The organism is Azovibrio sp. (genome assembly GCF_049658005.1).
In the GTDB taxonomy this organism is placed as follows: Bacteria; Pseudomonadota; Gammaproteobacteria; order Burkholderiales; family Rhodocyclaceae; genus Azovibrio.
This window is the reverse complement of the sequence record NZ_JBASOH010000019.1, coordinates 1-56,015: the sequence shown is the minus strand read 5'-3', so window position 1 is coordinate 56,015 and position 56,015 is coordinate 1. Positions and strand designations below refer to the sequence as shown.

Genomic DNA, 56,015 nt, shown 5'->3' with positions numbered 1-56,015 from the left:
TGTTCATGACCCAGCCTGCCGTGACCTTCCAGATCAAGCAACTGGAGGACCAGTACAACACCCGTCTCTTCGAGCGGGGGCATGGGCAAATCTGCCTGACCCCGGCGGGGGAGATGGTGCTCCAGTACGCCGAGAAGATTCTTGCCCTTTCCGATGAACTGGATGCCCGGCTAGGAGAGATGACCGGTGAAATGCGCGGCCCCTTGCTGGTGGGCGCCAGTACCACCATTGCCGAGTTCATCCTGCCCCGGGTGCTGGGGGAATTCAACGCCCTCTATCCCCAGGTGCGGGTCCGGCTGATCGTGGCCAATTCGGAAAGCATCGAGAACCGGGTGAGCGAACATAGCCTCGATATCGGCCTGATCGAAGGTCCGGCCCGCCAGCCCGAACTGCAGACCGAGGTTTGTTGCACGGACGAGCTGGTGGCAATCTGTGCCCCGGGCTATCCCCTGCTCAGTGAAACCAGCGCAACCGGGGTCAGCCCGGAAGTCTTGCGGGACTACGAATTCATCTCCCGCGAGCCTGGTTCGGGAACCCGGGAGGTGACGGACAATCATTTTCAGGCGGCGGGCATCCCGCCCCAGGAATTGAAGACCCTGATGGAGCTGGGCAGTCCCGAGGCCCTGAAGGGGGTGGTGGCTACGGGCCTGGGGTATGCCATCGTGTCCCGGCTGGTCTGCGAGAAGGAGTGCCTGCTGGGCACCCTGGTTTCCATCCCCTTGCAGCCGCCCCTGACCCGGATGCTGTCCATGGTGTATCCACGGGATCGTTTCCGGACTCGCCTGGTCACAACTTTTGTCGATTTTACCAAACAGAAAATGAGGGAGTCGGGGCTGTGAATTCAAGTACGCCGGGTGAGCTGCCAGGGCAGGGGCGGGAATCTTGCCGCCCCGTTTCCCGCCCGATCCGGGCCCGCATCGATCTGAACGCCCTGCGACACAACTTTGCCGTGGCCCGCCACCATGCCGGCCCGGCACGCATCTGGGCGGTGATCAAGGCCAATGCCTATGGGCACGGGCAATGGCAGGTGGCCCGGGCCCTGGCGGACCTGGCCGACGGCTTCGCCCTGCTGGAGGTGGAATCTGCCATCGCCCTGCGCCAGGCGGGTTTCAGCCAGCCGCTGCTGTTGCTGGAAGGATTTTTTGCCCCGGAGGATGTGGCCCTCCTGGCCCGTCATGACCTGACCCCGGTGGTGCACAGCCCGGCACAATTGCTCATGCTCGAAGCTGCCGCAAACCGGCCGGGCCAGGTCTATGTCAAGCTCAACACGAGCATGAACCGCCTGGGTTTTTGCCCCGGGCAACTGCCGGAGGTGCTGGAGCGCCTGCAGCGTCTGGGCATCCGCGAGGTGACCCTGATGAGCCACTTTGCCGAGGCGGATGGGGGGCGGGGCATCGAAGCTCAGTTCGGATGTTTTTCCGCCCTGGCCGGGGATGCCGGCTTGCCGGTCAGCCTGGCCAATTCCGCCGCCCTGCTGCGTTACCCCGAAACCCGGGGCGATTGGGTGCGGCCCGGCATCATGCTCTACGGCAGCAGCCCCTTTGCCGATATTTCTGCCAGCAGTCTCGGCCTGCGCCCGGTGATGCACCTGGAGAGCCGGCTGATCGGCATCCAGACCCTGGCGGCGGGGGAGCGGGTGGGTTATGGCGGCCTGTTCCAGGCCGGGCAGCCGATGCGGATCGGCATCGTCGCCTGCGGCTATGCCGACGGTTACCCCCGCCACGCCCCGACCGGCACGCCGATCGCCGTGGCCGGCCAGCCCAGCCGGGTGCTGGGCCGGGTGTCGATGGACATGCTGGCCTGCGACCTGAGCGGCATCGACGCCGCCCGGGTGGGGAGCCCCGTCACCCTCTGGGGCATCGGCGAAGGGGGAACGGTGGATGTGGATCAGGTCGCCGCCGCCGCCGGCACCCTCAGCTATGAATTGTTCTGTGCCCTGGCGCCCCGGGTGCCGGTGGCCTGGGGCTGAACATGTCGAAGCAGAAAACCGCCTACACCTGTGCCGAGTGCGGCGCCACCTCGCCCAAGTGGCAGGGCCAGTGTCCCGGTTGTGGGGCCTGGAACACCCTGTCTGAAACCTTGCTGGAAAAGCCCGGGGGCAAGCGTTTCCAGTCCCTGGCACCGGTGGCGCGGCTGCAGCAGCTTTCGGAGATCGAGGCCCGGGAGACGGAGCGTATTCCCACCGGCATTTCCGAATTCGACCGGGCGCTGGGGGGCGGGCTGGTGCCGGGTGGTGTGGTTTTGATCGGCGGCGACCCGGGCATCGGCAAGAGCACCCTCCTGCTGCAAGCCCTGGCGGGGCTTTCGGAGCGCCTGCCGGCCCTCTATGTGAGCGGCGAGGAATCCGGCGAGCAAGTGGCCTTGCGGGCCCGGCGCCTGGGGCTGGAGGCAAGCCGGATGAAGCTATTGGCGGAGATCAACCTGGAAAATATCCTGGCCATCCTGCAGTCGGAAAAGCCCCAGGTGGCAGTGATCGACTCCATCCAGACCCTCTGGTCGGAGCAGCTTTCCTCCGCCCCGGGTTCGGTCGCCCAAGTGCGCGAATGCGCCGCCCAGCTCACCCGGCTGGCGAAGCAAATGGGGGTGACGGTGATTCTGGTCGGCCATGTGACCAAGGAAGGCGCCCTGGCCGGCCCCCGCGTGCTCGAACATATCGTCGATACGGTGCTTTACTTTGAAGGAGACACCCATTCCAGCTTCCGCCTGATCCGGGCCTTCAAGAACCGTTTTGGCGCCATCAACGAACTGGGCGTGTTCGCCATGACCGAGAAGGGGCTAAAGGGGGTGAGCAACCCCTCCGCCCTGTTCCTGTCCGGGCATGGCCGGCATGTGCCCGGTACCTGCATCCTGGTGACCCAGGAAGGGACGCGCCCCCTGCTGGTGGAAATCCAGGCTCTGGTGGATCAAGCCCACGGCAATCCACGCCGGCTGACGGTGGGGCTGGATTCCCAGCGCCTGGCGATGCTGCTGGCGGTGTTGCATCGCCACGCCGGCATTGTCTGCTTTGATCAGGATGTGTTCGTCAATGCGGTCGGGGGTGTCAGGATCAGCGAACCGGCGGCCGATCTCTCGGTGTTGCTCTCCATCGTCTCTTCTTTGAAAAACAAGGCGTTGCCAAGCAAACTCGTCGTATTTGGCGAGGTGGGCCTGGCCGGCGAGATCCGTCCCGCACCGCGCGGTCAGGAGCGCCTCAAGGAAGCCGCCAAGCTGGGTTTCACCCATGCCCTGGTGCCCGCAGCCAACTGCCCCCGCCAGGCCATCGCCGGCATGACGGTGATCGGGGTTTCCAGAATCGAGGAAGCCGTTGAAAAATTACGTGCGATTGACGAATCTTGAACAAACTCTCTTTTCTTCTCCTCTATCGTGATGCCCGCTCCGGGGAACTGCGTCTGCTGGTTCTGGCCCTGGTGCTCGCCGTAGCGGCCATGACCGCCGTGGGCTTTTTCAGTGACCGGGTGCGCCAGGCCCTGGTCGTGGAAGCCAATCAATTGCTGGGGGCGGATCTGGTCTTGGCCAGCGACCATGACCTGGCCCCCGAGTTCGAGGCACAAGCCCGGGAGATCGGCTTGCAGAGCGCTCACACCGTCAGCTTTCCCAGCATGGTGATGGCCGGGACGGGGTTCCGTCTTGCCGATGTGAAGGCGGTGGATGCCCTCTACCCGCTGCGCGGGCAGCTCCGTATTTCGAGCTCCCCCGAGGGGGCAGGGGATGCGGTCAGGGGGGCTCCTGAGCCCGGTAGCGTATGGATTGAACCGCGGCTGGGGGCCGAACTGGGTGTGGGGCCTGGCGCCCAGCTGCAACTGGGGAAGTTGCCGTTGCGGGTAGCGGCCTATCTCAATTTCGAGCCTGACCGGGGCGTCAACTTCCTGGGCGTGGCGCCGCGCCTGATGCTCAATCTGGCCGACCTGGAGGCTACCGGCCTGGTACAAAACGGGGCCCGGGTCCGCTACCGGCTGCTGGTGGCAGGGGAATCCAGGGCCGTGGAAAAATTTTCCCAATGGCTGCTGCCTCGTCTGGGGCGCGGGGAAAAACTGGAAGAGGGAACTCGCCAGGAAGTGCGTTCTGCCCTGGAGCGGGCCCGGCGCTTTCTTGGCCTCGCCAGCCTCCTGACGGTGATGCTCGCCGCCACCGCCATGGCCATCGCGGTGAACCGCCACATTCAGCGCCATCTGGACGGTTGCGCCCTGCTGCGCTGCCTGGGGGCAAGCGGCGGCGAGGTATTGCGCCTGTATTGCAGTCAATTCCTGATCCTGGGGCTGGCCGCCACCCTGGTCGGAGTGGCACTGGGATTCGTGACCCATTACGCCTTCTATCAACTGCTTGCCGGGCTGTTCCCATCCGCCTTGCCGGCGCCGGGCGGCATGCCCGCCCTGCAGGGGCTGGTGCTGGGCTTGCTGCTGCTGCTGGGCTTCGCCCTGCCGCCGCTGTTGCGGCTGTATCGTATTTCTCCGCTGCGGGTCATTCGCCGCGATCTGGGCCTGCCGCCTCCCTCCTTGCTGGCGGCCTACGGCCTGGGTTTACTGGTTTTTGCCGGACTGATCTTCTGGATGGCGGACGATCCCCGCCTGGGGGGCAGTGTGGTCGTCGCCTTCGGCCTGGCTCTGGTGCTGTTCCTGTTTGTGGCCCGGGGGCTGGTGTGGGGGATTGCCTGGCTGCGTCATCAGAACATCGATCAACCCTTTGGCTGGCGCTATGGCCTGGCCAGTCTCGAGCGGCATGCCTGGGCATCGAGCCTGCAAATCCTGGCGCTGGCGCTGGGGTTCATGGCCCTGTTGCTGCTGACGGTGATCCGTAGCGAACTGCTGGCGGCCTGGGAACGATCCGTGCCGGCTGATGCGCCCAACCGGTTCATCATCAACATTCAGCCGGAGCAGCGCCAGCGTCTGCTGGAGCAAATGCGGCCAACGGGCTGGAAACTGGAACTGGCCCCCATGGTGCGCGGCCGGCTCACGAAGATCGGCGAGCGGGCGGTGAGCCCGGCCGATTATCCGGAGGATGAGCGGGCCCAGAGCCTGGTGGAGCGGGAGTTCAATCTCTCCTGGCGGGCCGACCTGCCACCCGGTAACCGCCTGGAGGCCGGCCGGTGGTTTGCGGCCACGGCAACCGGCCCTGCCGCGGCCGAAGCCTCGGTGGAAGCCGGCTTGGCCAGGACCCTGGGCATCGAGCTCGGGGACGAACTGACGTTCAGCATCGCGGGGCAGCCGGTGACGGCCCGGGTCACCAGCCTGCGCAAACTGGATTGGGATTCCATGCGCATCAATTTCTTCGTGCTCATGTCCCCCGGAGTGATCGACGCGATGCCGGCCAGCTATCTGGGAAATTTTTACCTACCCCCCGGGGAAGCGCCCAAGCTGGGGCCGGTGTTGCAGAATTTTCCCAACCTCACGGTCATCGACGTGGAGGCCGTCCTGGCTCAGCTCAAATCCGTCATCGGCCAGACTTCCAGCGTAGTGCAACTGGTTTTCCTGTTCACCCTGGGCGCCGGCCTGCTGGTACTGCACGGCGCCATGATTTCCGTGTTCGATGAGCGCCGCCTGAGCCTGAGCATCATGCGCGCCCTGGGCGCCAGCCGCTCCCAACTGCGGGCGGCGCTGCAAGGCGAGTTGGCGGCCATCGGTGCCCTGGCAGGCTTGCTGGCGGCAGTGGGGGCCTTGCTGGCCGGGCAGGTGCTGGCCTGGCGCCTGTTTGACCTGGCCCTGACCCCTGCCTGGTGGGTGCTGCCGCTGTCAGTTTTTGCCGGTGTCTTGTTGACCGTGGGTATCGGGCGTTTTAGTCTGGCGAAACTTTTATCGGCGCGCCCGCTGGAGATCATCCGATCGGCCTGAACATGGAAAAATTTCATTTGTGCAGCACTTTTCGTCTTTTCGTCCAGATCCATGGAAAAGAGCAAGTTCATGTTGCTGGCAACGGCCCTGGGCAGAGGGCGGCGAAGGTCGTTGCGACCGGCTCTGTTGCGGCTTGGCCGCAGCGCCCCCGTTCCTTGCGGGCTGGCCTGTCTGGGCAGGCCGGAAGTGGTCAGGGGAAAGCCGTGCGGGGAGGTGCGGGGAAGTGGTGCGGGGAAGTGGTGGAGAAGTGGTGGAGAAGTGGTGGAGAAGTGGTGGAGAAGTGGTGCTCATGAAAAAAGCCACACCGAAGTATGGCTTTCTGGATTCTGGCTCCCCGACCTGGGCTCGAACCAGGGACCTACGGATTAACAGTCCGGCGCTCTACCGACTGAGCTATCGAGGAATTGATGGACGGCATTCTAGCGCCCGGCCGGCTCTGAGTCAACATGGAAAAACGGAGAAAACAGCAATTTCATGAACTCCAGCGATATTTACGTCAAAACCCCACAAGGGGAAGAGGCCATGACCCAGCGCACCCGGGTGGTCCAGCGCAGCCAGCGTATGGTGCTGATCCTGGTGGATGGCAAGACGCGGGTGGCAGAGTTAGGCGCCAAGATCGGTGATGCCCGACTGACTGAAACCGCCTTGAAGGAACTGGAGGCGGGCGGTTTCATTGCGCTTTCCGGTGTGCAGGCAGCGGAAGCGCCGGTGCTTGCCGATCGCCCGCTGGTCACCCCCTCGCAACTGTCCCGGCTTTCCACCTTCGGGCCCAAGTCCGCTCAGGCAGCCGCCAGTCCCGGTGCGGCAACGGTGATGCCCAGCAGTTTTTCCACCTTTGCCCGGCCCCCGCTCGTCAAGGCCGCGCCGGCATCCCCCGGGGCGCACGAGGTCAATCCGGAGATGCCGGAGAAAGCCGATGTTCGACCTGAACCGCGCTTTCCGGTCGGCAAGCTGATGGCCGGGGCGTTGGGGCTGGGGGTCCTGGCCATCGTGGCCGGCATCTTTCTTTATCCCTACGACCATCACCGTGCCAGCTTTGAAGCGAAGCTTTCCCGGCAGTTGGGGGTGCCCGTGAAGATCGGGGAAATCGGCCCGCGCTTCATGCCGGGGCCGATGCTGGAACTGGGCAATCTCCGTCTCGGCCAGGAGGGGCAGGGACGGATCGAAAAACTGCGTTTGCCTGGGCTGTGGTCCCATCTGCGGAACCAGGAAATGGACCGGAACGACGTGATCGAAATCCACGGGGCCCGCCTGCCCATGGAGTATCTGTCCCGCTGGTGGGCAAAGCGGGACCCCGGAGCGCCGGCCAGGATCCAGGTGCGGCAACTGGAACTGCTGATGGGCGCTCGTTCCCTTGCCGTACTGGATGGGGAGATCCAGCGCAAGACTGATGGCAGCCTGCAGCAGGCGCTCCTGCATTCGGCCGACAGGAGTGTTCGTCTCGAGGTGGCGCCCCAGGGCAAGGAACTTGGCATCAATTTCGAAGCCAGTGCCTGGAAGCCCCAGCCCGACTCACCCGTCACCTTCGTGTTTGCCTCGGCCAAGGGCATTTTGCAAGAGCATTCCCTGCGTTTGAACTCGGTAGACCTGCGTTTTCTGGATGGGCGCTACGAAGGGGATCTGCTGATTGATTGGGGCGCAGGGCAGGGCATGGCAGGCAGTGGCACCTTGCATCGCATCAATACGAGCAGTCTTGCCGCCCTGTGGGTGCCGCAACTGAAGATGTCTGGAGAGCTTTCCGGCAGTTTGCGCTTCCGGGCCCAGGGCAACAGTCCTGAAGACCTGCTCGCCGATCTGGAGGCCGAGGGCAACTGGCGTGTCGAGCATGGTGAAATTCGCGCTACCGACTTGGCCAATGCGGTGCGCCTCGGGCGCGGTCGGGTTGCAAGAGGGGGGATCACCCGGTTTGAGCGCTTGACGACAGATGTTCGCCTGGCGCCTTCTGGCATCCGGTTTTCCAATATTCAGATGGCCGCGGGCCTGATGCAGGCTCAGGGCTATCTGGATGTGGATGCTGCCGGTGATTTCCGGGGGCGTCTGGAAGTGTTCCTTTCCCGCTCGACGGGCGGCGGGGGCGCCCTGGTGAAATTGGGCGGGCGATTGCCCAATCTGGAAGCTTCGATTCAGTAAAAGGCGGCGGGCAGCAACGCAGCGGGGATCGAAACCCCGCCGCGTTGCTGCCGCAGAAAACCGGTCAGCCCTTGACCACGGCGCCGATGGCCTGGGCCACGGCGGCCAGGTTCTTGCTGTTCAGGGCCGCCAGGCAGATGCGGCCGGTGGACACGGCGTAGATGCCGAACTCGGTCTTCAGGCGTTCTACCTGGGCGGCGGTGAGGCCGGTGTAGGAGAACATGCCGCGCTGCTGGATCACGAAGGAGAAGTCCTGGCTCACGCCCTGAGCCTTCAGGGCATCCACCAGGCCGGTGCGCATGGCGCGGATGCGCTCGCGCATGCCGGCCAGTTCCTCTTCCCACATCTGGCGCAGTTCGGTGCTACCGAGCACGGCGGCCACCACGGCGCCGCCGTGGGTCGGGGGGTTGGAGTAGTTGGTGCGGATCACGCGCTTGACCTGGGACAGCACCCGGCCGGCCTCTTCCTTGCTGGCGGTGACGATGGAGAGGGCGCCGACCCGCTCGCCATAGAGGGAAAAGCTCTTGGAGAAGGAGCTGGAGACAAAGAACTGCTGGCCGGAGGCGCTGAAGGCGCGGACCGCCGCGGCGTCCGGCTCGATGCCATCGGCAAAGCCCTGGTAGGCCATGTCGAGGAAGGGCACCAGCCGCTTTTCCTGGCACACGGCGACCACTTCCTGCCACTGGGCCTCGGTGAGGTCGGCGCCGGTGGGGTTGTGGCAGCAGGCGTGCAGGACGATGATGGAACCGGCGGGCAGGGCGGCGAGCCGGGCTTTCATGCCCTCGAAGTTCACGCCCCGGGTGGCGGCATCGTAGTAGGGATAGGTCTCGACCCGAAAACCGGCCGCCTCGAACAGGGCGCGGTGGTTTTCCCAGGACGGGTCGCTGATGTAGAGGCCGGCCTGGGGCAGCAGCTTCCTGAGGTAATCGGCGCCGATCTTGAGGGCGCCGGTGCCGCCCAGGGCCTGGATGGTGAGCACGGCGCCATTGCTGGCCAGCTCGGAACCGCTACCAAACAGCAGGTTCTGCACGGCCTGGTTGTAGGTGGCGTTCCCTTCGATGGGCTGGTAGCCGCGCGGCGGCAGGCTCTTCAGGCGGGCTTCCTCGGCGGCCTTGACGGCGGCCAGGAGCGGCAGTTTGCCGTTGTCGTCGTAATAAACGCCCACGCCCAGATTGACCTTGGTCGCACGGCTATCGGCGTTGAAGGCTTCGGTCAGGCCGAGAATCGGGTCACGGGGCGCCATTTCAACGGCGGCAAAAAGCGATGCGGTCATGGTTTCTCCAGGTATTCGGTGATTGGCTTGGGCGAGTCGGTGAATTGGGCAATAATCCCGGCTCGGCTCCAGTTAAGGGGGTCCAACAAAAACAGCCGGAAATTCTAACATGGCAGATCAGACCGACCGCACTCCCACTCCGCCGGAAAGTGACGTGATCAGTTTTCCCGGCAGCCCTTTTCGTCTGCACCAGCCCTTTCCCCCCGCCGGCGACCAGCCCGAGGCGATCCGGCAACTGGTGGAGGGGCTGGCCGACGGGCTTTCCTTCCAGACCCTGCTCGGGGTCACCGGCTCCGGCAAGACCTTCACCATGGCCAACGTCATCGCCCGCACCGGGCGTCCGGCCCTGATCCTGGCCCATAACAAGACCCTGGCGGCCCAGCTCTATTCGGAGATGAAGGAGTTCTTCCCGGAAAACGCGGTGGAATACTTTGTTTCCTACTACGACTACTACCAGCCGGAGGCCTATGTGCCGTCCCGGGATCTGTTCATCGAGAAGGACTCGGCCATCAACGAGCACATCGAGCAGATGCGCCTGTCGGCCACCAAGAGCCTGCTGGAACGCCGGGATGTGGTGATCGTGGCCTCGGTTTCCTGCATCTACGGTATCGGTGACAAGGAGGATTACCACGACATGATCCTCACCATGCGGGTGGGGGACAAGCTGGATCAGCGCGCCATCGTCAAGCGCCTGATCGAAATGCAGTACGAGCGCAATGACCTGGATTTCCACCGCGGCATCTTCCGGGTGCGGGGGGACGTGATCGACATCTTCCCGGCGGAAAACGCCGAGCATGCGGTGCGGGTGGAATTGTTCGATGACGAGGTGGAGTCCCTGCGTTTCTTTGATCCCCTGACCGGCGAACTGCTGCACAAGGCCTTGCGGTTCACGGTCTTTCCGGCCTCCCATTACGTCACCCCGCGGGCCACGGTGCTGCGCGCGGTGGAGGCCATCAAGGAAGAACTGCGTCAGCGGGTGGATTTCTTCCAGCGGGAACAGAAGCTGGTGGAAGCCCAGCGCATCGACCAGCGCACCCGATTCGACCTGGAGATGCTCAATGAAATCGGCTTTTGCAAGGGCATCGAGAACTACTCACGGCATCTTTCCGGCCGCCAGCCCGGGGAACCGCCGCCGACCCTGATCGATTACCTGCCTGCCGATGCCCTGATGTTCATCGACGAGTCTCACGTCAGCATCGGCCAGGTGGGGGCCATGTACAAAGGGGACCGGTCGCGCAAGGAAAATCTGGTCAATTACGGCTTCCGCCTGCCCTCGGCCCTGGACAACCGGCCGCTGAAGTTCGAGGAGTTCGAGGCCATGTTGCGCCAGACGATTTTTGTCTCGGCAACCCCTGCTGCCTACGAAAAGGAACATGCTGGCCAGGTGGTGGAGCAGGTGGTACGGCCGACGGGACTGGTGGACCCGGTGGTGGAAGTGCGTCCTGCCACCACCCAGGTGGACAATCTGTTGCCGGAAATCAAGGCCAGGGTGGCGGTGAACGAACGGGTGCTGGTGACGACGCTCACCAAGCGCATGGCCGAGGATCTGACCGATTTCCTGCGCGAGAACGGCGTCAAGGTGCGTTACCTGCATTCGGACATCGACACCGTGGAGCGGGTGGAGATCATCCGCGACTTGCGTCTGGGGGAATTCGACGTGCTGGTGGGCATCAATCTGCTGCGCGAGGGGCTCGACATTCCCGAGGTGGCCCTGGTGGCGATCCTGGACGCGGACAAGGAGGGTTTCCTGCGCTCCGAGCGCTCCTTGATCCAGACCATCGGCCGGGCCGCCCGCAACCTGAACGGCAAGGCCATCCTCTACGCCGACCGGATCACCGACTCCATGGGGCGAGCCATGGCGGAAACCGAGCGGCGCCGGGAAAAGCAGATTGCCTTCAACAAGGAGCACGGCATCGAGCCCAAGGGCATCGTCAAGCGCATCAAGGACATCATCGATGGCATCTACGACGCGGAGTCGGCCCAGAAGGAACTCAAGGCTGCCCTGCAGCAGGCCGGTTACGAGGCCATGAGCGAGAAAGCCCTGGCCAAGGAAATCAAGCGCCTGGAAAAACTCATGGGCGAGTATGCCAGGAATCTGGAATTCGAGAAGGCGGCGGCGACCCGGGACGAATTGTTCCGGCTCAAGGAGAGCGTGTTTGGTGCGGCAGTGCACGATGGGAACTGAGTGGATTCATGTTCATGGGATAAATCCGGCTTGTTGCCATCATGCTGGCAATGGCGCAGAATGAGGCCATAACAAGTCAAAATTTCTCTATTCCACAACAAAGGAAGACCATCATGGATACCGCGTGGGCACGCAGGGATCTATTCCCCAACGGAGCCCGGAAGGATGCTCCAGTGAGTCGTTTGCTGTTCGTATGCATGGGCAATATCTGCCGTTCTCCCACCGCCGAGGGAGTGTTTCGCAAACTGCTGCAGGATAGGGGTCTAGAAGACCGCTTCGAGATCGATTCGGCGGGTACGCATGGCTACCATGTCGGCGAACCCCCCGATCTTCGTACCCAGCGCGCGGCGGCTTCCCGAGGTTATGATCTTTCCTGGATGCGGGCCCGCAAGGTGACGCCCCAGGATCTGGAGTATTTCGATCTGATCCTGGCCATGGACAAGACCAATCTGGACAATCTGCGGCGCATGACCGATCCGGAAAAGCACCAGAAAATCCATCTGTTCATGGAATTCGCCCGGAACTACGACGATGACGAAGTGCCCGATCCCTACTACGGCCTGGGTTATGGCTTCGATGTGGTGATCGACATGGTGGAGGATGCCTCCCTCGGCTTGCTGGAGGCCATGCTGGCCCCCCAGCAGGTCAAGGTGAAGTAAGGCGGCGTTCCAGGGGGTTCTGGCGGTAGTAACGGCTCAAGAGTTCGTACCATCGGGGGTAAAGCGCCCCCAGCCCCTCGGGGTTGCCAAAAAAGGCTTCGCTGGAAACCGCAAAGAATTCCGAAGGGTGTTCGGCCCCATAAGGGTCAAGGATCGGGTCCAGCGTCGGGTCCAGGGCCGGGTCCAGAGCCGGGTCATCATTCCGGTCTACCCGTTTGCAGAAATCCTCGTAGCTGGCCTGCAGGGTCGTCTTCCACTCATCGAGCTGCAAGCCGGAATGCAGGGCGGGAATGCCGTCCACTTCGCCATTCAACATGTCCAGCTTGTGGGCAAATTCGTGGATGATGACGTTGTAGCCTTCATCCTCCATCTGGCTGTCCTGCCATGACAGGATCACCGGGCCGCCTTCCCAGGCTTCGCCCGAGGCCGTGTCTTCATATTCGTGCACCACGCCGCTTTCGTCCATGATCTGGCGGGGGATGATGAATTCTGCCGGATAGACGATCACCCCCACCCAGTCCCGGTAGGCGGCCAAGCCCAGTTCCAGGATGGGCAGGCAAGCCTGGGCGGCGATGTGCACCCGCATCGGGTCGCTGAGTTCCAGCCCGGCGGCGCCAGTGAATTCCTTTTCCCGCAGGAAATCCTGGCTCAAGGTTTTCAGGCGCTCTCGTTCCTGGGCGGACAGATGCCGGAAAACCGGGGAGTGAGCCAGGGTCTGTTGCCAGAGGGAGGCGGAAAGGGTGGGCCGGGGCTGGCGCAGGCCCTGCAGCAAGGAAGCGAGGCGGGCTTTCATGGCCGGACGGGTTTGCGGGTTACCAGGGCAATGCCGGTGAAGATCAGGCTCATGCCCAGCAGGTGGTAGAGGCTGGGGCGTTCGTTCAGGAACAGGGCGGCCAGCAAGATGCCGAATACCGGCATCAAATGGATGAACAGGCTGGCCCGGCTGGCGCCGACCTCGGCGACGCCCCGGTTGTAAAAGATGTAGCCGATGAAACTGGGAAAGATACCCAGGTAGGCCAGCCCCAGGAGGCTGCCGGTATGCAGCTGGATATGTCTGCCTTGCAGGATTTCCCAGAGGTAGAAGGGGGCCAGCATGATGAGGCCCAGGGCGAACAGCACCGCCAGCAGCAGCATCGGCGGCATGCCGGGCGGGCGAAACTGCAGCCCCAGGGTGTAGCAGGCCCAGACCAGCACCGCGCCCAGCATCCACAGGTCGCCGGTGTTGAGGGTCAGCGTGGCCAGGCTGGCCGGGTCGCCCCGGGTGATGAGGGTCAGGGCGCCCAGGAGTGAAACAGCAACGCCGATGCCTTCCATCCGGCTCAGTCTCTTTTTGAAGAAAATCCAGGCCAGGGTGAGGGTGGCGATGGGGACGAAGGCGTTCAGGAGGAGCGCATTGGTGGCGGTGGTGGTCTGCAGGGCCAGATAGGCCAGGGTGTTGTAGCTGGCAATGCCCAGAGCTGCGAGCAGGAGCAGGGCGGGCAGGTGGCGGCGGATCAGGTGGGCATGAGCTGACCAGTGGGGCAGGGCCAGTGGCAGCACCAGGGCAAAGGCGATCAGCCAGCGCCAGAAGGCCAGCGCAATCGGAGGTATGTCATCCCTGAGGCCCCGGCCCAGCACCATGTTGCCGGACCAGAACAGGGCCGAGAGGGTGAGCAGCAGGTAGGGATTGCTGCACCAGCGGGGCCATTCAGGCTTCACTGACGGCAACCTCCGGTGCCTGGAGCCAGAGGCAGGCGCCCTTGCTGTCTTTCTGGATGCCCTCCAGCACCCGTCGATGGGCTTCCAGGTCTTCGCCTTCGGCCCGGCGCACCAGCAGGGGGCCGCGCTGCCGGGGAGCCTGCTTGACCAGGTCCTGCAGCGCCGGGCTGTTGCCTGCGGCGGGCTGGTCCATGATCAGGCTTTCCTGGCCACGGGTCATGGCCAGGTAGACCTCGGCCAGCAGTTCTGCGTCGAGCAGGGCGCCGTGCAAGGTGCGATGGGCGTTGTTGATCTGGTAGCGTTCGCACAGGGCATCGAGATTGTTGCGCTTGCCCGGATGCAGTTCCCGGGCCATTTTCAGGGTGTCCTGGACCCCGTTGCAGATCTGCCGGGTCTGGGGCAGGTCGAGGCGGGCAAACTCGGCGTCGAGAAAGCCGATGTCGAACGCGGCATTGTGGATCACCAGCTCGGCATCCCGGATGAATTCCTGCAATTCCCGGGCGATGTCTGCGAACCTGGGCTTGTCTTCGAGAAACGCATTGCTGATGCCGTGCACGGCCTGGGCGCCCGCGTCGATTTCCCGCTCCGGGTTCACATAGTGATGCAGTTGCCGGCCGGTGAAGCGCCGGTTCTCCATTTCCACACCGGCCACTTCGATGATGCGGTGGCCCTGGCGGGGTTCGATGCCGGTGGTTTCGGTGTCCAGAAAGATCTGTCTCATGGTTTTTGTTCCTTGCTGGGTTTTAGTTCTTCGATGCCGCGATTGGCCAGGGCATCGGCGCGTTCGTTTTCGGGGTGGCCGGTGTGGCCCCTGACCCAGATCCATTGCAACTGGTGCTGGCCGGCCAGTTTATCCAGTTGCTGCCACAGGTCGGCATTCTTTACCGGGGCTTTGCTGGCGGTTCTCCAGCCATTTCGCTTCCAGCCGTGAATCCACTCGCTGATGCCTTGCTGGACGTATTTCGAGTCCGTGTAAATCCGTGCTGAAACCGGACGCTTCAGGGCTTCCAGGGCGCGGATCACGGCGGTGAGCTCCATGCGGTTGTTGGTGGTGTCCCGTTCGCCGCCCCAGAGTTCCTTCTCGTGGGTGCCGGTGCGCAGCAGGGCGCCCCAGCCGCCAGGACCGGGATTGCCTTTGCAGGCGCCATCGGTATAAATATCCAGATCAGACATTGTTGTTTTCCTTGCGGGCGATCGGGGTCAGAGCCTTGGCCTTGACCTGGACTTGCTGGTTGCGCCAGTTGGGGATGATCAGGCGCATGCCATGGACCCGCTTGATGGCGCGAATCATGTAAATGCTGCCGGCAAAACCCCACCAGCGGTCACCGGCAAGTTCCATGAAGTGCCAGCGCTTGAGCCATTTTGCAGTCTTGCAGGGCGGAGCGTAGGCACCGAAAGCGCCCCGGTCCAGTTCAAAATTGAGGAGGGTGAGCCAGTCCTTGAGACGCAGGACGGACAGGTAGCGGCCATTCCAGGGAAAGCCCTGGGGAGCGGGGGGCAGGTGGCGGCGCAGACCCCAGAGGGAATAGGGGTTGAAGCCGAGGATGAAGAGCTGACCTTCGGGGATCAGGATGCGCTCCACCTCCCGGAGAATCTGGTGGGGGTCCGGGTAAAACTCCAGCACATGAGGCAGCACCACCAGATCGATACTTTGGGCGGCGATGGGCAACTGGGTGAAGTCGCAACGCAGGTCGGTGCCGGCCGTGTCACCCAGGGTCATGCGCATCGGAATCCGGTTGCTGCGCAGGAAATCCCGTTCCGGCATGCCCAGTTGCAGCGCATTGAAGCCGAACACGTCGGCCAGGGCTTCATCCAGTCTGGCCTGTTCCCAGTCCAGGACGTAGCAGCCCTGGGGAGTCTGCAGCCATTTTTCCAAACCCTGAATTGACATTGCGTTCGCTTTGAAGAATAGTTCCGGGATGTTAGAGATTATTGCCATTCCCGCATTCCGGGACAATTACATCTGGGCCCTGCGGGCTGGTCATGAGGCGGTGGTGGTCGATCCGGGCGACGCCGCCCCCGTGCTGGCCTGGCTGGCCCAGGAGAACGTCGCCCTGAAAGGCATCCTCATCACCCACCACCACCAGGATCATCAGGGCGGGGTGGCCGGCCTGCTGGATCGGGACCCCGGGCTGCCTGTTTTCGGGCCGGCTGCGGAGTCTATCACAGGGCTCAACCGGCCTCTGGCCGGCGGTGAAACCCTCCAGGTGCTGGGCTTGCCCGTCCAGGTCTGGGCCGTCCCCGGACATACGCGCGGCCATCTGGCCTATCTGCTTGAAGACTATCAGTTTGAAGATGCCTTGTTTTGCGGTGACACCCTGTTTGGCGCCGGTTGTGGCCGCCTGTTCGAGGGAACCCCGGAGCAGATGTTCCAGGCCATGGAAAAGATCGCTGCCCTGCCGGACAACACCCGGATCTTCTGCGCCCACGAATACACCCTGCAGAACCTGGCCTTTGCCGCCCTGGTCGAGCCGGAGAATCCGGCCATCCTGGCACGCATCGAGGCCTGCGAGCGCTTGCGCCAGCTGGGTCAGGCGACCGTGCCGTCCACCCTGGCGGAGGAGAAGGCCACGAATCCCTTCCTGCGCCATGGGGTGCAGGCCGTTGCGGCGCGGGCCCGCGAACGGAATCCGGAAGCTCTGCTGCCGGTACAGGTCTTTGCCACCCTGAGAGCCTGGCGCGACGAGTTCTAGCCTTTCAGGCCGGAGGCCGGGCCGGTGATGATGCCCCGGGTTTCCGGGCCTTTCTTCTTGGTTTTCCGCCGGGTTTAGAGTCCTTCCATCCTGGCAAGGCGAGTCCTCCATTCTGGCAAGGCAGCGGGATATGCCCTTGCTGGCCGCTATTTTGCCAATCAGCATCAGGCTGCCTTGCCTGGGTTCACAAGCCGGATTTTCAGGGGCCGGGCTGGTCTTGATTTGGCGTGTTCAAGCCGCGTGCCCGGCGTAAAATGGCGGGCTCCATGACCGGGATATATTTGTGAGTGATTACCTTCTTCTCGCCGTGCTCCTGCTGCAGTTGCTGTTGCTTTTCTTCGTCTGGCAGGGACGGCGCCAGGGGCATGACCAGGCGGCCTTTTGCCAGGCCCTGGAAATCGCTCTGGAACGACTCGGGCGGGAGCAGCGTGAGCAATGGGCTCAGGGCCGCAAGGAGGCTGCCGAAGCCGCTTTCCGGGAGCGGGAGGAGCGGGCCCGTGCCGGGGCGCAGCTGGCTCAAACGCTGGGGCAGCACGTAGGACAACTAGGGCAGTTGCAGAGCGATCGCCTGGAAGCTTTTGCCCGGGAACTGAGCCGCTTTTCCCAAGGGCTCGATGAGCGTTTCGTGCAGTTGCGGGGGACCGTGGAATCCCGCCTCCAGGCCATGCAGGCTGACAATGCCGGCAAGCTGGAGGAAATGCGGTGCACGGTGAACGAGAAACTCCATGCCACCCTGGAGCAGCGCCTGGGAGAATCCTTCAAGCTGGTCAGTGAGCGGCTAGAACAGGTGCATCGCGGCCTGGGCGCCATGCAGTCCCTGGCGACCGGGGTGGGGGATCTGAAGCGGGTACTGGTCAATGTGAAGACCCGGGGGTCATGGGGCGAGCTGCAGTTGGCCAACTTGCTGGAACAACTGCTGACTGCCGAGCAATATGCCTGCAACGTCATCACCCGGCCGGGCAGTAATGAGCGGGTCGAATTCGCCATCCGGCTGCCGGGGCAGCAGGATGATAGTCCGGTGTGGTTGCCCATCGACGCCAAGTTTCCTCTGGAAGATTACCAGCGGCTTCAGGAGGCCCAGGACCGGGGCGACCCAGTTGCCCAGGAAGAGGCGGCCCGGGCCATCGAGGTGCGTCTGAAGCTGGAGGCCCGGACGATCCGGGAAAAATATGTGGCGCCGCCCCACACCACGGATTTTGCCATCCTTTATCTGCCCATCGAGAGCTTGTACGCCGAGGTGTTGCGACGCCCTGGCCTGGCCGACACCTTGCAGCGGGAGTGGCGGGTGAGTCTGGCGGGGCCGACGACCCTGGCGGCCATGATCAACAGTTTGCAGATGGGTTTTCGCACCCTGGCCATCGAACGTCATTCAGCCGAAGTCTGGGCCGTGCTGGGCGCGGTGAAGACGGAATTCAGCAAGTTTGGCGAAGCACTGGCCCATACCCGCAAGAAACTCGATGAAGCCAGCAACAGCATTGGCAAGGCGGAAACCCGGACCCGGGTACTCGCACGACAGCTCAGCACGGTGGAGGCACTGCCGGTGAGCGAATCAGCCCGCTTGATCGGGGTGGCCGATCTGCTGGAGGAGGAAAGCTGAGCTTTACCGAGGAATTGGACCGGGCTTACCGGATGACGCGTTACCGGATCGCCTTGCCCTGCGGCACGCTGGAGTTGCGGGTGGGGGAGCGGCAGCCGCAACTCGATGCCTGCCTGCGCCAGGCCGGGTTTTCCTGCTGGTGCCTGCTGACCGCCTGGAATCCTGGTTCGCGCTTGCTACCCCGGGAAGAGAACCGGGCGCGACAGGAAAAGTTGAAGAAATACCTGCTGGATCGCGGACACATCATTTTTTCGGGTGAGAATCATTCCTGTTCAGGTGGCTGGCCCCTGGAATGCACGATTTTCGTCCCTGGTTCATCCCGGCAGGAAGGGCGTGAAGCGGCGCTTCTGTTTGAACAAAATGCCTTTCTGGCCGGAGAAAATGATCTGCCTGCGGAATTGTTGTGGATTTAGCAGGAATTCTGTAATACCTTCAGGAAGGTAGCGTTGGTTCAATTGCCTGGGCATGGCTTTCAAAATGACAAAAAAAATCGGACGATTCGAAGTGATCCGGGAACTGGGTCGGGGTGCGCAGAGTGTGGTCTATCTGGCCTTTGACCCGCAGCTTGAGCGGGAAGTCGCCGTCAAGACCCTGCATTTCAGCCAGCCCGATCCACAACAGAATGCTGCGCTCCTGGCCGAAGCCCGGATGGTCAGCAAACTGCGCCATGCCGGTATCGTTCCCATTTATGAGGCGGGAGAAGAAGACGGGGACATTTTCCTGGTCTTCGAATACGTGCCCGGAGAAAACCTGGGCCTGCATCTGCGGCGCCAGGGGGCTCTGCCGGCCGTCAAGGGGGCCACCCTCATGGTCAGCATCCTGGAGGCCGTTGCCCATGCCCACTCCCACGGGCTGATTCACCGGGACCTGAAGCCCAGCAATATCCTGATGGATGAAAGCGGTGCGCCCCGGGTCATGGATTTTGGCATCGCCACCCATGTGGCAGGGGGCAGCACCGGCCAGCAGGAGTTGTCCGGCACCCCGGCCTACATGGCCCCCGAATACATTTCCAGCCGGGTCATCAGCGCGCAGACCGATGTTTTTGCAGCGGGGCTGATCCTGTTCGAAATGCTGAGCGGGCGGCGGGCCATCCAGGGGGAAAACCTTCATCAGATCATGAACCAGATCGCCAACGAGAGCGTCAGGCTTCCCGGTGACGGTTCCGTGACGATCGATGACAGGCTGGGCGACATCCTGATGAAAGCCACCGCCCGCTTGCCGGAAAACCGTTATTCAACGGTGGCACAATTTCTCCAGGCTCTGGAAGGCTATCTGGCGCCTGAAGGGGAAGACAACGGTCAGGGGAGCCATCTGCAAAGCACGGTGGATTTCCTGTTGCGGCGCCTCCGCCACAAGGGAGATTTCCCGGCCCTGTCGGAATCCGTCGGCGCCATCAACAAGATCGCCTCCAGCGAAACCGAGAGTGTTGCGCGGCTCTCCAGTTCCATTCTCAAGGACTTTTCCCTCACCAACAAGATTCTACGCCTGGTGAATTCCGCCCATTTCCGTCAGGCGGGAGGGGGCAATATCAGCACGGTGTCCCGGGCCGTGATCGTGCTCGGCTTTGATGCCGTGCGCAATATTACCGTGACGGTGCTGCTTTTCGAGCATCTGCAAAACAAGAGCAATGCCAATCAACTCAAGGAAGAGTTCCTGCGCGCCAACATGGCCGCCTTGTTGGCCAGGGGCATTGCTTCAAAGCAGCAGAACATGGAACAGGAGCAACCCTTCATCTGTGCCATGTTCCACAATCTGGGGCGACTTTTGTCCCAGTATTACCTGCCCGAGGAAAGCGAAGAAATTCGCAAGTTGGTCGCGCAAAAGGAGGTTCCGGAAGCGGTGGCGGCCCTGCAGGTGCTGGGAGTCAATTTCGAGGATCTCGGAATCGGCATTGCCAGAAGCTGGGGCTTTCCCGGCCTGATCGTCAATAGCATGCGTCGCCTGCCGAGCGGGCCGGTGCGCAAACCGCTTACCCCGGATGACCGGATGCAGGTCCTTTCCGCTTTCTCCAATGAAATCTGCAATGTGCTGCTGAGTGCTTCGGTCGAGGGCCTGGAGAAGGAACTGCGCAAGGTTTCCAGCCGTTTTGGTGCTTCGCTTGCCCTGAGCGAACAGGAGCTCAAGCAGACCATTGAAACGGCGGTGGAGGAAATCCGCGAATTTGCCCGCATCATCCGCGTCAATTTGCAACAAACCCAGTTTGGCCGACAGTTGAAGAGGCTTGGCATCGCCGGAATTGCCGCCCCGGCGGAGGAAAGCGCGGCAGGGGACGATGCGGGCGATAGCTCCTTGGGGGAGGCGGTGCTGGGGGGCGATAATCTGCTGGGGCTGGATACTGGCAGCTTTGGCGAGGAAGGCAGGAAATCCGCGGATGCCCAGGAAATCCTGACCGCCGGGATTCAGGACATCAGCAATTCACTGGTGGAAGGTTTCAAGCTCAACGACATTCTGCGCATCATCCTGGAAACCATGTATCGGGCCATGGGTTTCAAGCGGGTGATCCTCTGCATCAAGGATGCCCGGCACAATGTGATGCAGGGCCGTTTTGGTTTCGGACCGGAGAGCACCGAGCTTGCCAGGCAGTTTCGCTTCACCTTGAGCTTTACCCCCGACATTTTTCATGCGGCCACCTCCAAGGGGGTGGATATCCTGATCAGTGATGTCGATGATCCCAAGATCGCCAGCCGCATCCCCGATTGGTATCGAAAACTGCTTGCCTCGAAGACTTTTGTGGTGCTGCCCCTCAATATCAAGACCAACCCGGTTGCCCTGATCTATGCCGACCGGGACGAAGCTGGGGGGATCGAAATTTCCGAGAAGGAGTTGTCTTTGTTGCGTACCCTGCGCAATCAGGCCGTTCTGGCCATCAAGCAGGTCAACTGAGCCTGCTCAGAAAACCTGCCACCAGGGCTTTTTCTTTTCCAGTCCCTGGGTGTAATAGGCGCTGTTGGGGTAGTTGAGGCGCATGGTCCGTTCCGCGTCGGCCCGCAGGGGCTCCATGCCCATCTTGTCGTAGGCCACCACCAGAATGTACAGCGCTTCTTCCTGGGAGGGAGTGTTGGGATAGTTCTTGATGACGAACTGGGTGCGATTGGCGGCCGCCACGTAAGCCCCTCGCTTGATGTAGTAGCGCGCCACATGCACTTCGTGCGCCGCCAGGGCATTGACCAGATAGTTCATGCGCAGGATGGCGTCCGGGGTGTATTTGCTGTTGGGGAGGCGTTGCACCAGTTCCTTGAAGGTTTCAAAGGATTCCCTGGCCGACTTGGGGTCTCGTTCCGACTGGTCCTGGGTATTCAGATAACCCATGAAGCCCAGGTCTTCATTGAAGGTCACCAGGCCCTTCAGGTAGTACATGTAATCCACATTGGGGTGATTGGGGTGCAGCTTGATGAAGCGGTCACAGGCCGCCAGGGCGGAGGCCGCATCCCCATCCTTCCAGTAGGCATAGGCCACTTCCATCTGGGCTTGCTGGGCGAAGCGGCCGTAGGGGTAACGGGATTCCAGCTTCTGGTACATCTTGATGGCTTCTTCCCAGTTATTGTCGCTCATGGCCGATTTGGCTTCAGAATACAGCTTGCTGGCAGACCAGCCGGCCGTCATGTCGATCTGTTCCGGCAACAGGCTGCAGCCGCCCAGCCAGGTAAGCGAGAGCACCAGGACCATGCGCCGGGCCGGAGCCATCCACTTCCCGGGAAAATGGCGAGAAGAAATTTCGCGGGCCAACTTGTTGGGCCCAAGCCCGGCTACACTTCGCATATATGAACATTCCTCAAGAAAACCCCGAAGATTATAGCCCAAGCCCGGAAGACGGTTTGTGGGTTCCCGAAGCAGAAGCAGGACGGCGTCTCGATCAGGTTCTGGCAATGCTGCTGCCCCAGTATTCACGTAATCGCCTGCAGGGCTGGATCAAGGCGGGCCAGGTTCTGGTGGACGGCGTGGCGGAACTGGAGACCAAGCGCAAGGTGAGGGGCGGCGAGTCCGTGCTGCTGATGGCACTGCCGGACCAGGAAATGCTGGCCCAGACGCCGGAAGACATTGCCCTGGACGTGGTGTACGAAGACGAGATGCTGATGGTCATCAACAAGCCGGCCGGCATGGTGGTGCACCCGGGCAGTGGCAACTGGAGCGGCACCCTGATGAATGCCCTGCTGCACCATGATCCGAAGCTGGCCGGTGTTCCCCGGGCGGGTATCGTGCATCGGCTGGACAAGGATACCAGCGGCTTGCTGGTGGTTGCCAAGACCCTGGAGTCCCAGACCGACCTGGTCCGGCAGTTGCAGGCCAGAACCGTGAAGCGGGAATATTTTGCGGTGACCATCGGTGAGTTGCGCGGCAAGGGCACCGTGGAGGCTCCTGTTGGCCGGCATCCGGTACAGCGCACCAAAATGGCGGTAGTGCCGGGGGGCAAGCCCGCCATCACCCATTACCGCGTCCAGGCCCGCTATGCCGGGGCAACCCTGGTCTGCTGCCGTCTGGAAACCGGGCGAACCCACCAGATCCGGGTGCACATGGCCGCCCTGGGGCATCCCCTGCTCGGCGATCCCGTCTATGGCCGCAGCGTGGAAAGTCTGCCCGCCTTTACCCGGCAGGCGCTCCATGCCGCCCGGCTGGGGTTGCTGCATCCGGCCAGCGGCGAATCCCTGTCCTGGGAAATCACCTTGCCTGACGACATGGTGCGGCTCATTGCCGCATTGCAGGATGCCTGAGTTCATCGTTCCGGAATGGCCCGCCCCGCGCCGGGTGCGCTGTTTGCAGACCACCCGGCAAGGCGGTGTCAGTTTGCCGCCTTACGATAGCTTCAATCTGGGCGACCATGTCGGGGACGCGGCCGAAGCGGTAGCCGCCAACCGCGCACTGCTGGCGCCGCACTTGCCTGGCACCCCGGTCTGGCTGGCGCAGGTGCATGGCACCCGGGTGCTGGAATTGCCGGCCGATAAAGAGGGACCAAGGGAAGAGGGACCTTGGGAAGCGGATGGTGTCGTCAGCCGGAGCCCGGGCCAGGTCTGTGCGGTGATGACGGCAGATTGCCTGCCGGTCTTGTTCTGTGACCGGGCCGGGACCGTCGTCGCGGCCGCCCACGCAGGCTGGCGGGGATTGCTGGCCGGCATCCTGGAAAACACGGTGACCGCCATGGGGATTGCCGGGGCGGAAATCCTGGCCTGGCTGGGGCCTGCCATCGGGGCTGAGGCTTTTGAGGTGGGGGCAGAGGTCCGGGCCGCGTTCCTGGCCCGGGATGCGGCTTCGGCAAGCTGCTTTTGGGCCGGAGCAGCGGGCCGGTACTGGGCTGATCTCCAGGGCCTGGCGCGGCAGCGCTTGGCGGCCTGTGGCTTGCAGTCGGTACAAGGGGGGAGCGGCTGTACCTATCGGGATTCCGAGGCTTTCTTCTCTTACCGCCGGGATGGGCGCACAGGGAGGATGGCTAGTCTGATCTGGCTCGAAGACGTATAATCCGCTCCCCTTTTGGGTCGGGAATTCCGTGAGTACTCTGAACTGGATCATCTTCAGCAGCATCCTGGGTGGTGGCATCAGCGTACTGGCTGCGGCGCTGCTGGGAAATCTGGTGGGGGCAGGGCGGCTTTCCCTGCTGGTTTCATACGCCATCGGCGCCCTGCTCGGGGCTGCCTTTCTCGAAGTCATTCCCCATGCCTTTGCCGGTGTGGGAGACCCGGCCCGGGTGGCAGCCTCCATTCTTGCCGGCATCCTGGGGTTCTTCGTGCTGGAAAAACTGGTGCTCTGGCGCCATTGCCATCACGATCATTGCGAAGCCCATGAGGCCCATGCTCCCACCCATGATCATGGCCGCTCGGGCCTGATGATCCTGGTAGGAGACACCTTTCACAATTTTGTCGATGGCATCCTGATCGCGGCAGCCTTCATGCAGGATGCCCAGTTGGGCATTGTTACGGCCGTGGCCATCATTGCTCATGAGATTCCCCAGGAACTGGGGGATTACATGGTGCTGTGCCATTCCGGCTACAGCAAAAAGAAGGCGCTGATCTTCAATCTGCTCTCCAGTTTTGCCACCTTGGTGGGCGGCTTGCTGGCCTATTTTGCCCTGTCATCCCTGACCTCCTGGATTCCCTACCTGCTTGCGGTGGCCGCCGCCAGCATGATTTATGTGGCCGTGGCGGACCTGATTCCCGGCCTGCACAAGCGCACCGAACTGCGGGCTACCCTCATGCAGGTGCTGCTGATTGGCCTGGGGGTCGCCACCATTGCCCTGACCCAGAGTGTGTTTGATCACGACCATGACGCCCAGGAGCATGGTCATGCGGCTCATGAGCCGCCGGGTTTCCATCAGGAAGCAAGCCTGCCCGAGGCGGGCGGGCCGGCCAGGGAAGCCTTGCCGCGTCATTGAGTCGTGCCCCGTTTGGGGTTCCGGGTGCTGGGGGCTCGATCCCTGGGTTGGCCCGCGGCCCCGGCTTGTCGCTCTATCCGCATTCCGTATTCCACATTCCGGATGTCGGCCTCCTGCGATCTTGTGCCGTTGCCGGCTGGTGTGGCCGGTGGTGAGACTGTGGTAGTATCCGGCCTCTAGCTGCGGAGCGGTAGTTCAGTTGGTTAGAATACCGGCCTGTCACGCCGGGGGTCGCGGGTTCGAGTCCCGTCCGCTCCGCCAGAACTTCCAGAAAAGGCGAACCCGGTTCGCCTTTTCCGTTTCATCAACTACAGTCGAAAATCCCGCCATGTTTGACGCCGTCCGTAACAACAAACGCATCGTCCAGGTCTTCTTGCTGTTGATCATGGTCCCTTTTGCCATGTGGGGCCTGGGTTCCTACATGGACAAAGATGGCGGTGCCAGAGAGGTGGCCAAAGTGGGGGATGAGAAGATCACCCTGAACCAGTTCCAGCAAGCCATGCGTGAGCAGCAGACCCGGATGCGCGCCCAGTTTCCGGGCGTGGATGCGAAGCTGCTGGATTCCCCGGCCATCCGGGAGAGCGTTCTGAACGGTCTGGTGGACCAGCAGCTGCTGCTCCAGGAAGTGAACCGGATGCGCCTCGGCGTCAGCGTTCAGGCGCTGCAGGAGATGATCGCCAGCATTCCCGCCTTCCAGGAAGAGGGCCGTTTTTCCAGGCAGCGCTATGAGACCGTGCTGGCCTCCCAGGGCATGAACCCCGCCGGTTTCGAAGCCCAGTTGCGGCGCGACATGGCCCTCCAGGCCCTGATCGGCGCCGTGGGCGAATCGGCCTTTGTGGCGCGTACCGTGGCGGATCGCGTGGTGGGCCTGCAGGCCGAAACCCGCCAGGTTCAAGAAGCCCTGATTCCCTGGCAGTCCCTGGCCGGGCAGGTGAAGGTCGATGCGGCGGATGTGCAGCGCCATTACGAAGAGAACAGTGCCCGCTTCAGTATTCCCGAGCAATTGCGGGTGGAATATGTGGTGCTCTCCCAGGACAAGCTGGAGGCCAGGGTGAGCGAGGCCGAGATCAAGGCCTGGTACGACAGCCACAAGGACCAGTACAGCCAGCCCGAAGAGCGTCGTGCCAGCCATATCCTGCTGACCACCGGCAGCGGCGACAAGGCCGAGGTGAAGGCCAAGGTGAAGGCCGATGCCGAGGCCTTGCTGGCCGAGCTGAAGAAGAACCCCGAGCGGTTTGCCGAACTGGCCAAAAAGCATTCCCAGGACCCGGGTTCCGCCAGCAAGGGGGGCGATCTGGGCTTCTTTACCAAAGGCATGATGGTGAAACCCTTTGAAGACGCCGCCTTCGCTCTCAAGGAAGGCGAAATGTCCGACCTGGTCGAAAGCGACTTTGGCTTTCATATCATCAAGCTGACCGGCATCAAGGCAGCCCAGGTGAAGCCCTTTGCCGAAGTAAAGGGCCAGATCGAAGCCGATCTGAAGCGCCAGAGCGCTGCCCGCCAGTTTGCTGAAGCGGCCGAGAACTTCGCCAATCTGGTCTATGAACAGTCCGACAGCCTCAAACCGGCTGCCGAGCAGTACAAGCTGCCTATCCAGCAATCCGGCTGGATCACCCGCCAGAAGGCCGACGGCATCCTGAATCATCCCAAGCTGCTGGAAGCCCTGTTTGGTGACGAGGTCGTCAAGAACGGCCGCAACACCGCGGCGGTGGAAGTGGCGCCCGGCACCCTGGTTTCTGCCCGCCTGCTGGAACACAAGCCCGCTGCACTGCGGCCCCTGGAGGCGGTGAAGGATGAGATCGAGGCCCGCTTGAAGCAGGAAAAAGCATTGGCCCTGGCCGTCAGCCAGGGGGCAGAGAAGCTGGCTGCGCTCAAGGCCGGCAAGCAGGAGTCCGTGGCCTGGAGTGCGAGCCAGAGCGTTTCCCGCATGGCGCCCGGAAAATTGGCCGCACCTGCCCTGACGGCGGTGTTCCAGGTCGATGCCAAGGCACTCCCGGCCTACACGGGGGTCGAATTGCCCGGCGTGGGTTATGGGCTCTACAAGGTAGTCAAGGTGGAAAGCGCCCAGGTGGATGCCAATGTGAAGGCAGCCCTGGAGGAGCAACTGACCAGCCTGGAAGCCAATGCCCAGGTGCAAGCCTATATGGCGGCCCTGCGCCAGCGTTACAAGGTGGATATCAACAAGGAAGCTCTCGCCGCGAAGGAGTAAGCCTCCGGTCTCCCTTTCCGGTCTCCCAGGGGCCGGGGCGTAAAAAAGCCGACCTGAACAGTCGGTTTTTTTGTGCCTGCGGACCGGAAGGATCAGACGGGCAAGGGGTCGGTGTTGCCCAGGGCGGTGGAGTGCATGCCGCCATCCACATAGAGAATTTCACCGGTAATGCCGCTGGCCAGGTCGGAGAGCATGAAGGCGGCGGCATTGCCCACTTCCTCGATCGTCACGTTGCGGCGCAGGGGGGCATGGTGCGCGTTGTAAGCCAGCAGCTTGCTGAAGTTGCCGATGCCGGACGCCGCCACGGTCTTGATCGGGCCGGCGGAGATGGAATTGGCGCGGATGCCCTCGGGCCCCAGGCAGAAGGCCAGGTAGCGGGTGGCGGCTTCGAGGCTGGCCTTGGCCAGGCCCATGGTGTTGTAGTTGGGCATGGTGCGCTCGGCGCCCAGATAGGAGAGGGCGAGCAAGGCGGCCTTGCGGCCTTTCATCATGGGGCGGGCCGCCTTGGCCAGCGCCGGGTAGCTGTAGGAGGAAATCTCGTGGGCAATGCGGAAGGATTCCCGCGACAGGCCTTCGAGGAAATCCCCTTCGATGGAATCGGAAGGGGCGTAGGCAATCGAATGCACGAGGCCATCGAGGCCCTCCCAATGTTGGGCCAGGTGGGTAAACAGTGCCTCGATCTGCTCGTCGCTGGCGACATCGCAGGGCAGCACCAGATCGCTGTCGAACTCATTGGCGAACTTGCGCACCCGTTCCTCGAAGCGCTCGCTCTGGAACGTAAAGGCCAGTTGGGCACCTTCCCGGTGGCAAGCCTTGGCAATGCCATAGGCGATGGAATGCTTGGACAGCAGACCGGTGATCAGAATTTTCTTGTCGGCGAGAAAGCCCATTTGTAACTCCCTGTCAGGACGAACCGCATGATTATAGCGGAATCATCAAATTTCATGCTGCATTGCAAGGCATTCATGCCGCCGGCGCAGGGCTTGGGCTAAACTGCCGCCCATGCGTAATGTCCTGAAACTGCTGTTGCCGGCCCTGGCGCTGCTCCTTTGCGCCTGCGGCGAAGTCTGGAACGACCCCTATCCCCTGCGGGAAGCGGGCGCCAACATTCTCTATACCGCCTTCACCGAGCGCCCCAAGCACCTCGATCCGGCCCAGTCCTACACCGAAGACGAAATCACCTTCACGGCCCAGATCTACCAGCCGCCCCTGCAATACCACTACCTGAAACGGCCCTACACCCTCATTCCCGCCACCGTCGAGCGGCTGCCCGAGCCGGAGTTCTACGACGCCCAGGGCCGGCGCCTGGGCGCCGATGCCCCGGCGGAACAGGTGGCGGAGAGCGTCTATGAACTGAAGTTGAAGCCCGGCATCCGCTATCAGCCGCACCCGGCCTTCGCCCTGGATGAGGCCGGCCGGCCCCTCTATCTGAATCTGCCGCCGGCCGAGCTGAAAGACAAATTCGGGATCGCCGATTTCCCCGTGAGCGGCCGCCGCACCCTGCGGGCGGACGACTACATCTACCAGATCAAGCGCCTGGCCCACCCCCGGCTGCATTCCCCCATCTTCGGCATGATGGCCGAGAAGATCGTCGGCCTGAAGGAACTGGGTGAGGCCCTGGAAGCCGCCTACAAGGCCAGGCCGGACCAGGACTGGCTCGATCTCGATGCCTTTCCCCTGGAAGGCGTGCGCCAGGTGGATGAACTCACCTGGCGCATCCGCATCAAGGGCCGCTATCCCCAGTTTGCCTACTGGCTTGCCATGCCCTTCTTTGCGCCCGTGCCGAGGGAGGTGGACCGCTTCTTCAGCCAGCCCGGCATGGCGGAAAAGAACCTGACCCTGGACTGGTGGCCGGTGGGCACCGGCCCCTACATGCTCACCGAGAACGACCCCAACCGGCGCATGGTGCTCACCCGCAATCCCTACTTCGAGGGCGAAACCTATCCCTGCGAAGGGGAGCCGGAAGACGAAGCCGCCGGCCTCCTGGCCGACTGCGGTAAGCCATTACCCTTCATCGACCAGGCCGTGTTTACCCGGGAGAAGGAAGCGATTCCCTACTGGAACAAGTTCCTCCAGGGTTATTACGATGCATCCGGCATCGGCTCCGACAGCTTCGATCAGGCCGTGCGCATCCAGGTGGGGGGCGAGGTGGGCCTGACCGAGGAAATGCAGGAGAAAGGCATCCAGCTCCTCACCTCGGTGCGCCCCTCCACCTTCTACATGGGCTTCAACCTGCTCGATCCGGTAGTGGGTGGCGATAGCCTCGAAGCCGCCAAACTGCGCCAGGCCATTTCCATTGCCATCGACCAGGAAGAGTACATTTCCATCTTCATGAACGGGCGCGGCATTCCCGCCATGAGCCCGCTACCGCCCGGCATCTTCGGCTTTGAAGCGGGCGAGGCCGGGCTCAACCCTTACGTCTATGACTGGGTCGAGGGCAAGCCGCGGCGCAAGTCCGTGGAAGAAGCCCGGCGCCTCCTCGCCGAAGCCGGCTGGCCCAACGGCCGCAACGCCCGCACCGGCGAGGCGCTGGTGCTCAACCTGGACACCACTTCCGGCGGCATGGGCGAAAAATCCCGGCTCGACTGGCTCACCCGCCAGTTCCAGAAGATCGATGCCCAGCTGGTGGTGCGGGCCACCGACTTCAACCGCTTCCAGGACAAGCTCAGGAAAGGCGCGGTGCAGCTCTACTTCCTGGGCTGGAACGCCGACTATCCGGACCCTGAAAATTTCTTCTTCCTGCTCCAGGGCAGTGAAGGCCGGGTCAAGTACGGGGGCGAAAACTCCTCCAACTACGCCAACCCGGCCTACGACCGCCTGTTCCAGAAGATGAAGGCCATGGAAAACACTCCGGAACGCCTCACCCTGATCCGCGAGATGAACCGCCTGCTGCAGCACGACGCCCCCTGGATCTACGCTTTCCATCCCAAGACCTACACCCTGACCCACGCCTGGCTCAAGAACCGCAAGCCCAACGACGTGGGCAACAACACCCTCAAATATCAGCGCCTGGACTACCAGGTCCGGGAGCAGCGCCGGGCCGCATGGAATCCCCCCGAACGCTGGCCCCTGCTGCTGATCCTCGGCAGCGTACTGTTGCTCCTGGCCCCCATCGCCTGGCTCTACCGGCGGCGGGAGCGGCGCACGGCACTTTGATTTTCCGGGGAAATCGGGGTTCGCAAATCCTCCTGCTGCGACCACCTGCGCAGCGCCACCTCGTCGGTGGGTTGTGATGAGGAGGGGAAAATCATACCCGGTGGCCTACAGCATCAGGTTCATGGGGAGATTGATGGCCATGCCGATGGCATTGAGGCTGAAGGCTTCCACCTGATCGAGCAGACCGGTCTTAAAGCCCCGCGGTCTGGTACCGGTTATCTTTTCCCAAGTTGTCGCCAGTTCAAAGGGGGTGATCGGCGTCTGCGGGGAATCCCGGGTGGTGATGTCGGCCTGGAAGCCATGAAACCAGCGATTGTCGGGGGCATAGCGTGCGCCGATGTATTCAATCTCGCTGATGGCCTCATGTGGTTCAAGCGCCAGCCAGTTGCCGGATGCGTCGCGCACAAAGGCGCTGCTATCCGGAAACGGAACCAGGCTCACCCTGCGTTCAGCCCCGTTTTCAGGTACGCGGCTGAAATTGAAAACCTTGAAGTCATGCTCCCGGAGTGCGGGGAGGAGGTGGTGGCCGATGAGCCAGGAGTCCAGTTCCAGGCTCCCCGCCAGGATCAGTTTCAGTAATTCGCCGTTATGGGCACTTTCCTGCTTGACCTGCGCCAGCAGGATTTTGGCGTTTTGCAGCTGTTCGTCTGATAAGTTCAGCATTGCTTCTTTTGCTCCCGTTGCAATTTCACGTCGAGTGAGGCATGCCTTTCATGGCTTGACCGATGGCATGGTATGAAGCGCGGGTGCCATGGGTGCCATGGGTGCCATGGGTGCCATGGGTGACAACCCCGTGTTGTCCTGCCTCCTGCCACTTATGTGTAAAACAAGTTCTGGGAGAACTATTGTATGCTTGCTCGCCCTGTCATTCCCATCATCTCATCCCAGCATTCTTTGCAAGGAGTCATTCATGGACTACACCCTGCTCGTTGTCGGCCTTCTGAGCTTCCTCGGCGGCCATTCCGTCTCGATCTTCGCGCGCCCCTGGCGCGATGCACAAGCGGCGAAACTGGGCGAAATTCCCTGGAAAGGGCTATACGCCGTCGTTGCGCTCCTCACCTTCGGGCTGCTGGTCTGGGGCTATGGGGCAACCCGCATCAACCCGATCGTCATCTGGACTCCGCCGGACTGGACGCGACATGTGGCTTCGCTGCTGACGCTGCCCGCCTTCATCCTGATCATCGCCGCCTATGTACCGGGCGATCGTTTCAAAAGCGCCGTCGGCCACCCCTTGCTGGCCGGAACCATGATATGGGCGCTGGCGCATCTGCTGGCCAATGGCAATCTCGGTGATGTACTGCTTTTCGGAGGCTTTCTGATCTGGGCAATAGCAGACTTCATCAGCGCGCGCCGCCGTGATCGCGCCGCCGGAAAGATCTATGTCGCGGGGCCGCTGAGCCGGACGATCATCACGGTCATTGTCGGCATCGTTGCCTGGGCTGCCTTTGCGCGTTTCGGCCACCAGCCACTGATCGGCGTCTCGCCCTTCGCGATCACATAAAAGCGACCCGCCTCCCGCTCTCCGCCTTTCCTTTCCCTGCAAGGCAGGCGGCTCAAGGGTTGCCCCAGCATTCAGGGAAGTTGGGCTTGTGGATTTCACGGTGAGGGCTCATGGGCAGACCGTGGGAAGGTGGGGAAGCGGCTCCGCTCCCATGAAAGCTGACGGCCGGCCTTGACCGGAATCAAAGCCGGCCGGGTTTGGTGGCTTACTGATGGTCCGCCATGGGTGGACAGGTGAAGATCGGGTTGCGGTCCCCATACACGTCGTCGATACGGTTCACGCTCGGCCAGAACTTGTTTTCGGCCACCCAGGGCAGGGGGATGCAGGCCTCGGCGCGGCAGTAGGGACGCTTCCATTCGGCATCGAGCAGATCTTGCTGGGTGTGGGGCGCGTTTTTGAGCGGGTTGTTTGCCGCCGGCCATTCCCCCGTTTCTACCCGGCGGATTTCCTCGCGGATATGGATCATGGCGGCGATGAAGCGGTCGAGCTCGGCCTTCGATTCCGATTCGGTGGGTTCCAGCATCAGGGTGCCGGCCACCGGAAAGCTCACCGTGGGGGCGTGAAAACCGTAGTCCATCAGGCGCTTGGCGATATCCGTCTCGCTGATGCCGGTGGCGGCCTTGAGCGGGCGGATGTCGAGGATGCACTCGTGCGCCACCCGGCCATTTTGACCCTGGTAGAGCACCGGATAGTGCGCCTGCAGCCGGCAGGCCAGGTAGTTGGCGTTCAAGATCGCGGTCTGGGTGGCGAGCTTGAGGCCCCGGCCACCGAGCATGGCGATGTACATCCAGGAGATGGGCAACAGCGAGGCGGAGCCGAAGGGGGCGGCGGACACCGCGCCCTGGCCGGCATTGACCCGGTCTTTCGGGCCGGTGGCCTGGAGCACGTGGTCGGCCATGAAGGGGGCGAGGTGGGCCTTCATGCCGATCGGGCCCATGCCCGGACCGCCGCCGCCGTGGGGAATGGCGAAGGTCTTGTGCAGGTTGATGTGGGCGACATCGGCGCCGATGCGCCCGGGCGAGGTGAGGCCGACCTGGGCATTGAGGTTGGCGCCATCCATATAGACCTGGCCGCCGTGGGCGTGCACGATGGCGCAGATTTCCTGCACCGCCGCTTCGAACACCCCGTGCGTGGAAGGATAGGTGAGCATCAGGCAGGCAAGCCTGGTCTCATGTTGGGCGGCCTTGGCCTTCAGGTCGGCGACATCGACGTTGCCGTTTGCATCGCAATCGACCGGCACCACCGTGAGGCCGGCCATCCGGGCGCTGGCGGGATTGGTGCCGTGAGCGGAGCGGGGGATCAGGCAGATGTCGCGCTCGCCTTCGCCCCGGCTGGCATGGTAGCGGCGGATCGCCACGAGGCCGGCGTACTCGCCCTGGGCGCCGGAGTTGGGCTGCAGACAGATGGCGGCAAAACCGGTGAGGGTCTCGAGCCAGCCGGAGAGTTCTTTCAGCACTTCCAGATAGCCCTGGGCCTGGTCCAAGGGCGCAAAGGGGTGCAGGTCGCTGAACTCGGGCCAGCCCAGGGGGATCATGGCGCTCGTGGCATTGAGCTTCATGGTGCAAGAACCCAGGGGGATCATGGAATGGTCGAGGGCCAGGTCCTTGTTCTGCAGTTTCTTAAGGTAGCGCAGCATCTCGTGTTCGGTGTGGTAGCGCTGGAACACGGGATGGGTGAGGATGGCATCCTGCCGTTTCAGGCCGGCGAGCACGTCATGGCGGGCCGCTTCCTGGTCGAGGGCGGCCAGATCCATGGCCTTGCCGGTCAGGGCCTTGAGCAGGGCGAGGATGTCGGCGCCGCTGGTTTTTTCATTGATGGAAATGCCCAGGGTGTCGCTGCCTGCCTGGCGCAGGTTGAAACCGGCGGCTTGGGCGGCGGCGTAGGCGGCATCGCCCAGATAGACCTGGATGGTGTCGAAATAGCGCTGGGTGAGCACCTTGACGCCAACGGCAGCCAGGCCCGTGGCGAGGATGGCGGTGAGCCGGTGGATGCGCTGGGCGATGGTCTTTAAGCCCTCGGGGCCGTGATAGACGGCATAGAAGCCGGCCATGTTGGCGAGCAGCACTTGCGAGGTGCAGATGTTGGAATTGGCCTTTTCCCGGCGGATGTGCTGTTCCCGGGTCTGTAGGGCGAGGCGCAGGGCCGGCTTGCCGCGCGCATCTTTCGAGACGCCGATGATGCGGCCGGGCATGGAGCGGGCGAAGGCTTGCCGGCAGGCGAAGAAGGCGGCGTGGGGGCCACCGAAACCCAGGGGAATGCCAAAGCGCTGGCTGGAACCCAGGGCGATGTCGGCGCCCATGGCGCCGGGGGATTGCAGCAGCACCAGGGCCATCGGGTCGGCGGCCACGGCCACTATGGCTCCCGTCGCCTTCAAGGCGGCGATGCAGTCGCCAAGGTCGGCCACTTCACCCCTTTGGTCGGGGTATTGCAGCAGGGCGCCGAACACCTTCGCGTCGGCGGCCTGGGCGGGGCTACCGATCACCAGCTCGAAGCCGAAGTATTCGGCCCGGGTGCGCAGCACGTCGAGCGTCTGGGGAAAAGCGTCGCGATCCACGAAGAAACGCTTCGTCCCGGACCTGCCGTCTTGGTGACTGAGGCGGTGCGCCATGGCCATGGCTTCGGCGGCGGCGGTGGCTTCATCGAGCAAGGAGGCGTTGGCAAGCTCGAGGCCGGTCAAATCGACCACCATTTGCTGGAAATTGAGCAGGGCTTCGAGGCGCCCCTGGGCGATTTCGGCCTGATAGGGAGTGTAGGCGGTGTACCAGCCCGGGTTTTCCAGCACATTCCGGAGGATCACCTTGGGGGTCAGGGTGTCGTGGTAGCCGAGGCCGATCAAATTCTTCTTCAGCACGTTTTTTTGGGCGATGGCCTTTAGCTCGGCGAGCGCCTCATGTTCCCGGCGGGGCTCCGGCAGGGGCAGGTCGGCAGGCAGGCGGATGGCTTCAGGGAGGGTCTGATCCATCAGGGCTTCCAGGCTGCCGGCGCCGATCGCGGCCAGCATGGCGGCCTGTTCGGCAGGGCCGGGGCCCAGGTGGCGGGCGATGAATTCGTCCTGTTGTTCCAGGTCGGCAAGGCGGGGGGCAGATGGGGTCATGGAAAATCCAGGCGTTTTCGGAAAATCACAAAGGCTTTGGCGTGGCCAAGGCTTTGGGGCGGCAAAGGCTTTGAAGGGCAAAGGCTTTGAAGGCGGCCAAGGCTTTGGGGCGGCGGGCCGCCCCGAGCCGGTCGCTAGCGGAGGCGGAAATGCGGACGTAGATCAGGCCGCATCGATGCTGGCCTTGTAGCCGGCGGCATCGAGCAGGCCATCGAGGTCGGCGGCATTGGCCGGGGCGAGCTTGAATAGCCAGGCGGCGTAGGCGTCCTGATTCACGCTTTCGGGGGCCTCCACGACGGCCTCGTTGATGGCGGTGACGGTTCCGGCCACCGGGGCATAGACATCGGCGGCGGCCTTCACCGATTCCACCACGCAGCTCTCCTCGGCGGCGGCGAGTTCCTGGCCCACGGCGGGGAGTTCCACGAAGACCAGATCCCCGAGCAGGTCCTGGGCGTGGTCGGTGATGCCCACGGTAAGGGTGCCGTCGGCTTCGAGACGGACCCATTCGTGCGAGGCGGTGTATTTGAGTTCGGCGGGGATGTTCATGGAAAACTCCGTTTGAAGAAAGGGTTGCAAGGAAGATGAGGTGCGAGGAAGGTTCCTGGGTCGATCAGATCAGGGCCTTGCCGTGCCGGACGAAGAGCGGACGGGTGACTTCGGCGTCGAGGCGCTTGCCGCGGATCTCCACCTTCACCCTGTCGCCGATGGCAACCCCCAGGGGCAGGCGGGCGAAGGCGATGGAACAGCCCAGAGTAGGGGAGAAGCTGCCGCTCGTGATGTCGCCCTCGCCCTGGGCGGTGACGACCTTCTGGTGGGCGCGCAGGACTCCTTGCGTGAGCAGTTTCAGCCCCAGGAACTGCCGCTGCCGGCCCTTTTCCAGCAAGGCGGCCTTGCCGACGAAATCCCGTTCCGAGGCAAGGTCCACGGTCCAGGCCAGACCCGCATCGAGGGGAGAGACGCTCTCATCCATGTCCTGACCGTAGAGGTTCATGCCGGCTTCGAGGCGCAGGGTGTCGCGGGCGCCCAGGCCGCAGGGCTTGACCCCGGCGGCGAGCAGGGCGTTCCAGATGTCCTCGGCCTGGGCGGCGGGGACGGTGAGTTCGAAGCCTTCCTCGCCGGTGTAGCCGGTGGTGGCGATGCAGAGGGGGCCGACCTCGACCGCGAAGAAGGGGCCCGGCTTTTCGGTGGCGGGCCGCACTTCCGGTAGCACTTCCCAGACCCTGGCCTTGGCGTGAGGGCCCTGCACGGCGATCATGGCCACGGCCGTGGGCCCCGTGCGCAAGGGGATCAGGCACACGTCGAGCCACCACTCGCAAAGGCGCTCGGCCATCCAGGCGAGATCCTTGTCGGTGCTGCCGGCATTGATCACGAGGCGGTAGTGGGTGTCGGACAGGTAATAGACGATCAGGTCGTCCACCACACCGCCGGCTTCATTCAAGAGGGTGCTGTAGAGCGCCTTGCCGGGGGTCTTCAGCTTGCCTATGTCATTGGCGATGAGGCGAAGCAGGAAGGTCTTGACGTCGGGGCCGATGGCCTCCACGGCGCACATGTGCGAGACATCGAACATGCCGCAGTCGCGGCGCACGGCGTGGTGCTCCTCGATCTGGGAGCCGTAATGGAGCGGCATCTCCCAGCCGCCGAAATCCACCATCCGGGCGCCGAGGGCGCGGTGGGCGGTATTGAGTACCGTGGTCTTGAGCATGATCAACCCCTTGGAGGCGTGTTTTGACGCGGTTTCGAGATAAAGAAAAGGGTGAGTCGGATGGGAGCACTGGGCAGGCCATGCGATTCACCTCCCTGTTCTCGATACCCTCGATACCCTCGATACCGGGGGCAGCCAGTTCTGGCCGTTTGCCCCATCGGTGGGCACCGCGATCCTGGCAGCAAAAGCCGGCTCTCCAGAGTTGTGATGGTCACATCCTGGTGCTCCAAGGGGTTCCTGATGGTTTCACAGTCGGGTTTCACGATCGGGTTTCACGATCCTTTGCCTGCGCGTTTGCGGCTGCGGGCAGGTCGCCCCGTCCTCTTCCAAGGAACGCAGCGCACTATAAAGGGGGGCGTGGCGGCTGGCAACAAGCAGGATCCTGAATCCGGCCGTTACCCCGCCAATGCGAGCGGCCCTGGGGGGGAGCCAGGGCGGGGGCGGTCGGGTGATTTTCGCCACCCCATCGTTTCGCCACCCCATCGTCCACGAACGCCTTCTCGCGCCTGGCCTGGGGCAACGGCTCTGCAACTGCGCCGACATGACGCAAGGCCGCCTGGATATGCACGGATATGGGTGGATATGGGCGGATATACACGGATATGGGCGATGCGCGCCGTGAGCTCCGGTCAGCTGGCCTGGTGCGGTAGGGGTCGTTCATTTCGCCTGCGCCTTGTGAGCCTCAACGTAGGAGCGCAAAACGGCGTTCATGCGCGACTGATAGCGCTTGCCGGTGTGCTTGAAGAACTCCAACACTTCGGCATCAATGCGCAGCGTGATTTGCTTCTTGGCATGGGGCAACTGCTCCGCCGCCTTCATCCAGACGTCATCCGGCAGATAGGGTGCGTCGCTGTAGTCGATGGCCTCATCAGGCATGGCCGCTACCGCCTCAAGCTCGGCACGTTGTTGCGCCGCTAACGGCGGCAAATTCTTGGGGTCAAGGGTGAGCTTGACGGTATTGCTTGCGTTCTTGCTCATTGGCTTTTCTCGCTGAAATTAGCCGGATGGTTTCCTCATGCCGGACGGTATGAACAACATACAGCAAGGCGGGGGCGGCATAGCCGATGGTGGCCCATCGATCTTCGCCGTAGTCCTCGCGCCCGTCGTACACCTTAATGCGGTAAGGGTCGAGCAGCACTCGCGCCGCAAGGCTGAATTGCACGCCGTGTTTGCGCAGGTTTAGCGCCTCTTTGTCGGCGTCCCATTCAAAGTCCATGGCTTTATGGTAGATTCGTTTTGTAGTTACATTAAGCCTTTTTTACTGCCTTTGCAGGCTGCAAAGCTTCCAGCTTGCCATCCGCTTGGCCGCATCGGTCAATACGGTTTGCGGGCCTGTCTTTGAGCACCGGGCCGGGGGCGGAGCGGGGAGTGCGGTGGGAATGTGCTAGCATCCACGTTTTGCTGCGTATTTCGTTCCCGCCCGTGTCATCCCCCGCGAATTTCGACTTTCACTGCCACTCCACCGTTTCCGACGGCCTGCTGCCGCCGGCTGAAGTGGTGGCGCGGGCGGCCGGGCTGGGCGTCAGCCACCTGGCGCTCACCGACCACGATGATATCGACGGTCTGCCGGAGGCCCGGCAGGCGGCAGAGGAACGAGGGCTGGTATTCGTCAATGGAGTGGAAATCTCCATCGAGTGGGAAGGCAACCCGATTCACGTGGTGGGGCTGGGTTTCGATGCCCGACATCCCGGCTTCGTGGAGGGACTCGTCAGTGTGCGCAGCGGCCGGGTGGAACGGGCGCGGCGCATGGGTGATGCGTTTGCCGCCATCGGCATTCCCGGTGTGTTTGAAGGCGCCATGCGCCATGCGGGCAATCCCCTGCTGATTTCCCGGGCCCACTTTGCCCGCCACCTGGTGGAAACCGGCCTGTTCAAGGAGCCCCGCAACGTCTTTGATCATTACCTGGTGCCAGGCAAGCCGGGTTATGTGGAACACCGCTGGGCCAGCCTCGGCGCGGCCCTGGGCTGGATTCATGCCGCCGGCGGTGTGGCCGTGGTGGCCCATCCTGCCCGCTACAAGCTTTCCAGCGGGCAGATGCGCCGCTTCCTCGGCGACTTCAAGGACCTGGGCGGGCAGGCCATCGAGGTGGTTTGCGGGAGTCACAGCCCGGACCATATCCTTCACTATGCCCGCCTGGCGCGCCAGTTTGCCTTTCATGCCTCCCGGGGTTCGGACTTTCATGGCCCCGTAGAGAGCTATGTGGACCTGGGCTGCCTGCCTGCCCTGCCTGAAGACCTGAAGCCGGTCTGGCGCCTGCTCGATATCTGAAAATCAAAAGAACGATTCATGCCCCAATTACTTGCCATCAATAATGAAAACCCCCAGCAGCGCTATCTGGCCCGTGCGGCAGAGATGCTGCGCGATGGCGCGGTGATCGCCTTTCCCACCGACTCTTGTTACGCCCTGGCCTGCCATCTGGGGGACAAGGAGGCTCTGGACCGCATCCGCGCCATCCGGGAGGTGGATGACCGGCATCACCTGACCCTGATGTGCCGGGACCTCTCCGAGATCGCCAAGTACGCCCGGGTCGATAATGCCCAGTATCGCCTCCTCAAGGCGGCGACCCCGGGGAGCTATGTGTTCATCCTGGAAGGCACCAAGGAATTGCCGCGCCGGGTGATGCACCCCAAAAGAAAGACCATCGGCCTGCGGGTACCGGATCACCCTGTCGCCCTGGCCCTGCTCGATGAGCTGGGGGAACCTTTGCTCACCACCACCTTGCAGCTCCCCGGTCATGAAGCCCCGCTCACCGAGGGCTGGGAGATTCAGGATGCCCTGTCCGGGCGGATCGAACTGATTCTGGATGGCGGGCAATGCGGCACCGATCCCACCACGGTGATTGATCTGACCGGAACGGTGCCGGTGCTGGTGCGCCAGGGGCGTGGCCCCCTGGAACCCTTTGGCCTGAATGCGGAATGACTTGGCAGGGCTCTGATAACATGACGTTTTTTGGTGGTGCCCGATGGAAAATCTGATCCAGACCCTGGCCCTTGCGGCCCTGCCGGTGATCTTTGCGATCACCCTGCACGAGGCCGCCCATGGCTATGCCGCCCGCCATTTCGGCGATCCCACCGCCTGGCTGGCGGGGCGCATCAGCCTCAATCCCCTGCGCCACATCGACCTGTTCGGCACCATCCTGCTGCCCCTGGGCATTTTGCTCTTGTCGTCCGGGGGGATCTTGTTTGGCTACGCCAAGCCGGTGCCGGTGGATTTCGGCCGGCTGAGGCATCCCAAGCGTGACATGCTCTGGGTGGCGGCGGCGGGACCGGCGTCGAATCTGCTCATGGCCTTCTTCTGGGCCGCCTTGCTGAAACTCGCCTGGGAGATGCCCAGCAACCCCTACACCCTGCCGCTTTCCGAAATGAGCAAGATCGGCATTTCCATCAACCTCGTGCTGATGGTGCTCAACCTCCTGCCGCTGCCACCGCTGGATGGCGGCCGGATTGCCGTAAGCCTGCTGCCGGGCCGCCTGGCCTGGCAGTTTGCCCGGATCGAACCCTTTGGTTTTCCCATCCTCATCCTGCTGCTCTTTACCGGTGTCCTCGGGCAGATTCTCTGGCCCGTCATCGGGGTGGTGCAGGGTGGTATCGAATCCATCTTTCAGTTGTATTGACGAGCCATGTACGCAGAACGAGTGCTTTCCGGCATGCGCCCCACGGGGGCCTTGCACCTGGGTCATTACCATGGGGTACTGGCCAACTGGGTCAAACTCCAGCAGGACTATCCCTGCCTCTTCTTCGTGGCGGACTGGCATGCCCTGACCACCCAGTACGACGATCCCCGCAATATCCACCAGAACAGCATGGACATGGTGGTGGACTGGCTGGCGGCGGGCGTGGACCCGGCGCAAGCCACGATCTTCATTCAATCCCAGGTGCCCGAGCATGCCGAACTGCACCTGCTGTTGTCGATGATGACGCCCCTGGGCTGGCTGGAGCGGGTGCCGACCTACAAGGATCAGCAGGAAAAGCTCGCCAGCAAGGACCTTTCCACCTACGGCTTTCTCGGCTATCCCTTGCTGATGAGCGCCGACATCCTGATCTACCGGGCCGACAAGGTGCCGGTGGGCGAGGACCAGATTCCGCATGTCGAATTCACCCGCGAGCTGGCGCGGCGTTTCAACCACCTGTATGGCCGCGAACCCGGTTTTGCGGACAAGGTCGAGGCGGCCCTGGCGCAGCTGAACAGCAAGCATCGCCGCAGTTACAAGGAACTGCGTACCCGCTTTCAGCAGGAGGGGGACAAAACCGCCGTGGACAAGGGCAAGGCCCTGCTGGCCGAAGCCAGCCTGTCCCTGGAAGACCGGGAACGTCTGCTGGGATACCTGGAAGGCACGGGCAAGACCATTCTCGTGGAGCCCGGCTACCTGCTTACCCAAGCCGCGAAAATGCCGGGGCTGGATGGCCAGAAAATGAGCAAGTCCTATGGCAACACCATTGCGCTGCGCGAAGCTGCGGATTCCGTCGCAAAGAAGATCAAGGCCATGCCGACCGATCCGGCCCGTGTGCGTCGTAACGATCCGGGCGACCCGGAGAAGTGCCCGGTCTGGCAGCTGCATCAGATCTATTCCGGCTCAAGCTGCCGCGACTGGGTGCAGCAAGGCTGCAAGAGCGCCGGCATCGGCTGCCTCGAATGCAAGCAGCCGGTGATCGACGGCATTCTCGAGGAACAGGCCCCCATGCAGGAGCGGGCACGTCACTACCAGGAAAATCCGGCGCTGATCCGGAAAATTCTGGCGGATGGCGCAGACCAGGCTCGGGAACTGGCGTGCGCCACCCTGCGTGATGTGCGCAGTGCCATGGGGCTGGATTACCGCTGATGGATTTCACCCTTGACGAGGCCATGGTCTGGGTGGTCATCGGCTTTCTTGGCCAGGCCCTGTTTTCCGCCCGTTTCATCATCCAGTGGCTGCACAGCGAGAAGGCCCGGAAAAGTGTCGTGCCCTTGTCCTTCTGGTACTTCAGCATCGCCGGCGGCGCCGTGCTCACCGCCTACGCCATCTATCGCAAGGACCCGGTCTTCATCTTTGGTCAGAGCCTGGGGCTGCTGATTTATGTGCGCAATCTGGTGCTCATCCATCGGCACCGGGAATCGCCGCAGGCCCCGCAATGACCGGGGTGCTGGACGCACCCGGGGCGGTGCAGGCCGGGCTGCCGATGCTGGCGCGCATCTATGGTCAGCCCCTGGCCGAGATGCCCGCCGACCTCTACATCCCGCCCGATGCCCTGGAGGTCATGCTCGATGCCTTTGAAGGTCCCCTCGACCTGTTGCTGTACCTGATCCGCAAGGCCAATATCGACATCCTCGACATTCCCATGGCCCCCCTGACCCGCCAGTACCTGAGTTACATCGACTCCATGCAGGTCCATAACCTGGAACTGGCAGCGGAATACCTGGTGATGGCGGCGATGCTGATCGAGATCAAGTCGCGCATGCTGCTGCCCCGGCCCAAAGCGGCAGAGGGCGAGGAGGCTGACGATCCCCGGGCCGAACTGGTGCGGCGGTTGATGGAGTACGAACAGATCAAGCTGGCCGCCCAGCAGCTCAATGCCCTGGATCAGGCCGGGCGGGATTTCCTCTGGGTCGAAACCCTGGTCGAAAAGTGCCGGCTCAAGCGCTACCCGGAAGTGAGACTCGACGACCTCAAGGACGCCTGGCTGGGTATCCTGCGCCAGGCCCGCTTGCACCAGCACCATCAGATCGGTCGGGAAGAGTTGTCGGTGCGCGAGCACATGGGCATCATCCTGCGCCAGCTGCAGGCGCAGGGCGGCTACGTGCAATTTGAAGCCCTGTTTGATCCGGCCATGGGCGCGCCCGGCCTGGTGGTACATTTTCTTGCCATGCTCGAACTGGCGCGGGAGCGGCTGGTGGAAATCACGCAGACCGAAGCCTTTGAGCCGATTTATGTCAGACAGGCCTGCACGAACCGTGAAAGCGAGGTGAATTATGGAACTGGCAACGATCAGGCAGGTGCTTGAAGCCGCGCTGCTGGCAGCCCAGGAGCCGCTGAGCCTCGCTGATCTCAAGAAGATGTTTGATGACGAATTGTCAAACGAGGTGTTGTGCAAGCTGCTCGACCAGATCCGTAACGAGTGGAAGGCGCGGCCAGCCGAATTGATCCAGCTGGCCTCCGGTTGGCGTTTTCGCACCCGGGCCGAGTTCATGCCCTATCTCGAACGCCTGAACCCGGAAAAGCCTCCCCGTTATTCTCGCGCCGTGCTGGAAACCCTTTCCATCATTGCCTACCGCCAGCCGGTTACGCGAGGGGATATCGAGGAAATCCGCGGCGTGGCCGTCAATACCCATGCCATCCGCGTGCTCGAAGAGCGGGGCTGGATCGATGTCGTGGGCCACCGGGAAACGCCCGGGCGCCCGGCCCTCTATGCCACCACCCGCAAATTCCTTGACGATCTGGGTTTGCGCAGCCTGACTGAATTACCGGCCCTGGAGGCCATTCCCCCAACAAACCTGGAGCTTGCCGATGCGGCCTAAGAAAACCCCTTTTCGCCCTGCCACCCCGCGTTCCGCCCCTGCTGGCGAACGGCGGCACGGCACTGCCGAAACTGACCCTTCTCCCGAGGCGGCTCAGCGCCGACGTCCGGCACGGCCTACCGGCGGCCCCCGGGGCGATGCTTCCCGTCCGGCCCAGCCGCGCGCCAAACCCGTCCCTGAAGCTCCAGAAAGCGAGCGCTTGCACAAGGTGCTGGCCCAGGCCGGCCTCGGTTCCCGGCGGGAAATGGAAACCTGGATCGCCGAAGGCCGGGTCCAGGTCAATGGGGAGCCCGCCCAGGTGGGTCAGAGCGTCGGTCCCCGGGACCGGGTCAAGGTCAACGGCAAGCTCGTCAGCCTGCATTTCTCCAATCGTCTGCCGCGGGTACTCATGTACCACAAGCCCGAAGGCGAAATCGTCTCCCGGGACGATCCGGAAGGCCGGCCGAATGTCTTTACCGCCCTGCCGCGCCTGCGCGGTGGCCGCTGGGTGGCCGTGGGGCGTCTGGACCTGAATACCTCGGGGCTGATCCTGTTTACCACTTCCGGTGAACTCGCCAATCAATTGATGCACCCGGGCTCGGAACTGCTGCGCGAATACGCCGTGCGGGTGCTGGGCGAATTGTCGATGGCATCCCAGCGCCAGTTGCTCGATGGCGTGATGCTCGAAGACGGCATGGCCCAGTTCGATTCCCTGGAAGATGGCGGCGGCCAGGGCGCCAATCACTGGTACAAGGTCACCCTTCATGAAGGGCGTAACCGGGAAGTGCGGCGCATGTTCGAAGCCGTCGGTTCCAGGGTCAGCCGCCTGATCCGGGTCCGCTACGGCCCCTTCTTGCTGCCGCCCTGGTTGAAACGGGGCCAGAGCCGGGAACTCGAAGAGGCGGATGTGAAGCGGCTGATGCAAGGCCTCAAGGCCGCGTCGGCAAAACCCGTTGCGGCAAAGGAAGACTGAGTTCCGCAGACTTCATCCGGCGCCGCCCCGTTTCCTGTTGACTCCCGCTTGCCGATCGGGCCTTGGCTCGTTCGGCAAAAGTCGTTATAATTCTACGGTTTGTTCCGCCGGCCGGAATTCGGTGCGGTTTTATTGTGATGGGCTTCGCGCCCATTTTTTTATTGTGGCTATGGATTTACATACCCTGCTGGAAAAAACGGTCAACGGCCTCGGCTACGAGCTGGTGGATCTGGAAATGTCCCCCAAGGGGCGGACCCTGCGCGTCTTCATCGACAAGCTCGACAGGGAAGGTGGAATTGACGTGGATGATTGCGTCACCGTCTCCAACCAGTTGTCCCGACTCCTGGAAGTGGAAAATGTGGACTATGACCGCCTGGAGGTGTCATCTCCCGGGCTGGACAGGCCCGTGAAAAAACGAGCGGATTTTGAACGCTTTGCCGGGCAGGACATCCAGTTGCGTGTGCGCATGCCCCTGAATGGGCGGCGCAACTTCCAGGGGGAACTCCTGGGTCTGCGTGATGGCAAGGTGGCACTGCGCCTGGAAACGGGCGAAGTGGAACTGGATCTGGAAAATATCGAGAAAGCACGTCTGGTGCCTGACTTTGGTTGAGCCCGGCGGATTAGGAGGTCTGAAACGATGAGCCGTGAAATGTTGTTGCTGGTGGATGCCCTGGCCCGGGAAAAGAATGTGGCCAAGGATGTGGTGTTCAGCGCCCTGGAAAGTGCGCTGGCTTCGGCTACCAAGAAGCGTATCCACGACGAGGCCGATGTCTGGGTGACCATTGACCGGAACACGGGGAATTACGAGTCCTTCCGCCGCTGGCAGGTAGTGGACGATAGTGCCTACGTCAATGAATTCACGGAGATTCCCCTCTCCGAGGCCCGCAAGGACGATCCGGACGTGGAAGTCGGCGACTACCTGGAAGAAGCCCTGGAGCCCATCGATTTTGGCCGGATCGGCGCCCAGGCCGCCAAGCAGGTGATCCTGCAGAAGATTCGCGACGCGGAGCGGGAACAGATTCTGGCCGATTTCCTGGAGCGCAAGGAGCACATCGTCTCCGGTACCATCAAGCGCATGGAACGCGGCAATGCCATCGTCGAAGCCGGCAAGATCGAAGCCATCCTGCCCCGCGACCAGATGATCCCCAAGGAAAACCTGCGCGTCGGCGACCGGGTCCGGGCTTATCTGCTGCGCATCGACCGGGGTGCCCGCGGTCCCCAGATCATCTTGTCCCGCACGGCCCCTGAATTCATCATCCGGCTCTTTGAAATCGAAGTGCCGGAAATCGAGGACGGCCTGATGGAGATCAAGGCCTGCGCCCGGGACCCCGGTCAGCGCGCCAAGATTGCGGTCAAATCCAATGATCCCCGTGTTGATCCCATTGGCACCTGCGTGGGTATGCGCGGCAGCCGGGTGACTGCGGTGCGTAACGAAATTGGCGGTGAGAACATCGACATCGTCCTGTGGTCTGCCGACCCGGCCCAGTTCGTGATCGGCGCACTGGCACCGGCGGAGGTTTCCTCGATCGTGGTGGACGAAGAGAAACACGCCATGGATGTGGTGGTGGATGAGGCCAACCTGGCCATCGCCATCGGCCGCAGCGGCCAGAACGTGCGCCTGGCGTCCGAACTGACCGGCTGGAACATCAATCTGATGACCCAGGACGAATCCGAGAAGCGCCTGGAGGCCGAGTCTGCCGCCACCCGGGTGCTGTTCATGGAAAAGCTGGATATCGACGAGGAACTGGCGGACCTGCTGATTGAAGAAGGTTTTTCCTCGCTGGAAGAGGTGGCCTATGTGCCGCTTGCTGAAATGCTGGAAATCGAGGGGCTGGACGAGGGTATCGTCAATGAGCTCCGTAATCGCGCCCGTAATGTTTTGTTGACAGAAGCCATCGCCACTGAAGAACATCTGGACCAGGTGGCCGAAGATCTCCTGAGTCTGGAAGGCATGGACAAGGAAGTGGCCGCCAAGCTGGCGGCCCACGGCATCAAGACTCGGGATGAATTGGCCGAACTGGCCGTGGATGAACTCACCGATATGACCGGGATGGACGAGGAAAAGGCCAAGGCCATGATTCTCAAGGCCCGGGCCCATTGGTTCGAGTAAGGGGGTAGAAGTATGTCGACAACCATCGTTTCCCAGTTCGCTGGCGAACTTAAAATGCCTGTGGATGCCCTGCTGGAGCAACTGGCGAAGGCAGGGGTCAGCAAGCAGGGAGCTCAGGATCGCCTGACCGATCAGGACAAGGCCAAGCTGCTGGATTTCCTGCGTCGTTCCCACGGCGAAGCCGAAACCAAGACCAAAATCACCCTGACCCGCAAGGAGACCTCGGAAATCCGTGCTACGGACTCCCATGGCCGTGCCCGCACCGTCCAGGTCGAAGTGCGCAAGAAGCGCGTGCTGGTCAAGCGCGACACGCCCGAACCGGGGGCGGCCGAGGCCAAGTCTGGAGCCCCGTCCGCCGCCCCAGAACAGAAGCCCGTTCCCGTACCCGAAACCGTGGCGCCCGTTGCACCTGCGCCCGTTGCACCTGCGCCTGTTGCACCTGAAAGGGTGCCTGAGCCCGTGGTCGAGCCCGTGGTTGAGCCGGTGATCGAGCCCGTCGTCAAGGTGCCCGCACCCGAACCCGAAGTGGTTCCCGAGCCCGCCCCGGTTGTCGGGAAGCCGGCCGAAGCCGCCCCCGCACCGGCCCGGCCCGAAACCAGGGCTGGCGCCGCCGCCGCGCCGGTGCGCAAGGCCAAGACCGTGGTCAAGCAATCTTTCCTGGGCGAAGCCGAACTCAAGGCCCGCGCCGATGAAGAGCGCCGCCACCAGAGTCTGCTCGAACGCCAGGCCCGGGAACTGAAGGAAAAGCAGGAGCGCCAGGCCGAAATCATCCGGCTGCGCCGCGAGGCCGAGGAAAAGGCCGTGGTCGCCAAGGCCGCCGAGCTTGCCAAGCAGCAGGTGGCGGCTCAGGTTACAACCGAGGCCAAGCCGTCCGAGAAGACCCTGCACAAGAAGCCGGATGCCGAGAAGAAGGGCGCCAAGAGCGGCAAGGATGCCTGGAACGACGGCAAGAAAAAGCCGGGCCTCAAGACGCGTGGCGCCGTGGGCGGCACGGGCTGGAAGGAAGGCGGCAAGCACGGCAAGAAGAGCGCCCCCAAGAGCGAGGGTGAAGGCGGCTTCCAGGCCCCAACCGAACCCATCGTGCGCGAAGTGCATGTGCCCGAGACCATCTCGGTTGCCGATCTGGCGCACAAGATGGCCGTCAAGGCCACTGAAGTGATCAAGACCCTGATGAAGATGGGCTCCATGGTCACCATCAACCAGGTGCTGGACCAGGAAACCGCCATGATCGTGGTGGAAGAAATGGGCCATGTCGCGGTTGCTGCCAAGCTGGACGATCCCGATGCCTTCCTCGATGAGGATCATCACGCCGAACACAATGACGCCACGCTCGAGCCCCGTGCTCCGGTGGTGACGGTCATGGGTCACGTCGACCACGGCAAGACCTCGCTCCTGGACTGCATCCGCCGCGCCAAGGTGGCTTCCGGCGAAGCCGGCGGCATCACCCAGCACATCGGTGCCTACCATGTCGAAACCGATCGCGGCATGATCACCTTTCTCGACACCCCGGGCCACGAGGCCTTCACGGCCATGCGCGCGCGCGGCGCCAAAGCCACCGACATCGTCATCCTGGTGGTGGCCGCCGACGACGGCGTCATGCCCCAGACCAGGGAAGCCATCCACCACGCCAAGGCGGCCGGTGTGCCCATCGTCGTGGCGGTCAACAAGATCGACAAGCCCGATGCCAATGTTGACCGGGTCAAGCAGGAACTGGTGGCCGAAGGCGTCGTGCCGGAAGAATACGGCGGCGATTCCCCCTTCATCCCCGTCTCGGCCAAGAAGGGCCTGGGCATCGACGAACTGCTCGAGAACGTGCTGCTCCAGGCCGAGGTCCTGGAACTCAAGGCTCCCAGAAAAGCCCCCGCCAAGGGCCTGATCATCGAAGCCCGCCTCGACAAGGGACGGGGCCCGGTGGCCACCATGCTGGTGCTGTCCGGCACCCTGAAGCAGGGTGACGTGGTGCTGGCCGGCCCGGTATTCGGCCGCATCCGTGCCATGCTCGACGAGAACGGCAAGCCCATCAAGGAAGCCGGTCCTTCCATCCCCGTGGAAATCCTCGGTCTTTCCGATGTGCCGGCTGCCGGCGAGGAAGCCATGGTAATGACCGACGAAAAGAAGGCCCGGGAAATCGCCCTGTTCCGTCAAGGCAAGTTCCGCGACGTCAAGCTCGCCAAGCAGCAGGCCGCCAAGCTGGAAAACATGTTCGAGCAAATGGGCGAAGGCGAAGTGAAGTCCCTGGCCCTGATCATCAAGGCCGACGTGCAAGGTTCCCAGGAAGCCCTGGTGCAGACCCTGACCAAGCTTTCCACTCCGGAAGTGCGGGTCAATGTGATTCATGGCGCCGTCGGCGGCATCACCGAATCCGACGTCAATCTGGCCCAGGCTTCCGGCGCCGTCATCATCGGCTTCAACATCCGTGCCGATGCCAACGCCCGCAAGCTGGCCGAGAACTTCGGTGTGGATATCCGTTACTACAACGTCATCTACGATGCGGTCGATGACGTGAAGGCCGCCCTGTCCGGCATGCTCACTCCCGAAAAACGGGAGGTCATCACCGGCCTCGTGGAAATCCGCCAGGTGTTCCTCATCTCCAAGGTGGGTGCCATCGCCGGCTGTCTGGTGCAAGAAGGCGTCATCCGGCGCAACTCCCGTGTCCGTCTGCTGCGCAACCATGTGGTCATCTGGGACGGCGAGCTGGAGTCCCTGAAGCGCTTCAAGGACGACGTCAAGGAAGTCAAGGCCGGCTTCGAGTGCGGTCTGTCTCTCAAGAACTTCAATGAAATCAAGGAAGGCGACATGCTCGAAGCCTACGAGATTCAGGAAGTGGCCCGTACCCTTTAAGCTGCCAGCAATGGAAATCGTGCGGCGAGGCGAGGCTTGTCAGCCCCGGCCTCGCTGCACTTTTCCGGGAGTCAGAACATGAAAAGTTTTTCCCGATCTGACCGGGTCTGCGAGCAAATCCGCCGCGACCTGGCCGACATCATCCGCACCGAATTGAAGGACCCTCGTATCGGCATGATCAGCCTCACCGCCGTGGAGCTGACCCCCGACTACGCCCATGCCAAGATTTATTTCACCACCCTGGACACGTCGCATCTGCCGGAAATCCAGGTCGGTCTGCGCCGCGCCGGCGGTTTCATGCGCCGGGAACTGGGGCGTCGGGTGCGCATCCATACCCTGCCCGAACTGCACTTCATCCATGACGATTCCCTGGAGCGGGGCGCCAGCCTGTCCCGGCTGATCGACGAGGCCGCCGCCCTGTCCCGCACGAGCGAGGAGGAAGCGCCCGGCGCCGCGGCATCCGGGGAGGCCGGATGATCACTGCCGATAAACGCGGCCAATAAACGCCGCCGATAAACGCCGCCGTGTGCCACGAATGGCAACAAGGCTCCCTCGGGAGCCTTGTTGTTCAGAGGGCTGACCGCAGGGTTTCCCGCGGTGCTTACCGCAGGGCTTCCTTGATACGGTACAGGGCTTCCAGGGCTTCCCGGGGGCTGAGGCGGTCCGGGTCCAGGGCTTCGAGTTCTGCCAGCACCGGGTGGGGCTCCGTCCGGACTTCCGGCTCGAGGGCCGGGGCGCTGGCAAACAGGTCGGGCTGCAGGGGGTTTTCCGAAGCTTTTTGTTCCAGTTCCCGGAGCTGCTTTTTCGCCGCCCGCACCACGGCGCCGGGCATGCCGGCCAGGGCCGCCACCTGGATGCCGTAGCTCTGGTTGGCCGGACCTTCTTCCACGGCGTGCAAAAAGACGATGCGATCCCCGTGTTCCACCGCATCCAGATGCACATTGGCCAGGGTAGGGTGATCCTGGGCCAGGCGGGTGAGTTCGAAATAGTGGGTGGCGAACAAGGTCAGGCTGCGGTTCTTTTCCAGGAGGTGGCGGCAGATGGCAAAGGCCAGGGCCAGACCATCGAAGGTGGAGGTGCCCCGGCCGATCTCGTCCATCAACACCAGGCTGTTGGGACTGGCATGGTGCAAGATGGCGGCGGCCTCGGTCATTTCCACCATGAACGTGGAGCGGCCGGAAGCCAGGTCGTCGGAGGCGCCGATGCGGGTGAAGATGCGGTCCAGGGGCCCTAGTCGGGCGGTGCGGGCGGGCACGAAGCTGCCCACCTGGGCAAGCAGGGCGATCAGGGCCGTCTGGCGCATGTAGGTGGATTTGCCGCCCATGTTGGGGCCGGTGATGAGCAGCAGCCGGCGGCTCCCGGAGAGCTCCAGGTCGTTGGCGATGAAGCTGGCGCCGCTGCCTTCCATTTCTCCTTCCACCACCGGGTGGCGTCCCGCCTCGATGTAAAGGCCCGGCTCGTGGCTGAATTCCGGCCGGCACCAGTTGCGGCGCAGGGCCGTGTCGGCAAAGCTGGCCAGCATGTCGAGCTGGGCCACGGCCCGGGCAATGGCCTGCAGGCGGCCCACTTCCGGCTGCAGACGCGTCAGGATGTCCTCGAACAGGGCCTTTTCACAGGCCAGGCCCCGCTCCTGGGCGGAGAGGGCCTTGTCTTCAAACACCTTCAGCTCCGGGGTGATGTAGCGCTCGGCATTCTTCAGGGTCTGGCGGCGGCGGTAATCCTCGGGAATCTTGTCGGTGTGGGTGTGGGTCACCTCGATGTAAAAGCCATGCACCTTGTTGTATTCCACCTTGAGGCTGGCGATGCCGGTGCGCTCCCGCTCCCGCGCTTCCAGGTCCATCAGGAAGGCACCGCAGTTGTCGCTCAGGGCCCGCAGTTCGTCCAGCTCTGCATCAAAGCCCGGAGCGATCACGCCCCCGTCCCGGATCAGGGCAGCAGGCTCCGCCGCAATGGCCCGGCAAAGCAGGTCCAGGGCTTCGCCCGGGGCCACCAGCTCGGCCGCCAGCTGGGCGAGCAGGGGGCTGGCTTCGAGGGCGGACGATGGCGGCGCCGCCAGGATGTCGGCCAATTCCGGCAGTTGGGCCAGGGAATCCCGCAGGGCGGAAAGGTCCCTGGGCCGGGCGTTCATCAGGGCGATGCGGCCGGCGATGCGTTCCAGGTCGGCCAGGCCCTTCAAGGCCCGGCGCACTTGACCGGCCAGATGGCCGTAATCTTCCAGCAGCACGGCTACCGCCTCCTGGCGGGCGGTGGGCAGGGCCGTGTCCCGCAGAGGATGGTGCAGGGCCTGACGCAGGTAGCGGCCCCCCATGCTGGTGACGCAGGTGTCGAGCAGGGAAAACAAGGTAGGGGAGGGCTGGCCCCGCAGGGTCTCGGTAAGCTCCAGGTTGCGCCGGGTGGCCGTGTCCAGGCCCAGGTAGGCCCCTTCCTGCTCTACCTGCAGGCCCTGCACATGGGGCAGAGCCCGGGCCTGGGTGATCTGGGCGTACTGTAGCAGGGCGCCGGCCGCGGCCAGGGCCGGGCCTAGCTCATCGGCCCCGAAGCCGCCCAGGGAGCGCACCTTGAAATGCTCGCAGAGCAGGGTCCGGGCGCTGTCCGGATCGAAATGCCAGTCCGGCCGCCGGGTCGAGGCCACGCCCTCGGGCAGGGGGATTTCCAGGCCCTCCGGGAGCAGGATCTCCGCCGGGCGGATGCGCTCCAGGGTGGCGCCCAGCTGGGCGGCGGGAATCTCGGTGAGGATGAATTCGCCGCTCGCCAGGTTGAGGCGGGCCAGGCCGACCGTCTGGCGCGCCTGGGTGAGGGCCAGGAGCAGCACATCCCGGCGTTCATCGAGCAAGGAGGCATCGGTGAGGGTGCCCGGGGTGACGATGCGGGAGACCGCCCGCTCCACCGGCCCCTTGCTGGTGGCCGGGTCGCCGATCTGCTCGCAGATCACCACGGATTCCCCCAGCTTCACGAGCTTGGCCAGGTAGCCTTCCAGGGCATGATAGGGAATGCCGCACATCTTGATCGGCACCCCGAGCGACTGGCCCCGGGTAGTGAGGGTGATGTCCAGCAGCCGCGCCGCCTTTTCCGCATCCTCGTAAAACAGCTCGTAGAAGTCCCCCATGCGATAGAACAAAAGCATGTCCGGGTGCTGTACCTTGAGGCGCAGGTACTGGCGCATCATCGGGGTGTGTTTTTCAAAGCCCTTTGCCACCACGTCCGGTCCGCTTGTATCCCTTGTGGTTTCTTGGTTTTGGTTATTTTTTGAACTCATTTGACATCAGGTGATATCGCGTATTGCCTTGCAAAAAGTAGCCCATGGGTAGCTTTCGAGAGGTATTATCTGCCCGTGCGTCAAACATTGGGCTACCTTCCCTGTTGTTGGTGCTCGATGTTTTATTTTCTTCAATAAAAACAGTTGGTTGCATAAACGTGTTGGGCTACCTATTCGCTCGTGAGGCTTCGCGTGAAAATTGAACTGAATAGACGAATTATCCTTGATCAGCTCCGAATCGACGAGAAGCCTGTCGGGATCGTCGACGGGAAGATGGTCTTCGAGCCCAACCCCCAAAAGGCTCCCTACATCGTTTTCGACACCAAGCTGGTGGGTTTCGGGGTCAAAGTCTCCGCAGGCCGGAAGACATTCGTCATACAAAAGAAGGTCGCCGGGCGAGTGGTCAAGGCAAAGGTCGGCGACGTTTCGGACTTCGCGAAGCTTGAAGACGCTCGAACCAAGGCGACGGAGTTGTCGCTCTCGATTCGCCAAACAGGCTCCAACCCAAACGCAGAGCGTCGCCGATTGATCGCTTCGGAAATCACGCTCGGAGATGCGATGGCCCGCTACCTCACGTACTTGAAGAATCGAAAGAATCCGGCCACGGAAAACACGATCAAGGGCTTCGAGCGTTCAGAGCGCAAGCTTTCCTTCTGGAAAGGGCGACGAGTGAAATCGCTTGCGTCAGACGAGATCAAGGAAAAGTTCGACGAGCTGGCCGCTACGGCGCGGACGGCCACCGAGCAGACGTTTCGCTGGGCCTCGGTGTCTGTCGAGCATGTTCTCAGCTTGGAGGCGGTGAACGCCCAGTCCGAGGGGCGGCAGCCCGGCTTGTTGGCGAATCCCTTCAAAACCCTCGTTCACCTCGGCTGCTACCGAACACGTGCCGAGTTGGAAACGGAGTGGGAGAAGAACCGGATGCGCAAGCCGATGGATTTGGCCGAAGTCGGCCGCTTCCTCGAAGCGGTTTGGGCCAAGCGGTTCGTCAACGACAACGACACGGGCTGCGACTTCATTTTGCTGATGCTCCTGTGGGGATGCAGGAAGAGCGAGCACGCCGGTTTGGTTTGGCGGGAAATTCTGGCTCCGGAGGGGAGGGAGCCGAAGTCCCCGCAGGATGACCCATTCAAGGTTTCTTGGCTGGACCTTTCGGAAGGGGCTCTGCGCTTCCACAAAACCAAGAATCAGCGGCCGCACAAACTGCCGCTGGGCCCTTGCGCTCAAAAACTTCTGCAAATGAGGCAGCAGGCTCAGTCCGAGCGTTGGGCCAACAAAGAGGGCTTCGTGAAAAAACGCCGCTTCGTGTTCCCGGCCCAGAGCGATGCCTCCAAGGCTGGCCACTACGTCAACTCGAATGATCTATTGGAACGCCTAGCGGAAGAGGCTGGGCTTCCGGGCATCACTCAGCACGACATTCGGCGGACCTTTGGACAGATCGCTCTAAACCATGCGGGACTTCAGCCCCACTTGGTGAAGCGCCTGCTCAATCATGCCAGCGGCGACGTGACGGATCGTTACACGCAAGCGGAATGGGGGATGGTCAAGGACGCGATCACCAAGGTTGAAGAGATCATCCTCAAAGCGGCGCCGAACGTCTGGAATGCTTTGCGGCCGGATGGCGCCGAAGAGCTGCCGGCTCCGGAACCGCACCAATTGAAGCCGACGAAGCCTCGGCCGGGCCGCCCCAGAAAGCAATTGGATGGCGGCGATGTATGATTATGGCGTTTGCGATTTCGGCGCGGCGATGGGCCGGCAGCCGCCGAATTCGCCACTATCAAAAGGATAAACATGACCGACTTGGCGATGGCCGCGCCCGCTTCGGCGCTTTCGATTGATCCTGCGAGCATCCAGATCCCCGGATTACCCTCGTTGCAGGAAATCCTGCTGCTTGACGCCCTAGGAAGAATGCCGGACGAGTCGATCCTTGAACCGGCCTTGGCGGCGCTCTACCTGAGAGTCTCGGAGCAGACGCTCGCTAGGCTGAGAAGCGAAGGCGGCGGGCCGGATTATTCCCAGCCGAAGGAGGGCGGTCGGAATGCGAAGGTTTCCTACCGGATGGAGGATCTGCGCCGATGGCATCGGAGCGGCTAGGTGTCCTCGACGATGGAGGCGGCAAAAAGCCGGGGGCTCTGTTTTGCCTCGCTCATGGATTTGGCGATCCCTCAGCCATTCTGGCAATCGGCGGACGGCAAGCTCGACTCTCCGGCCCTGATCGGCTCGGCCTCTCTCGCTTTGACGAAAAATCGGCCGTCCTCGAAATCGTGTGGCTCTCGGTGATTGAGGCGATGGGCGTGCCGTGGTCCGACACGAAGGCTCGGGCGCTGTTTCAAGACGCCTACTCGGAGCTCCTCCGGAATGAGGCCAGCTGGTCGAGAGCGATTCAGGAGGAGTTTGAATTGCTGGAAATTACTTCCGAGAGCTAACTTGAGCTTGGATTTTTGCGACATGCTTGCGCCCCTAAGCGGTGAAGGCCCTTTCCGAGATCATGGGGAATAGACCTGGCATGTCCGAGAGAAACGAGACCGACGCAATGGTCCAACTTTGAAGCCCAGCAAAGGGCTTTGTTTTGTCCGAAATACAGGAAGGCCCGGAACATAGGGGGAAATCCGATGCATGTCGCCGCCTTGCATGTAGTGATCGAGGGGTGCGAATTACGGAGAATTCAGTTTCCCTTAGCTACGCTAAAACGATGCAGGTAGTGCCATAAGGAGGGCTTGACATCGCCGTCGGGTAGAGAGAGTATTGTTTCGAGTTTTTCGAGTTTAATGGAGGTTGTTATGACTGTTCTCACCAAGCGCGATGCCAGAAAAATCATTGAGGACGCCTTTCTCAGTAAGGTGGATGTCCTCATGTTCGGAGGGGATGGTGCCAAGGCCAAAGCCAGCAGAAAGGGTGCGGCAGCCGTAGTCGGGGCCCTTGTGGACGTCATCGAGAAAGACGACCAAGTCGCCGGGGCTATTTCGGTCCTGCATCCCGTCCGCAGTGCGGATATATGGATGAAAACCGAGGCCGTCGCCTCCATGCTCGGATACAGTAGACCTTACGTGGTCGCGCTGCTCGATTCCGATGAGTTCGAGGGGAAGGTCAAACGCTCCACGGGTGGGCAGCGTTCCGTCCTTCGCTCGGATGTTGAGGCGTGGATGGAGTCGCGCGGTCTTTCGGGGCCTGCTGTCCGTCCCGAAAGGAATATCCTCAACGACTCCCCGGCTGAATTCTTTGACGAGCCCCCTCCCGAGGAAGGGCAGGAGGCCGCACTCGCCCGCATAGCCGCAGAGCGGGCCGAGTCGGAGATGCACCGGCCGGCGAGGCGGCGTAAATGACTGTTGCAGCCCGTCTTCTGGTTGATGCCTGCATCCTGGTCAAGGGCAACGTCTCGAATGTTTTTTTTGACATGGCTCAGTCGGGCCTCGTCTCGCTTCACTGGACCCCGGAGATCGGCGAGGAGTTCATACGTAATTGGGCAATCAAGCGAGCGTGGTCCGACGATATCAAGAAGGATGTCACGCCACAGCGGAAATACGATTCTGTCATCTTGGCAAACGAGGAAAAAGCGCGCGAGCGCCTGTCTAATTTCGAGGCCATGCAGCCCGAATGGAGCATCCCAGGTTGGAATATGGAGAAGATGCGCCAAGCCGTTCCTCCGGATAGGCTGCGGGTAGGAGAGACTCACGGTGTTCATCCGAAGGACTATTCTGTGGCCCTCGCAGCGATAGCCATGGCACGAACCTTCAAGGAGGATGAGGCGTGGCTCGTGTCAGAGAATCAGAAGCATCTGCCTCCGGGGATTTTCAAGCGCTACGATGTGTGGTCGGTTAACCAAGGAACGGGCTTGGCGGCCCTTTTTCAGGATTATCCCGATGCAGTGATGGGCAGTCTGCTCAAGACCCTACAGGACACGAAGGCTCCACGGTTGACCAAGGAGGACATGATCGGCATCGTATCCTCCGGAAGTTTTTTTGGCGTGCCTGACGTGGCGCGCAAAATGGAGGAATACTGGAAGATTCACGATATCCCCAGAAAGCCTAAGGTCACTCGACCTCTCCCAAGGCAGGACCCACTCGCCCCTTGATCTCTATCTGGCTCAATGCATCCGAAAACCCGCTTCGATGCATTCTGGGTGTTGAGCTAAGTGCAGCGTTCCAGCCTTCAGGTTCGGTTTCGGACCACGCCGCTGCGGGTGCAAGGCCACCCCGTTGGCCGACTCCCGCGCCTGCTGCGCATAGACCGTCGAGCGGGGAAATTCGAGCACCCGGCAGACCCGCTCCAGGCCATAGGGCTTGC

The 56,015-nt window shown here is 62.7% G+C and carries 50 protein-coding genes and 2 tRNA genes (1 of these 52 running past the window's edge); 35 read left to right on the top strand and 17 right to left on the bottom strand.

The window, feature by feature from the left end; all coding sequences use genetic code 11:
• The 4 genes in view from WBH99_RS02125 to WBH99_RS02110 are tightly spaced (at most 2 nt apart) and all read left to right on the top strand, a layout consistent with a single transcriptional unit that may run on beyond the window.
• On the top strand, window positions 1-839 hold the 3' portion of the coding sequence (locus tag WBH99_RS02125) for a LysR family transcriptional regulator (RefSeq protein WP_424218461.1). 73 nt of this gene lie to the left of the window's left edge; the window shows 839 of its 912 coding nt (coding positions 74-912); its start codon lies beyond the left edge, outside the window; it ends in the stop codon at window positions 837-839.
• Complete coding sequence (alr, locus tag WBH99_RS02120; RefSeq protein ID WP_424218460.1) at window positions 836-1,969, top strand: alanine racemase; 1,134 nt, start codon at window positions 836-838, stop codon at window positions 1,967-1,969. The genes WBH99_RS02125 and alr overlap by 4 nt, the downstream gene beginning before the upstream one ends.
• 2 nt (window positions 1,970-1,971) lie before the next feature.
• Window positions 1,972-3,336 carry a DNA repair protein RadA gene (gene radA, locus WBH99_RS02115; RefSeq protein ID WP_424218459.1) on the top strand — a complete coding sequence of 455 codons (1,365 nt, stop codon included), beginning with the start codon at window positions 1,972-1,974 and terminating at the stop codon, window positions 3,334-3,336.
• Entirely contained in the window at window positions 3,333-5,825 is a 2,493-nt protein-coding gene (locus tag WBH99_RS02110; RefSeq protein WP_424218458.1) for an ABC transporter permease, read from the top strand. Before radA ends, WBH99_RS02110 begins: the two co-directional genes overlap by 4 nt.
• Before the next feature lie 327 nt (window positions 5,826-6,152).
• On the opposite strand, the gene WBH99_RS02105 is transcribed toward WBH99_RS02110, so the two are convergent.
• A tRNA-Asn gene (locus WBH99_RS02105) sits at window positions 6,153-6,228 on the bottom strand.
• A 71-nt stretch (window positions 6,229-6,299) separates the two neighbouring features.
• On the opposite strand from WBH99_RS02105, the gene WBH99_RS02100 reads away from it, so the two are divergent.
• A complete protein-coding gene (locus WBH99_RS02100) occupies window positions 6,300-7,955 on the top strand; it encodes an AsmA-like C-terminal region-containing protein (RefSeq protein WP_424218457.1) in 1,656 nt (551 codons plus the stop codon).
• A gap of 64 nt (window positions 7,956-8,019) precedes the next feature.
• On the opposite strand, the gene WBH99_RS02095 is transcribed toward WBH99_RS02100, so the two are convergent.
• The gene (locus tag WBH99_RS02095) at window positions 8,020-9,228 is read right to left on the bottom strand and encodes an amino acid aminotransferase (protein WP_424218456.1); all 1,209 of its coding nucleotides are present in this window, start codon (window positions 9,226-9,228) and stop codon (window positions 8,020-8,022) included.
• Window positions 9,229-9,337: 109 nt separating this feature from the next.
• On the opposite strand from WBH99_RS02095, the gene uvrB reads away from it, so the two are divergent.
• Window positions 9,338-11,413 carry an excinuclease ABC subunit UvrB gene (uvrB, locus tag WBH99_RS02090; protein ID WP_424218455.1) on the top strand — a complete coding sequence of 692 codons (2,076 nt, stop codon included), beginning with the start codon at window positions 9,338-9,340 and terminating at the stop codon, window positions 11,411-11,413.
• 173 nt (window positions 11,414-11,586) lie between these two features.
• On the top strand, window positions 11,587-12,072 hold the full coding sequence (locus WBH99_RS02085) for a low molecular weight protein-tyrosine-phosphatase (protein ID WP_424218454.1): 486 nt from the start codon (window positions 11,587-11,589) through the stop codon (window positions 12,070-12,072).
• Here the strand turns inward: WBH99_RS02085 and WBH99_RS02080 are convergent.
• The 5 genes from WBH99_RS02080 to WBH99_RS02060 are packed head-to-tail and all read right to left on the bottom strand — an operon-like array spanning window position 12,059 to window position 15,661.
• Complete coding sequence (locus WBH99_RS02080) at window positions 12,059-12,865, bottom strand: zinc-dependent peptidase (protein ID WP_424218453.1); 807 nt, start codon at window positions 12,863-12,865, stop codon at window positions 12,059-12,061. The genes WBH99_RS02085 and WBH99_RS02080 overlap by 14 nt on opposite strands.
• Window positions 12,862-13,770, bottom strand: coding sequence for a DMT family transporter (locus tag WBH99_RS02075; RefSeq protein ID WP_424218452.1), 909 nt, complete (start codon window positions 13,768-13,770; stop codon window positions 12,862-12,864). The genes WBH99_RS02080 and WBH99_RS02075 overlap by 4 nt, the downstream gene beginning before the upstream one ends.
• Window positions 13,760-14,491, bottom strand: a complete 732-nt coding sequence (dnaQ, locus tag WBH99_RS02070) for a DNA polymerase III subunit epsilon (protein WP_424218451.1) — start codon at window positions 14,489-14,491, stop codon at window positions 13,760-13,762. The genes WBH99_RS02075 and dnaQ overlap by 11 nt, the downstream gene beginning before the upstream one ends.
• Window positions 14,488-14,943 carry a ribonuclease HI gene (rnhA, locus tag WBH99_RS02065; RefSeq protein WP_424218450.1) on the bottom strand — a complete coding sequence of 152 codons (456 nt, stop codon included), beginning with the start codon at window positions 14,941-14,943 and terminating at the stop codon, window positions 14,488-14,490. Before rnhA ends, dnaQ begins: the two co-directional genes overlap by 4 nt.
• Window positions 14,936-15,661, bottom strand: a complete 726-nt coding sequence (locus tag WBH99_RS02060) for a class I SAM-dependent methyltransferase (protein ID WP_424218449.1) — start codon at window positions 15,659-15,661, stop codon at window positions 14,936-14,938. The genes rnhA and WBH99_RS02060 overlap by 8 nt, the downstream gene beginning before the upstream one ends.
• Before the next feature lie 28 nt (window positions 15,662-15,689).
• On the opposite strand from WBH99_RS02060, the gene gloB reads away from it, so the two are divergent.
• From gloB to WBH99_RS02040, 4 genes are all read left to right on the top strand, one after another.
• On the top strand, window positions 15,690-16,463 hold the full coding sequence (gene gloB, locus WBH99_RS02055; RefSeq protein WP_424218448.1) for a hydroxyacylglutathione hydrolase: 774 nt from the start codon (window positions 15,690-15,692) through the stop codon (window positions 16,461-16,463).
• Window positions 16,464-16,746: 283 nt separating this feature from the next.
• Window positions 16,747-18,060, top strand: coding sequence for a DNA recombination protein RmuC (locus WBH99_RS02050; protein ID WP_424218447.1), 1,314 nt, complete (start codon window positions 16,747-16,749; stop codon window positions 18,058-18,060).
• 32 nt (window positions 18,061-18,092) lie between these two features.
• Window positions 18,093-18,473 (top strand): DUF3293 domain-containing protein, encoded by a 381-nt coding sequence (locus tag WBH99_RS02045; protein WP_424218446.1) that lies wholly within the window; start codon window positions 18,093-18,095, stop codon window positions 18,471-18,473.
• A gap of 64 nt (window positions 18,474-18,537) precedes the next feature.
• Complete coding sequence (locus tag WBH99_RS02040; protein ID WP_424218445.1) at window positions 18,538-20,943, top strand: protein kinase domain-containing protein; 2,406 nt, start codon at window positions 18,538-18,540, stop codon at window positions 20,941-20,943.
• Between the two features lie 6 nt (window positions 20,944-20,949).
• Here WBH99_RS02040 and WBH99_RS02035 read toward each other — a convergent pair whose 3' ends face one another.
• Window positions 20,950-21,744 (bottom strand): outer membrane protein assembly factor BamD, encoded by a 795-nt coding sequence (locus WBH99_RS02035; RefSeq protein WP_424218444.1) that lies wholly within the window; start codon window positions 21,742-21,744, stop codon window positions 20,950-20,952.
• Between the two features lie 77 nt (window positions 21,745-21,821).
• Between WBH99_RS02035 and rluD the strand changes: the two genes are divergently transcribed.
• The 5 genes from rluD (at window position 21,822) to WBH99_RS02010 (ending at window position 26,630) form a co-directional block, all read left to right on the top strand.
• Window positions 21,822-22,769 (top strand): 23S rRNA pseudouridine(1911/1915/1917) synthase RluD, encoded by a 948-nt coding sequence (gene rluD, locus WBH99_RS02030; RefSeq protein WP_424218443.1) that lies wholly within the window; start codon window positions 21,822-21,824, stop codon window positions 22,767-22,769.
• A complete protein-coding gene (gene pgeF, locus WBH99_RS02025; protein ID WP_424218442.1) occupies window positions 22,762-23,511 on the top strand; it encodes a peptidoglycan editing factor PgeF in 750 nt (249 codons plus the stop codon). The genes rluD and pgeF overlap by 8 nt, the downstream gene beginning before the upstream one ends.
• A 28-nt stretch (window positions 23,512-23,539) precedes the next feature.
• Window positions 23,540-24,421, top strand: a complete 882-nt coding sequence (locus tag WBH99_RS02020; RefSeq protein ID WP_424218441.1) for a ZIP family metal transporter — start codon at window positions 23,540-23,542, stop codon at window positions 24,419-24,421.
• Window positions 24,422-24,605: 184 nt separating this feature from the next.
• A tRNA-Asp gene (locus WBH99_RS02015) sits at window positions 24,606-24,682 on the top strand.
• A gap of 67 nt (window positions 24,683-24,749) precedes the next feature.
• Window positions 24,750-26,630 (top strand): SurA N-terminal domain-containing protein, encoded by a 1,881-nt coding sequence (locus WBH99_RS02010; protein WP_424218440.1) that lies wholly within the window; start codon window positions 24,750-24,752, stop codon window positions 26,628-26,630.
• A gap of 92 nt (window positions 26,631-26,722) precedes the next feature.
• On the opposite strand, the gene fabI is transcribed toward WBH99_RS02010, so the two are convergent.
• A complete protein-coding gene (fabI, locus tag WBH99_RS02005) occupies window positions 26,723-27,520 on the bottom strand; it encodes an enoyl-ACP reductase FabI (RefSeq protein WP_424218439.1) in 798 nt (265 codons plus the stop codon).
• 112 nt (window positions 27,521-27,632) lie between these two features.
• On the opposite strand from fabI, the gene WBH99_RS02000 reads away from it, so the two are divergent.
• A complete protein-coding gene (locus WBH99_RS02000) occupies window positions 27,633-29,786 on the top strand; it encodes an ABC transporter substrate-binding protein (RefSeq protein ID WP_424218438.1) in 2,154 nt (717 codons plus the stop codon).
• Between the two features lie 105 nt (window positions 29,787-29,891).
• Here the strand turns inward: WBH99_RS02000 and WBH99_RS01995 are convergent, their stop codons facing one another.
• A complete protein-coding gene (locus tag WBH99_RS01995) occupies window positions 29,892-30,449 on the bottom strand; it encodes a hypothetical protein (RefSeq protein ID WP_424218437.1) in 558 nt (185 codons plus the stop codon).
• A 247-nt stretch (window positions 30,450-30,696) separates the two neighbouring features.
• On the opposite strand from WBH99_RS01995, the gene WBH99_RS01990 reads away from it, so the two are divergent.
• Window positions 30,697-31,287, top strand: coding sequence for an NnrU family protein (locus WBH99_RS01990; protein ID WP_424218436.1), 591 nt, complete (start codon window positions 30,697-30,699; stop codon window positions 31,285-31,287).
• A 205-nt stretch (window positions 31,288-31,492) separates the two neighbouring features.
• Here WBH99_RS01990 and gcvP read toward each other — a convergent pair whose 3' ends face one another.
• The 5 genes from gcvP to WBH99_RS01965 all read right to left on the bottom strand — a co-directional run bounded on the left by gcvP (window position 31,493) and on the right by WBH99_RS01965 (window position 37,299).
• The gene (gene gcvP, locus WBH99_RS01985; RefSeq protein ID WP_424218435.1) at window positions 31,493-34,381 is read right to left on the bottom strand and encodes an aminomethyl-transferring glycine dehydrogenase; all 2,889 of its coding nucleotides are present in this window, start codon (window positions 34,379-34,381) and stop codon (window positions 31,493-31,495) included.
• A 162-nt stretch (window positions 34,382-34,543) separates the two neighbouring features.
• Window positions 34,544-34,927, bottom strand: a complete 384-nt coding sequence (gene gcvH / locus WBH99_RS01980) for a glycine cleavage system protein GcvH (protein WP_424218434.1) — start codon at window positions 34,925-34,927, stop codon at window positions 34,544-34,546.
• A 64-nt stretch (window positions 34,928-34,991) separates the two neighbouring features.
• Window positions 34,992-36,083 carry a glycine cleavage system aminomethyltransferase GcvT gene (gene gcvT, locus WBH99_RS01975; RefSeq protein ID WP_424218433.1) on the bottom strand — a complete coding sequence of 364 codons (1,092 nt, stop codon included), beginning with the start codon at window positions 36,081-36,083 and terminating at the stop codon, window positions 34,992-34,994.
• A gap of 657 nt (window positions 36,084-36,740) precedes the next feature.
• Entirely contained in the window at window positions 36,741-37,061 is a 321-nt protein-coding gene (locus tag WBH99_RS01970; protein ID WP_424218432.1) for a BrnA antitoxin family protein, read from the bottom strand.
• The gene (locus WBH99_RS01965) at window positions 37,021-37,299 is read right to left on the bottom strand and encodes a BrnT family toxin (protein ID WP_424218431.1); all 279 of its coding nucleotides are present in this window, start codon (window positions 37,297-37,299) and stop codon (window positions 37,021-37,023) included. The genes WBH99_RS01970 and WBH99_RS01965 overlap by 41 nt, the downstream gene beginning before the upstream one ends.
• 206 nt (window positions 37,300-37,505) lie before the next feature.
• Between WBH99_RS01965 and WBH99_RS01960 the strand changes: the two genes are divergently transcribed.
• The 12 genes from WBH99_RS01960 to rbfA all read left to right on the top strand — a co-directional run bounded on the left by WBH99_RS01960 (window position 37,506) and on the right by rbfA (window position 48,955).
• The gene (locus tag WBH99_RS01960; RefSeq protein ID WP_424218430.1) at window positions 37,506-38,351 is read left to right on the top strand and encodes a 3',5'-nucleoside bisphosphate phosphatase; all 846 of its coding nucleotides are present in this window, start codon (window positions 37,506-37,508) and stop codon (window positions 38,349-38,351) included.
• An 18-nt stretch (window positions 38,352-38,369) separates the two neighbouring features.
• On the top strand, window positions 38,370-39,002 hold the full coding sequence (locus WBH99_RS01955) for an L-threonylcarbamoyladenylate synthase (RefSeq protein ID WP_424218429.1): 633 nt from the start codon (window positions 38,370-38,372) through the stop codon (window positions 39,000-39,002).
• A 43-nt stretch (window positions 39,003-39,045) separates the two neighbouring features.
• Complete coding sequence (locus WBH99_RS01950; RefSeq protein ID WP_424218428.1) at window positions 39,046-39,696, top strand: site-2 protease family protein; 651 nt, start codon at window positions 39,046-39,048, stop codon at window positions 39,694-39,696.
• Window positions 39,697-39,702: 6 nt separating this feature from the next.
• Entirely contained in the window at window positions 39,703-40,902 is a 1,200-nt protein-coding gene (locus WBH99_RS01945) for a tryptophan--tRNA ligase (protein WP_424218427.1), read from the top strand.
• The gene (locus WBH99_RS01940; protein WP_424218426.1) at window positions 40,902-41,195 is read left to right on the top strand and encodes a lipid-A-disaccharide synthase N-terminal domain-containing protein; all 294 of its coding nucleotides are present in this window, start codon (window positions 40,902-40,904) and stop codon (window positions 41,193-41,195) included. Before WBH99_RS01945 ends, WBH99_RS01940 begins: the two co-directional genes overlap by 1 nt.
• The gene (locus WBH99_RS01935; RefSeq protein ID WP_424218425.1) at window positions 41,192-42,061 is read left to right on the top strand and encodes a segregation and condensation protein A; all 870 of its coding nucleotides are present in this window, start codon (window positions 41,192-41,194) and stop codon (window positions 42,059-42,061) included. Before WBH99_RS01940 ends, WBH99_RS01935 begins: the two co-directional genes overlap by 4 nt.
• Window positions 42,030-42,575, top strand: coding sequence for an SMC-Scp complex subunit ScpB (scpB, locus tag WBH99_RS01930; protein ID WP_424218424.1), 546 nt, complete (start codon window positions 42,030-42,032; stop codon window positions 42,573-42,575). The genes WBH99_RS01935 and scpB overlap by 32 nt, the downstream gene beginning before the upstream one ends.
• Entirely contained in the window at window positions 42,565-43,527 is a 963-nt protein-coding gene (gene rluB, locus WBH99_RS01925) for a 23S rRNA pseudouridine(2605) synthase RluB (protein WP_424218423.1), read from the top strand. The genes scpB and rluB overlap by 11 nt, the downstream gene beginning before the upstream one ends.
• Window positions 43,528-43,696: 169 nt before the next feature.
• On the top strand, window positions 43,697-44,137 hold the full coding sequence (rimP, locus tag WBH99_RS01920) for a ribosome maturation factor RimP (RefSeq protein WP_424218422.1): 441 nt from the start codon (window positions 43,697-43,699) through the stop codon (window positions 44,135-44,137).
• 27 nt (window positions 44,138-44,164) lie between these two features.
• A complete protein-coding gene (gene nusA, locus WBH99_RS01915; protein WP_424218421.1) occupies window positions 44,165-45,637 on the top strand; it encodes a transcription termination factor NusA in 1,473 nt (490 codons plus the stop codon).
• Between the two features lie 12 nt (window positions 45,638-45,649).
• Window positions 45,650-48,478, top strand: coding sequence for a translation initiation factor IF-2 (gene infB, locus WBH99_RS01910; RefSeq protein WP_424218420.1), 2,829 nt, complete (start codon window positions 45,650-45,652; stop codon window positions 48,476-48,478).
• 78 nt (window positions 48,479-48,556) lie between these two features.
• A complete protein-coding gene (gene rbfA, locus WBH99_RS01905) occupies window positions 48,557-48,955 on the top strand; it encodes a 30S ribosome-binding factor RbfA (protein ID WP_424218419.1) in 399 nt (132 codons plus the stop codon).
• A 124-nt stretch (window positions 48,956-49,079) separates the two neighbouring features.
• Here the strand turns inward: rbfA and mutS are convergent, their stop codons facing one another.
• A complete protein-coding gene (mutS, locus tag WBH99_RS01900) occupies window positions 49,080-51,641 on the bottom strand; it encodes a DNA mismatch repair protein MutS (RefSeq protein ID WP_424218517.1) in 2,562 nt (853 codons plus the stop codon).
• A gap of 285 nt (window positions 51,642-51,926) precedes the next feature.
• On the opposite strand from mutS, the gene WBH99_RS01895 reads away from it, so the two are divergent.
• The 5 genes from WBH99_RS01895 to WBH99_RS01875 all read left to right on the top strand — a co-directional run bounded on the left by WBH99_RS01895 (window position 51,927) and on the right by WBH99_RS01875 (window position 55,803).
• Entirely contained in the window at window positions 51,927-53,450 is a 1,524-nt protein-coding gene (locus WBH99_RS01895) for a tyrosine-type recombinase/integrase (protein ID WP_424218418.1), read from the top strand.
• Window positions 53,451-53,522: 72 nt separating this feature from the next.
• Window positions 53,523-53,825 carry a hypothetical protein gene (locus WBH99_RS01890; RefSeq protein WP_424218417.1) on the top strand — a complete coding sequence of 101 codons (303 nt, stop codon included), beginning with the start codon at window positions 53,523-53,525 and terminating at the stop codon, window positions 53,823-53,825.
• Window positions 53,807-54,157: a hypothetical protein gene (locus tag WBH99_RS01885; RefSeq protein WP_424218416.1), complete on the top strand. Its 351-nt coding sequence runs from the start codon at window positions 53,807-53,809 to the stop codon at window positions 54,155-54,157. Before WBH99_RS01890 ends, WBH99_RS01885 begins: the two co-directional genes overlap by 19 nt.
• A 354-nt stretch (window positions 54,158-54,511) precedes the next feature.
• A complete protein-coding gene (locus WBH99_RS01880) occupies window positions 54,512-55,054 on the top strand; it encodes a helix-turn-helix transcriptional regulator (protein ID WP_424218415.1) in 543 nt (180 codons plus the stop codon).
• A complete protein-coding gene (locus WBH99_RS01875; RefSeq protein ID WP_424218414.1) occupies window positions 55,051-55,803 on the top strand; it encodes a hypothetical protein in 753 nt (250 codons plus the stop codon). The genes WBH99_RS01880 and WBH99_RS01875 overlap by 4 nt, the downstream gene beginning before the upstream one ends.
• A gap of 12 nt (window positions 55,804-55,815) precedes the next feature.
• Here WBH99_RS01875 and WBH99_RS01870 read toward each other — a convergent pair.
• Window positions 55,816-56,015 (bottom strand): hypothetical protein (locus WBH99_RS01870; protein ID WP_424218413.1); only part of this gene is annotated, 200 nt, incomplete at its 5' end.

What these genes read in the sequence shown, in the direction of transcription:
- infB (WP_424218420.1), top strand. Translation starts at nt 45,650, where the DNA reads ATGTCGACAACCATCGTTTCCCAGTTCGCTGGCGAACTTAAAATGCCT.
- WBH99_RS01935 (WP_424218425.1), top strand. Translation starts at nt 41,192, where the DNA reads ATGACCGGGGTGCTGGACGCACCCGGGGCGGTGCAGGCCGGGCTGCCG.
- nusA (WP_424218421.1), top strand. Translation starts at nt 44,165, where the DNA reads ATGAGCCGTGAAATGTTGTTGCTGGTGGATGCCCTGGCCCGGGAAAAG.
- WBH99_RS02045 (WP_424218446.1), top strand. Translation starts at nt 18,093, where the DNA reads ATGACGCGTTACCGGATCGCCTTGCCCTGCGGCACGCTGGAGTTGCGG.
- WBH99_RS01940 (WP_424218426.1), top strand. Translation starts at nt 40,902, where the DNA reads ATGGATTTCACCCTTGACGAGGCCATGGTCTGGGTGGTCATCGGCTTT.
- WBH99_RS01970 (WP_424218432.1), bottom strand. Translation starts at nt 37,061, where the DNA reads ATGAGCAAGAACGCAAGCAATACCGTCAAGCTCACCCTTGACCCCAAG.
- WBH99_RS02095 (WP_424218456.1), bottom strand. Translation starts at nt 9,228, where the DNA reads ATGACCGCATCGCTTTTTGCCGCCGTTGAAATGGCGCCCCGTGACCCG.
- gcvH (WP_424218434.1), bottom strand. Translation starts at nt 34,927, where the DNA reads ATGAACATCCCCGCCGAACTCAAATACACCGCCTCGCACGAATGGGTC.
- fabI (WP_424218439.1), bottom strand. Translation starts at nt 27,520, where the DNA reads ATGGGCTTTCTCGCCGACAAGAAAATTCTGATCACCGGTCTGCTGTCC.
- WBH99_RS02080 (WP_424218453.1), bottom strand. Translation starts at nt 12,865, where the DNA reads ATGAAAGCCCGCCTCGCTTCCTTGCTGCAGGGCCTGCGCCAGCCCCGG.
- WBH99_RS02100 (WP_424218457.1), top strand. Translation starts at nt 6,300, where the DNA reads ATGAACTCCAGCGATATTTACGTCAAAACCCCACAAGGGGAAGAGGCC.
- radA (WP_424218459.1), top strand. Translation starts at nt 1,972, where the DNA reads ATGTCGAAGCAGAAAACCGCCTACACCTGTGCCGAGTGCGGCGCCACC.
- rimP (WP_424218422.1), top strand. Translation starts at nt 43,697, where the DNA reads ATGGATTTACATACCCTGCTGGAAAAAACGGTCAACGGCCTCGGCTAC.
- WBH99_RS01885 (WP_424218416.1), top strand. Translation starts at nt 53,807, where the DNA reads ATGGCATCGGAGCGGCTAGGTGTCCTCGACGATGGAGGCGGCAAAAAG.
- dnaQ (WP_424218451.1), bottom strand. Translation starts at nt 14,491, where the DNA reads ATGAGACAGATCTTTCTGGACACCGAAACCACCGGCATCGAACCCCGC.
- WBH99_RS01880 (WP_424218415.1), top strand. Translation starts at nt 54,512, where the DNA reads ATGACTGTTCTCACCAAGCGCGATGCCAGAAAAATCATTGAGGACGCC.
- rbfA (WP_424218419.1), top strand. Translation starts at nt 48,557, where the DNA reads ATGAAAAGTTTTTCCCGATCTGACCGGGTCTGCGAGCAAATCCGCCGC.
- WBH99_RS01955 (WP_424218429.1), top strand. Translation starts at nt 38,370, where the DNA reads ATGCCCCAATTACTTGCCATCAATAATGAAAACCCCCAGCAGCGCTAT.
- WBH99_RS01995 (WP_424218437.1), bottom strand. Translation starts at nt 30,449, where the DNA reads ATGCTGAACTTATCAGACGAACAGCTGCAAAACGCCAAAATCCTGCTG.
- WBH99_RS01890 (WP_424218417.1), top strand. Translation starts at nt 53,523, where the DNA reads ATGACCGACTTGGCGATGGCCGCGCCCGCTTCGGCGCTTTCGATTGAT.
- WBH99_RS01965 (WP_424218431.1), bottom strand. Translation starts at nt 37,299, where the DNA reads ATGGACTTTGAATGGGACGCCGACAAAGAGGCGCTAAACCTGCGCAAA.
- WBH99_RS02040 (WP_424218445.1), top strand. Translation starts at nt 18,538, where the DNA reads ATGACAAAAAAAATCGGACGATTCGAAGTGATCCGGGAACTGGGTCGG.
- gcvT (WP_424218433.1), bottom strand. Translation starts at nt 36,083, where the DNA reads ATGCTCAAGACCACGGTACTCAATACCGCCCACCGCGCCCTCGGCGCC.
- WBH99_RS02035 (WP_424218444.1), bottom strand. Translation starts at nt 21,744, where the DNA reads ATGGCTCCGGCCCGGCGCATGGTCCTGGTGCTCTCGCTTACCTGGCTG.
- WBH99_RS01990 (WP_424218436.1), top strand. Translation starts at nt 30,697, where the DNA reads ATGGACTACACCCTGCTCGTTGTCGGCCTTCTGAGCTTCCTCGGCGGC.
- gcvP (WP_424218435.1), bottom strand. Translation starts at nt 34,381, where the DNA reads ATGACCCCATCTGCCCCCCGCCTTGCCGACCTGGAACAACAGGACGAA.
- scpB (WP_424218424.1), top strand. Translation starts at nt 42,030, where the DNA reads ATGGAACTGGCAACGATCAGGCAGGTGCTTGAAGCCGCGCTGCTGGCA.
- gloB (WP_424218448.1), top strand. Translation starts at nt 15,690, where the DNA reads ATGTTAGAGATTATTGCCATTCCCGCATTCCGGGACAATTACATCTGG.
- pgeF (WP_424218442.1), top strand. Translation starts at nt 22,762, where the DNA reads ATGCCTGAGTTCATCGTTCCGGAATGGCCCGCCCCGCGCCGGGTGCGC.
- WBH99_RS02000 (WP_424218438.1), top strand. Translation starts at nt 27,633, where the DNA reads ATGCGTAATGTCCTGAAACTGCTGTTGCCGGCCCTGGCGCTGCTCCTT.
- WBH99_RS02010 (WP_424218440.1), top strand. Translation starts at nt 24,750, where the DNA reads ATGTTTGACGCCGTCCGTAACAACAAACGCATCGTCCAGGTCTTCTTG.
- mutS (WP_424218517.1), bottom strand. Translation starts at nt 51,641, where the DNA reads ATGCGCCAGTACCTGCGCCTCAAGGTACAGCACCCGGACATGCTTTTG.
- WBH99_RS01945 (WP_424218427.1), top strand. Translation starts at nt 39,703, where the DNA reads ATGTACGCAGAACGAGTGCTTTCCGGCATGCGCCCCACGGGGGCCTTG.
- rluB (WP_424218423.1), top strand. Translation starts at nt 42,565, where the DNA reads ATGCGGCCTAAGAAAACCCCTTTTCGCCCTGCCACCCCGCGTTCCGCC.
- uvrB (WP_424218455.1), top strand. Translation starts at nt 9,338, where the DNA reads ATGGCAGATCAGACCGACCGCACTCCCACTCCGCCGGAAAGTGACGTG.
- WBH99_RS02060 (WP_424218449.1), bottom strand. Translation starts at nt 15,661, where the DNA reads ATGTCAATTCAGGGTTTGGAAAAATGGCTGCAGACTCCCCAGGGCTGC.
- rluD (WP_424218443.1), top strand. Translation starts at nt 21,822, where the DNA reads ATGAACATTCCTCAAGAAAACCCCGAAGATTATAGCCCAAGCCCGGAA.
- rnhA (WP_424218450.1), bottom strand. Translation starts at nt 14,943, where the DNA reads ATGTCTGATCTGGATATTTATACCGATGGCGCCTGCAAAGGCAATCCC.
- WBH99_RS01875 (WP_424218414.1), top strand. Translation starts at nt 55,051, where the DNA reads ATGACTGTTGCAGCCCGTCTTCTGGTTGATGCCTGCATCCTGGTCAAG.
- WBH99_RS01950 (WP_424218428.1), top strand. Translation starts at nt 39,046, where the DNA reads ATGGAAAATCTGATCCAGACCCTGGCCCTTGCGGCCCTGCCGGTGATC.